Source organism: Methylobacterium symbioticum (genome assembly GCF_902141845.1).
GTDB classification, from domain to species: Bacteria; Pseudomonadota; Alphaproteobacteria; order Rhizobiales; family Beijerinckiaceae; genus Methylobacterium; species Methylobacterium symbioticum.
This window is the reverse complement of record NZ_CABFPH010000012.1, coordinates 1-56276: the sequence shown is the minus strand read 5'-3', so window position 1 is coordinate 56276 and position 56276 is coordinate 1. Positions and strand designations below refer to the sequence as shown.

At 68.8% G+C, this 56276-nt stretch carries 53 protein-coding genes (1 of these 53 running past the window's edge); 29 read left to right on the top strand and 24 right to left on the bottom strand.

What is annotated here, in order from left to right:
* Both MET9862_RS06615 and typA read left to right on the top strand, forming a co-directional pair.
* Positions 1 to 278, top strand: partial view of a DUF3325 domain-containing protein gene (locus MET9862_RS06615; RefSeq protein WP_142582314.1) — the 3' portion only. The gene continues 70 nt to the left of window position 1, outside the view; 278 of the gene's 348 nt are visible here — the last part of the coding sequence; the start codon falls outside the window, past its left edge; its stop codon occupies positions 276 to 278.
* 168 nt (positions 279 to 446) lie between these two features.
* Positions 447 to 2270, top strand: a complete 1824-nt coding sequence (gene typA / locus MET9862_RS06610) for a translational GTPase TypA (RefSeq protein WP_142582313.1) — start codon at positions 447 to 449, stop codon at positions 2268 to 2270.
* Positions 2271 to 2556: 286 nt separating this feature from the next.
* On the opposite strand, the gene MET9862_RS06605 is transcribed toward typA, so the two are convergent.
* The 9 genes from MET9862_RS06605 to MET9862_RS06565 form a co-directional block, all read right to left on the bottom strand.
* Positions 2557 to 3318: an ABC transporter permease gene (locus MET9862_RS06605; protein ID WP_142582346.1), complete on the bottom strand. Its 762-nt coding sequence runs from the start codon at positions 3316 to 3318 to the stop codon at positions 2557 to 2559.
* A 7-nt stretch (positions 3319 to 3325) separates the two neighbouring features.
* Positions 3326 to 4252, bottom strand: coding sequence for an ABC transporter ATP-binding protein (locus MET9862_RS06600; RefSeq protein ID WP_142582312.1), 927 nt, complete (start codon positions 4250 to 4252; stop codon positions 3326 to 3328).
* Between the two features lie 183 nt (positions 4253 to 4435).
* Positions 4436 to 4921: a F0F1 ATP synthase subunit B family protein gene (locus MET9862_RS06595; protein WP_185156773.1), complete on the bottom strand. Its 486-nt coding sequence runs from the start codon at positions 4919 to 4921 to the stop codon at positions 4436 to 4438.
* A gap of 14 nt (positions 4922 to 4935) precedes the next feature.
* Entirely contained in the window at positions 4936 to 5517 is a 582-nt protein-coding gene (locus MET9862_RS06590) for a F0F1 ATP synthase subunit B family protein (protein WP_142582310.1), read from the bottom strand.
* A 136-nt stretch (positions 5518 to 5653) separates the two neighbouring features.
* Positions 5654 to 5881, bottom strand: a complete 228-nt coding sequence (locus MET9862_RS06585; RefSeq protein ID WP_066922442.1) for a F0F1 ATP synthase subunit C — start codon at positions 5879 to 5881, stop codon at positions 5654 to 5656.
* A gap of 57 nt (positions 5882 to 5938) precedes the next feature.
* Positions 5939 to 6694, bottom strand: coding sequence for a F0F1 ATP synthase subunit A (locus MET9862_RS06580; RefSeq protein WP_142582309.1), 756 nt, complete (start codon positions 6692 to 6694; stop codon positions 5939 to 5941).
* An 80-nt stretch (positions 6695 to 6774) separates the two neighbouring features.
* On the bottom strand, positions 6775 to 7176 hold the full coding sequence (locus tag MET9862_RS06575; RefSeq protein WP_438616599.1) for an AtpZ/AtpI family protein: 402 nt from the start codon (positions 7174 to 7176) through the stop codon (positions 6775 to 6777).
* Positions 7177 to 7385: 209 nt separating this feature from the next.
* Positions 7386 to 8030, bottom strand: coding sequence for a DsbA family protein (locus tag MET9862_RS06570; protein WP_142582307.1), 645 nt, complete (start codon positions 8028 to 8030; stop codon positions 7386 to 7388).
* A gap of 146 nt (positions 8031 to 8176) precedes the next feature.
* The gene (locus MET9862_RS06565; RefSeq protein ID WP_142582306.1) at positions 8177 to 8650 is read right to left on the bottom strand and encodes a DUF721 domain-containing protein; all 474 of its coding nucleotides are present in this window, start codon (positions 8648 to 8650) and stop codon (positions 8177 to 8179) included.
* A gap of 98 nt (positions 8651 to 8748) precedes the next feature.
* Between MET9862_RS06565 and mutY the strand changes: the two genes are divergently transcribed.
* A complete protein-coding gene (gene mutY / locus MET9862_RS06560; protein WP_142582305.1) occupies positions 8749 to 10122 on the top strand; it encodes an A/G-specific adenine glycosylase in 1374 nt (457 codons plus the stop codon).
* Between the two features lie 36 nt (positions 10123 to 10158).
* On the opposite strand, the gene MET9862_RS06555 is transcribed toward mutY, so the two are convergent.
* Positions 10159 to 11352, bottom strand: coding sequence for a site-specific DNA-methyltransferase (locus MET9862_RS06555; RefSeq protein ID WP_142582304.1), 1194 nt, complete (start codon positions 11350 to 11352; stop codon positions 10159 to 10161).
* Between the two features lie 515 nt (positions 11353 to 11867).
* Between MET9862_RS06555 and MET9862_RS06550 the strand changes: the two genes are divergently transcribed.
* The 7 genes from MET9862_RS06550 (at position 11868) to MET9862_RS06520 (ending at position 17582) form a co-directional block, all read left to right on the top strand.
* Entirely contained in the window at positions 11868 to 12215 is a 348-nt protein-coding gene (locus tag MET9862_RS06550) for a septal ring lytic transglycosylase RlpA family protein (RefSeq protein WP_142582345.1), read from the top strand.
* A gap of 149 nt (positions 12216 to 12364) precedes the next feature.
* Positions 12365 to 12679 carry a polyhydroxyalkanoic acid system family protein gene (locus tag MET9862_RS06545; protein WP_142582303.1) on the top strand — a complete coding sequence of 105 codons (315 nt, stop codon included), beginning with the start codon at positions 12365 to 12367 and terminating at the stop codon, positions 12677 to 12679.
* Between the two features lie 91 nt (positions 12680 to 12770).
* Positions 12771 to 12980, top strand: a complete 210-nt coding sequence (locus MET9862_RS06540) for a hypothetical protein (protein WP_142582302.1) — start codon at positions 12771 to 12773, stop codon at positions 12978 to 12980.
* A gap of 45 nt (positions 12981 to 13025) precedes the next feature.
* Complete coding sequence (locus MET9862_RS06535) at positions 13026 to 14837, top strand: ATP-binding cassette domain-containing protein (protein WP_142582301.1); 1812 nt, start codon at positions 13026 to 13028, stop codon at positions 14835 to 14837.
* A 70-nt stretch (positions 14838 to 14907) separates the two neighbouring features.
* Positions 14908 to 16812, top strand: a complete 1905-nt coding sequence (locus MET9862_RS06530) for an OmpA family protein (RefSeq protein ID WP_142582300.1) — start codon at positions 14908 to 14910, stop codon at positions 16810 to 16812.
* Positions 16813 to 16905: 93 nt separating this feature from the next.
* A complete protein-coding gene (locus tag MET9862_RS06525; RefSeq protein WP_306438895.1) occupies positions 16906 to 17169 on the top strand; it encodes a hypothetical protein in 264 nt (87 codons plus the stop codon).
* Between the two features lie 77 nt (positions 17170 to 17246).
* On the top strand, positions 17247 to 17582 hold the full coding sequence (locus tag MET9862_RS06520; protein WP_244612599.1) for a hypothetical protein: 336 nt from the start codon (positions 17247 to 17249) through the stop codon (positions 17580 to 17582).
* 6 nt (positions 17583 to 17588) lie between these two features.
* Here the strand turns inward: MET9862_RS06520 and MET9862_RS06515 are convergent, their stop codons facing one another.
* The gene (locus MET9862_RS06515; protein WP_142582298.1) at positions 17589 to 18269 is read right to left on the bottom strand and encodes a response regulator; all 681 of its coding nucleotides are present in this window, start codon (positions 18267 to 18269) and stop codon (positions 17589 to 17591) included.
* A 547-nt stretch (positions 18270 to 18816) separates the two neighbouring features.
* Between MET9862_RS06515 and MET9862_RS06510 the strand changes: the two genes are divergently transcribed.
* Entirely contained in the window at positions 18817 to 19512 is a 696-nt protein-coding gene (locus MET9862_RS06510) for a YidB family protein (RefSeq protein ID WP_142582297.1), read from the top strand.
* Between the two features lie 28 nt (positions 19513 to 19540).
* Here MET9862_RS06510 and MET9862_RS06505 read toward each other — a convergent pair whose 3' ends face one another.
* The 4 genes from MET9862_RS06505 to MET9862_RS06490 form a co-directional block, all read right to left on the bottom strand.
* Positions 19541 to 20128 carry a Swt1 family HEPN domain-containing protein gene (locus MET9862_RS06505; RefSeq protein WP_142582296.1) on the bottom strand — a complete coding sequence of 196 codons (588 nt, stop codon included), beginning with the start codon at positions 20126 to 20128 and terminating at the stop codon, positions 19541 to 19543.
* A gap of 3 nt (positions 20129 to 20131) precedes the next feature.
* The gene (locus tag MET9862_RS06500; protein WP_142582295.1) at positions 20132 to 20845 is read right to left on the bottom strand and encodes a DUF5343 domain-containing protein; all 714 of its coding nucleotides are present in this window, start codon (positions 20843 to 20845) and stop codon (positions 20132 to 20134) included.
* A gap of 132 nt (positions 20846 to 20977) precedes the next feature.
* Complete coding sequence (fabF, locus tag MET9862_RS06495; protein WP_142582294.1) at positions 20978 to 22237, bottom strand: beta-ketoacyl-ACP synthase II; 1260 nt, start codon at positions 22235 to 22237, stop codon at positions 20978 to 20980.
* An 86-nt stretch (positions 22238 to 22323) separates the two neighbouring features.
* Entirely contained in the window at positions 22324 to 22563 is a 240-nt protein-coding gene (locus MET9862_RS06490) for an acyl carrier protein (RefSeq protein WP_066926221.1), read from the bottom strand.
* A 523-nt stretch (positions 22564 to 23086) separates the two neighbouring features.
* On the opposite strand from MET9862_RS06490, the gene carB reads away from it, so the two are divergent.
* The 6 genes from carB (at position 23087) to MET9862_RS06460 (ending at position 31273) form a co-directional block, all read left to right on the top strand.
* A complete protein-coding gene (gene carB / locus MET9862_RS06485) occupies positions 23087 to 26560 on the top strand; it encodes a carbamoyl-phosphate synthase large subunit (RefSeq protein ID WP_142582293.1) in 3474 nt (1157 codons plus the stop codon).
* A 96-nt stretch (positions 26561 to 26656) separates the two neighbouring features.
* On the top strand, positions 26657 to 27133 hold the full coding sequence (greA, locus tag MET9862_RS06480; protein WP_185156772.1) for a transcription elongation factor GreA: 477 nt from the start codon (positions 26657 to 26659) through the stop codon (positions 27131 to 27133).
* A gap of 11 nt (positions 27134 to 27144) precedes the next feature.
* Complete coding sequence (locus tag MET9862_RS06475) at positions 27145 to 27702, top strand: hypothetical protein (protein WP_185156771.1); 558 nt, start codon at positions 27145 to 27147, stop codon at positions 27700 to 27702.
* A gap of 205 nt (positions 27703 to 27907) precedes the next feature.
* The gene (locus MET9862_RS06470; RefSeq protein WP_142582291.1) at positions 27908 to 28987 is read left to right on the top strand and encodes a mitochondrial fission ELM1 family protein; all 1080 of its coding nucleotides are present in this window, start codon (positions 27908 to 27910) and stop codon (positions 28985 to 28987) included.
* A 94-nt stretch (positions 28988 to 29081) separates the two neighbouring features.
* Complete coding sequence (trxB, locus tag MET9862_RS06465; protein ID WP_142582290.1) at positions 29082 to 30059, top strand: thioredoxin-disulfide reductase; 978 nt, start codon at positions 29082 to 29084, stop codon at positions 30057 to 30059.
* Positions 30060 to 30382: 323 nt separating this feature from the next.
* Positions 30383 to 31273, top strand: a complete 891-nt coding sequence (locus MET9862_RS06460; protein ID WP_142582289.1) for a LysR family transcriptional regulator — start codon at positions 30383 to 30385, stop codon at positions 31271 to 31273.
* 15 nt (positions 31274 to 31288) lie between these two features.
* On the opposite strand, the gene msrP is transcribed toward MET9862_RS06460, so the two are convergent.
* From msrP to MET9862_RS06445, 3 genes are all read right to left on the bottom strand, one after another.
* Entirely contained in the window at positions 31289 to 32233 is a 945-nt protein-coding gene (gene msrP / locus MET9862_RS06455; protein WP_142582288.1) for a protein-methionine-sulfoxide reductase catalytic subunit MsrP, read from the bottom strand.
* Positions 32234 to 32333: 100 nt separating this feature from the next.
* The gene (locus MET9862_RS06450) at positions 32334 to 34016 is read right to left on the bottom strand and encodes an AMP-binding protein (protein ID WP_142582287.1); all 1683 of its coding nucleotides are present in this window, start codon (positions 34014 to 34016) and stop codon (positions 32334 to 32336) included.
* Between the two features lie 174 nt (positions 34017 to 34190).
* Complete coding sequence (locus MET9862_RS06445) at positions 34191 to 34922, bottom strand: hypothetical protein (protein ID WP_185156770.1); 732 nt, start codon at positions 34920 to 34922, stop codon at positions 34191 to 34193.
* A 536-nt stretch (positions 34923 to 35458) separates the two neighbouring features.
* Between MET9862_RS06445 and MET9862_RS29970 the strand changes: the two genes are divergently transcribed.
* A complete protein-coding gene (locus tag MET9862_RS29970) occupies positions 35459 to 35707 on the top strand; it encodes a hypothetical protein (RefSeq protein ID WP_244612598.1) in 249 nt (82 codons plus the stop codon).
* A gap of 940 nt (positions 35708 to 36647) precedes the next feature.
* On the opposite strand, the gene MET9862_RS06435 is transcribed toward MET9862_RS29970, so the two are convergent.
* A complete protein-coding gene (locus MET9862_RS06435; RefSeq protein ID WP_142582286.1) occupies positions 36648 to 38141 on the bottom strand; it encodes a leucyl aminopeptidase in 1494 nt (497 codons plus the stop codon).
* Between the two features lie 202 nt (positions 38142 to 38343).
* Between MET9862_RS06435 and lptF the strand changes: the two genes are divergently transcribed.
* From lptF to rsmA, 5 genes are all read left to right on the top strand, one after another.
* Positions 38344 to 39501, top strand: a complete 1158-nt coding sequence (lptF, locus tag MET9862_RS06430; protein ID WP_142582285.1) for an LPS export ABC transporter permease LptF — start codon at positions 38344 to 38346, stop codon at positions 39499 to 39501.
* Positions 39502 to 39504: 3 nt separating this feature from the next.
* Positions 39505 to 40593 (top strand): LPS export ABC transporter permease LptG, encoded by a 1089-nt coding sequence (lptG, locus tag MET9862_RS06425; protein WP_142582284.1) that lies wholly within the window; start codon positions 39505 to 39507, stop codon positions 40591 to 40593.
* Between the two features lie 83 nt (positions 40594 to 40676).
* Positions 40677 to 43268 carry an LPS-assembly protein LptD gene (locus tag MET9862_RS06420; RefSeq protein WP_142582283.1) on the top strand — a complete coding sequence of 864 codons (2592 nt, stop codon included), beginning with the start codon at positions 40677 to 40679 and terminating at the stop codon, positions 43266 to 43268.
* A 363-nt stretch (positions 43269 to 43631) separates the two neighbouring features.
* A complete protein-coding gene (gene pdxA, locus MET9862_RS06415; protein WP_142582282.1) occupies positions 43632 to 44735 on the top strand; it encodes a 4-hydroxythreonine-4-phosphate dehydrogenase PdxA in 1104 nt (367 codons plus the stop codon).
* A 32-nt stretch (positions 44736 to 44767) separates the two neighbouring features.
* Entirely contained in the window at positions 44768 to 45622 is an 855-nt protein-coding gene (gene rsmA / locus MET9862_RS06410) for a 16S rRNA (adenine(1518)-N(6)/adenine(1519)-N(6))-dimethyltransferase RsmA (RefSeq protein ID WP_142582281.1), read from the top strand.
* Between the two features lie 64 nt (positions 45623 to 45686).
* Here the strand turns inward: rsmA and MET9862_RS06405 are convergent, their stop codons facing one another.
* The 3 genes from MET9862_RS06405 to MET9862_RS06395 form a co-directional block, all read right to left on the bottom strand.
* Complete coding sequence (locus tag MET9862_RS06405; protein WP_142582280.1) at positions 45687 to 46658, bottom strand: TIM44-like domain-containing protein; 972 nt, start codon at positions 46656 to 46658, stop codon at positions 45687 to 45689.
* 181 nt (positions 46659 to 46839) lie between these two features.
* The gene (locus tag MET9862_RS06400) at positions 46840 to 47928 is read right to left on the bottom strand and encodes an ATP-binding protein (protein WP_142582279.1); all 1089 of its coding nucleotides are present in this window, start codon (positions 47926 to 47928) and stop codon (positions 46840 to 46842) included.
* A 102-nt stretch (positions 47929 to 48030) separates the two neighbouring features.
* Positions 48031 to 48663 (bottom strand): S24 family peptidase, encoded by a 633-nt coding sequence (locus tag MET9862_RS06395; RefSeq protein ID WP_142582278.1) that lies wholly within the window; start codon positions 48661 to 48663, stop codon positions 48031 to 48033.
* A 215-nt stretch (positions 48664 to 48878) separates the two neighbouring features.
* On the opposite strand from MET9862_RS06395, the gene MET9862_RS06390 reads away from it, so the two are divergent.
* The 4 genes from MET9862_RS06390 (at position 48879) to MET9862_RS06375 (ending at position 53165) form a co-directional block, all read left to right on the top strand.
* Positions 48879 to 49226: a DUF952 domain-containing protein gene (locus MET9862_RS06390; protein ID WP_142582277.1), complete on the top strand. Its 348-nt coding sequence runs from the start codon at positions 48879 to 48881 to the stop codon at positions 49224 to 49226.
* A complete protein-coding gene (locus tag MET9862_RS06385; protein WP_142582276.1) occupies positions 49223 to 50296 on the top strand; it encodes a quinone-dependent dihydroorotate dehydrogenase in 1074 nt (357 codons plus the stop codon). The genes MET9862_RS06390 and MET9862_RS06385 overlap by 4 nt, the downstream gene beginning before the upstream one ends.
* A 290-nt stretch (positions 50297 to 50586) precedes the next feature.
* Positions 50587 to 52875, top strand: a complete 2289-nt coding sequence (locus MET9862_RS06380; RefSeq protein WP_142582275.1) for an FdhF/YdeP family oxidoreductase — start codon at positions 50587 to 50589, stop codon at positions 52873 to 52875.
* Positions 52876 to 52880: 5 nt separating this feature from the next.
* Positions 52881 to 53165: a hypothetical protein gene (locus tag MET9862_RS06375; protein WP_142582274.1), complete on the top strand. Its 285-nt coding sequence runs from the start codon at positions 52881 to 52883 to the stop codon at positions 53163 to 53165.
* 69 nt (positions 53166 to 53234) lie between these two features.
* Here MET9862_RS06375 and MET9862_RS06370 read toward each other — a convergent pair whose 3' ends face one another.
* Positions 53235 to 53633, bottom strand: a complete 399-nt coding sequence (locus tag MET9862_RS06370) for a rhodanese-like domain-containing protein (RefSeq protein WP_142582273.1) — start codon at positions 53631 to 53633, stop codon at positions 53235 to 53237.
* Positions 53634 to 53701: 68 nt separating this feature from the next.
* Here MET9862_RS06370 and ftrA point away from each other — a divergent pair, with 68 nt between their 5' ends.
* Positions 53702 to 54727, top strand: coding sequence for a transcriptional regulator FtrA (gene ftrA / locus MET9862_RS06365; RefSeq protein ID WP_142582272.1), 1026 nt, complete (start codon positions 53702 to 53704; stop codon positions 54725 to 54727).
* Positions 54728 to 54938: 211 nt separating this feature from the next.
* Here ftrA and MET9862_RS06360 read toward each other — a convergent pair whose 3' ends face one another.
* Positions 54939 to 55823, bottom strand: a complete 885-nt coding sequence (locus MET9862_RS06360; RefSeq protein ID WP_142582271.1) for an HpcH/HpaI aldolase/citrate lyase family protein — start codon at positions 55821 to 55823, stop codon at positions 54939 to 54941.
* A 248-nt stretch (positions 55824 to 56071) separates the two neighbouring features.
* On the opposite strand from MET9862_RS06360, the gene MET9862_RS06355 reads away from it, so the two are divergent.
* On the top strand, positions 56072 to 56276 hold a 205-nt coding region (locus MET9862_RS06355; protein WP_185156769.1), incomplete at its 3' end, for a hypothetical protein.

The following is a 56276-nucleotide window of genomic DNA, read 5'->3' as shown; positions in this document are numbered from 1 at the left end:
TCGACCGGCACCATCGCGACGCGCTCGGCGGACGCGTCCCGGCGGGCCGCATCGTGCCGCAGCGCCTCGGCGGCTGGGCCCTGATCCTGCTGTCCCTCGCCGCCGCGGTCGCCCTCGAAGGCTGGAACTTCGGCCCCGTCCAGTGGATCGGCGCGCTGACCGGCGCCGCGCTTCTGGTGGTCGCCCTGCTGAGCTACCGCCCGTCCTGGCTGCGTCCGGCCGCGCTCGCGGCGCTCCCCCTCGGCGGCCTGCTGGCGCCCGTCGTCTGGATGAGCTGAGATCCGCGCGAAGACATCCATCATCCCCGTCTTCGCGGCCGCCGCACTTGCCGGATCGGGCTGCACCTTCTATTGCGACGCGAAAGCACGAATCCGCCAACCCCACCCGGCGGGGCGGCCGCCGCGGCGGTCCGCTCCGTGGCGGGTTCTTCTCGCTTCGGACATCCTATGAAGCTGCGCAACATCGCCATCATCGCCCACGTCGACCACGGCAAGACCACCCTGGTCGACAAGCTGCTCCAGCAATCCGGCACCTTCCGCGAGAATCAGCGGGTCGAGGAACGGGCGATGGACTCGAACGACCTCGAGAAGGAGCGCGGCATCACCATCCTCGCCAAGGCGACCTCGGTCGTCTGGAAGGACACCCGCATCAATATCGTGGACACCCCCGGCCACGCCGATTTCGGCGGCGAGGTCGAGCGCATCCTCTCGATGGTCGATGGCGTGATCGTGCTGGTCGACGCCGCCGAGGGCCCGATGCCGCAGACCAAGTTCGTGGTCGGCAAGGCGCTGAAGATCGGCCTGCGCCCGATCGTCGCGATCAACAAGGTCGACCGTCCGGACGCGCGCATCAACGAGGTCGTGAACGAGGTGTTCGACCTGTTCGCGGCGCTCGATGCCACCGACGAGCAGCTCGACTTTCCGATCCTGTACGGTTCGGGCCGCTCCGGCTGGATGGCGACCGCGCCGGACGGCGACCAGTCCGAAGGTCTCGCCCCGCTCTTCGACCTGGTGCTGCAGCATGTGCCGCCGGCCAAGACCGAGGATGGCCCCTTCCGGATGCTCGGCACGCTGCTCGAAGCCAACCCGTTCCTCGGCCGCATCATCACCGGCCGCATCGCCTCGGGCACCGTGAAGCCCAACCAGTCGATCAAGGTCCTCGACCGCGACGGCAAGGTGGTGGAGACCGGTCGCGTCTCGAAGATCCTGGCCTTCCGCGGCCTGGAACGCGCGCCGATCGATGTCGGCGAGGCGGGTGACATCGTCTCGATCGCCGGCCTCGTGAAGGGCACGGTGGCCGACACCTTCTGCGACCCGCAGGTCGATACCCCGATCCAGGCGCAGCCGATCGATCCGCCGACCGTGACGATGTCGTTCATCGTCAACGACAGCCCGCTCGCCGGCACCGAGGGCGACAAGGTCACGAGCCGCATGATCCGCGACCGCCTGTTCAAGGAGGCCGAGGGCAACGTCACGCTGAAGATCGAAGAGGCGGCCGACAAGGACTCGTTCTACGTCTCCGGCCGCGGCGAGCTGCAGCTGTCGATCCTGATCGAGACCATGCGCCGCGAGGGCTTCGAGATCGCGGTGTCGCGTCCGCGCGTCGTCTTCGAGAAGGACGAGAACGGCCAGGTGCTGGAGCCCGTCGAGGAGGTCGTCATCGACGTCGACGAGGAGCATTCCGGTGTCGTCGTCCAGAAGATGTCCGAGCGGAAGGCCGAGATGCTGGAGATGCGGCCCTCGGGCGGCGACCGCCTGCGCCTCGTCTTCCACGCCCCCACCCGCGGCCTGATCGGCTACCAGGGCGAGCTGCTCACCGACACCCGCGGCACCGCGATCATGAACCGGCTGTTCAAGGCCTACGAGCCCTACAAGGGCGAGATGCCGGGCCGCCGCAACGGCGTGCTGATCTCGAACGACAAGGGCGAGGCGGTGGCCTACGCCATGTGGAACCTTGAGGATCGCGGCCCGATGATGATCGAGCCCGGCTGGAAGGTCTACCAGGGCATGATCGTCGGCGAGCACAACCGCGAGAACGACCTCGAGGTGAACGTGCTCAAGGGCAAGAAGCTCACCAATATCCGCACCACCTCGAAGGACGAGGCCGTGCGCCTGACGCCCCCGATCAAGATGACGCTCGAGCGCTCGCTCGCCTGGATCCAGGACGACGAGCTGGTCGAGGTCACGCCGAAGTCGATCCGCCTGCGCAAGTCGGTGCTCGATCCGAACGATCGCAAGCGCGCCGAGCGCGCCAAGGAGGCGGTCGCCTGAGGGCGAGCCGCCGGACCAACGCGAGGTCTCACGCCCGGGGCGGCTTCCGCCCCGGGCGTTTTGCTGTCTGCGGCCGGAATGCGCGAACCGCTGCCGCGGTGTCAGCCGGTCGGCCGCCGCCTTAAGCTCTCGCATCCGGAGCCGGGCTCTCAGGGGGCTGAACCTGGCCCGCTATCCGCTCTCGAAGGACGGCAACGCCCCTCCCGCGCCAGCCGGAGTGAGGAGCCTGCCGGGGCTCTGCCCCGGCACCCCGCCGACGGGAGGACTCCCTCGGAAACCCGAGGCCTCAGCTCTTCAGGCGGTAGCCGGTGCGGAAGATGTAGGTGACGGCCGCGAGGCAGAGCGTCAGGAACAGCAGCGTCATCGCAAGGCTGACGCCAATGGCGACGTCGGCCTGTCCGAAGAAGGCCCAGCGGAAGCCGCTGATCAGATAGACGACCGGGTTGAGCAGGCTCACCGTGTACCAGAAGGGCGGCAGCATCTCGATCGCGTAGAAGCTGCCCCCCAGGAAGGTGAGCGGCGTGATGATCAGCAGCGGCACGAGCTGCAGCTTCTCGAACCCGTCCGCCCACAGGCCGATCACGAAGCCGAACAGGCTGAAGGTGACGGCGGTGAGGAACAGGAAGGCGAGCATCCAGACCGGATGGTCGATGCGCAGCGGCACGAACAGGGCCGCGGTCGCCAGGATGATGAGCCCGATCAGGATCGATTTCGAGGCCGCGGCGCCCACGAAGCCGAGCACCACCTCCACCGGCGAGACCGGGGCCGAAAGGATCTCGTAGATTGTGCCGGCGAAGCGCGGGAAGTAGATGCCGAACGAGGCGTTGGTGATGCTCTGGGTGAGGAGCGAGAGCATCATCAGGCCGGGCACGATGAACAGGCCATAGGGCACCCCGTCCACCATCGTCATGCGCGAGCCGATCGCCGCTCCGAAGACGACGAAGTAGAGCGAGGTCGAGATCACGGGCGCGAGGATGCTCTGCGTCGCGGTCCGCAGGAAGCGGCTCATCTCGAAGACGTAGATCGCCCGCACGGCGGGCCAGTTCATCGCCATGTCAGGCGCGCTCCCGCACGAGATCCACGAAGATGTCTTCCAGCGAGCTCTGCCGGGTCTGCAGGTCGCTGAAGGCGATACCGGAGGAGGCGAGGTCGTTGAGCAGCCGGGTAATGCCGGTGCGCTCGCCCTGGCTGTCGTAGGTGTAGACCAGCTCGCGGCCGCCCCCCGTGAGCTCGAGGCCCCGTTCGGCGAGGGACTCGGGCAATTCGCTGAGCTGCGTCTGGAGATGCAGGGTGAGCTGCTTGCGCCCGAGCTTGCGCATCAGCTCGGCCTTCTCCTCCACGAGGATGATCCGGCCCCTCCGGATCACGCCGACCCGGTCGGCCATCTCCTCGGCCTCCTCGATGTAGTGCGTGGTGAGGATGACCGTGACGCCCTGCTCGCGCAGCCGCCGCACCAGACGCCACATGTCCTGGCGCAGCTCCACGTCGACGCCGGCCGTCGGCTCGTCGAGGAAGAGCACGCGCGGCTCATGGGCCAGAGCCTTGGCGATCAGCACGCGCCGCTTCATCCCGCCCGAGAGCTGCATCATGCGGCTGTCGCGCTTCTCCCAGAGCGAGAGGTCGCGCAGCACCCGCTCGATATGGTCCGGGTTCTTCGGCAGTCCGAACAGGCCGCGGCTGAAGCTGACCGTCTTGCGGACCGTCTCGAACGCGTCGGTGGTCAGCTCCTGCGGCACGAGGCCGATCATCGCCCGGGCGGCGCGGTAGTCGCGCTGGATGTCGTGGCCGTCGACCGTGACCGTCCCGGTGGACGGTGTGACGATGCCGCAGATGATGTTGATCAGCGTCGACTTGCCCGCCCCGTTCGGGCCGAGCAGCGCGAAGATTTCGCCGCGCGCGATATCGAGATCGACCTCCGCCAGGGCCGAGAGCCCCGAGGCGTAGGTCTTCGAGAGGTTCTTGATGGAGAGGATCGGCTGCATCGGGAAACGCGTGGGGCGGGCCGGCGCGGGCCTATAGCATGCTGAGCCGCCCACCGAAGCGGTTCATCCCGTCCGTGGCCGGCTGATCGCGGCCCTTTGGTCCGGCCTGTGCCAAATGGCACGTGCCCGAAACGCGAAGAGCCGCCCGAAGGCGGCTCTGTGGTGATCGGCGCGACGCGACTGTCAGGCCTGCAGGCGGGACTTCACCTCACCGAGGCTCGTCTTGATCAGGCTCTGGGCGGCCTCGCCCTGCATGCGCTCGCGCAGGATGGTCTCGGAGACCTGCACGGCCGCGTCGGCGGCGGCAGCCCGGACCCTGGCAGCCGCCTGGGTCTCGGCCTGGGCGATCTTGGCCTCGGCCGCCTTAGTGCGACGCGCGACGAAGTCGTTCAGGCGCTGATGGCCCTCTTCGGCGAGGCGCTCGGCCTCTTCGCGGGCGCTCGCGACGATGGCCTCGGCCTCCTTCTCGGCTTCGGTGCGGCGGCGCTTGTAGTCGGCCAGCACGGCGGCGGCCTCCTCGCGCAGGCGCTTGGCCTCGTCGAGCTCGTGCCGGACGCGCTTGGCGCGGCTGTCGAGGCCCTTGGTGATCATCGAGAAGGCGCCGGCCTTGGCCGCGAGAGCCAGGAAGATGACGAAGGCCGCGGCGACCCAGAATTCCGCAGTGAGCAGCATGGTTGTGATCCTCAGTGCGCGGTCGCGGTGCGGTCGAGGGCGCGGTCCAGGCTCGCCTTGTCCGGCGCCTGGCCGGTCAGGCGCTCGACGATCGCGGCGGCGGTCTCCCCGGCGATGGTGCGGACGTTGCCCATGGCCTCCTCGGTGCGGCCCTTGAGCGTGGCCTCGGACGCGGCGAGCTTTGCGTTCAGCTCGGCCTCGAGCGACTTGCGCTTGGTCTCGGCCGCCGCGGCGAGGTCATTGCGGGTCGTCTGCGCGATCTCGCGGGCCTTGCCCTGAGCGTCGCGGAGGGACTTCTCGTAGGCGGCGCCGGCCTCGTCGGCCTCGGCCTTCATGCGCTGGGCCTCGTCGAGGTCGCTCGACAGGCGCGTGGCGCGGTCGTGCAGGATGCCCTGGATTCGGGGCAGAGCGACCTTCGCCATCAGGTAGTAGAGCGCACCGAACGCGAGCGCCAACCAGATCAGCTGCGCCAGGAAGGTGTGGCTCTCGAAGGGCGGGAAGGCGTGCTTCGCAGCCGGGTGCAGGATCTCGCCCTTGCCGGCATAGGTATCGGTCCCGGGCGGAGGAGTGGTGAGAGGATTCGGCTGCGCCATGGCCCCGTCCGTGAGGAATCTGATCCAAAGAAAACGAGCGCTCGCGAGAGGTCTCGGAGCGCTCAGCGGAGCCGGCGGACCGGCTGCCTGCCCGCCGCCGCGGCGCTGAGGACCGCGGCGGCGGGGTGGTCCTGCCTTAGACGGCGAAGAGGAGCAGCAGCGCGACCAGCAGCGAGAAGATGCCGAGCGCCTCGGTCAGCGCGAAGCCCAGGAGCAGGTTCGTGCGCTGGCTGTCGGCGGCGGAGGGGTTGCGCAGCGCGCCGGCGTAGAACTGGCCGAACAGGTTGCCGAGGCCGATGCCCGCGCCCGCCATGCCGAGGCAGGCGAGACCGGCGCCGATGTACTTCGCAGCGACGGGATCCATCATAAACTCCTGAAGTTTTCGAACTTGCGTTACGGCGGAGGGAGGCCGGCCTGAAGATCAGTGGCCGGGGTGAAGCGCGTCGGCGAGGTAGACCGCCGTGAGCGTCGCGAAGACGTAGGCCTGCAGGGCCGCCACCAGGAATTCCAGTGCGGTCAGCGCGATCGTGAGGAAGAGCGGCAGCGGCGAGAGCACGCTCCAGGCACCGGCGAGGAGGAGCTGCGCGACGAAGAAGGCGAAGATCTTCAGCGCGATGTGGCCGGCGAGGATGTTGGCGAAGAGACGGACCGAGAGGCTGATCGGACGCGAGATGAACGAGACGATCTCGATCGGAACCATGATCAGCAGCAGGGGCTTGGGCACGCCCGAGGGAATGAACAGGCCAAGGAAGTGGCTGCCGTGCTTCATCACGCCGTAGATCACCACGGTCGAGATCACCAGGAAGGCGAGGCCGAAGGTGATGATCAGGTGGCTGGTGACGGCGAAGGCGTAGGGGATCATCCCGAACATGTTCAGGATGAGCACGAACATGAACAGCGAGAACACCAGCGGCAGGAAGCGCTGCTCCTTGTCGCCGGTGGCCTGGTGCAGCGTGTCGGCGATGAACTCGTAGAAGACCTCGGCGAGCGACTGCATCCGGCCCGGAACGACCGAGCGGCTCGCGGTGCCGACGATGGTGATGAGGGCGATCACACCGACCGCGGCGAACATGTAGAGCGCCGACTGGGTGAACGCGATCTCCTGATGGCCGATATGGCCGAGCGAGACGAGCGGCTTCAGCTCGAACTGGTGGATCGGGTCGATGCTGGCCGCCATGCTACGCTTCTGCTCCCAACCGTGTCCCGGACCGCCTTCGTGGCGTGCCCCGGGCGGCTAACCCGATTTCGTGTCGGCCCTCAAGGGCCTTTCCGGTCTTTCGGCCGGTCTTTTGCTCCGGAGAACCCGGACAGGCGCATGATGTTGTAGACGCCCGTCACGAAGCCCAGCAGCACGAAGACGATCATCCCCCAGGGCTTCGTCCCGAGAAAATGGTCGCACAACCAGCCGAGGATCCCGCCCGCGATGACGCCGGCGATGAACTCCGTGGAGAGTGTCATCGCCTGCCCGAGGGAGGACCGATCAGACGACCCTGGACGCGGCGAAAGATCGGGAGCAGCGGGAGGCCGCTTCCGGTCGATCTGCGTCTCGAGACGTCTGAGCCTCGCGGAGAGTTCGCTGTCCGTGGGCGCCGCCCGGTCTCCCTGTCCCTCGTCCTTTGGGTCGTTGCCGCTCACGGCTCCTCCCGTTGGCGAGAGCATGAAAACCTTGGCTTGGCCCCTTCAAGCGCGGCGCACCATAGTTTCGCCCCTATGGCGTGTCAAGGCGCCGGAAACATCGATCAAATCCTTGATCGATCTTGCTTTTTCGAGCTTTCGGGGTCCTCCGGGCGGCAGCGTGTCCCCGAAAGCTCGGGGATCGCCGTGGCGCCGTCCGCCGAGCTCCCGGGACGGCGTGGATCGAGGCCCGCTCAGGCGCCCAGGATCGGCTTGATCACCTTCTCCAGCCCCTCGATCGTCATCTCGCCCTTGTAGCGCTCGCCGTTGATGAAGAAGGTCGGCGTGGAATCGACCTTGAACGTGTCGAGGCCGCGCTGCTTGACCGCGTTCACCCCGGCATAGAGCTTCTCGTCCTTCAGGCAGGCCTCGAACTTCTCCTTCGAGAATCCGGCCTGGCGCAGCATCTGCTCCAGGGCGTCCACGGGCTTCTGCTGGAAGGCCCAGGCAGGCTGCTGGTCGAAGAGCAGGTCCGTGATCGGATAGTATTTCGCGTCGCCGCCGCAGCGGGCGAGCATGAAGGCCGCGGTGGCCAGGGGGTCCAGGGGGAACTCGCGCAGCGTGAAGCGCACCTTGCCGGTATCGACGTAACGCTCCTTCAGCGCGGGCCAGGTGGTGCGGTGGAAGGCGGCGCAATGGGAGCAGGTCATCGAGGCGTACTCGATGATGGTGACCTTGGCATCCGCCGGCCCGAGCCAGACGTCGCCCAGCGGGCCGGGCTGAAGCAGGGCCGCCGCGTCCGCGCCTTGCGCGAAGGCGGGCAGGCCGAGCTTCGGCAGGAGGACGGCCGCGCCGACGGCGAGCCCGGTGACCTTCAAAGCGTCGCGCCGCGTGATCATGTCCAAACTGGCTCCGCTGCTGATCCGAATGCGTGGTGCATGCGGTAGCCGCGTGGAGGGATTACGGCAAGGCGACGGGTTTCCGCAGGTCTCCCGGCCCGCGTCCCGGGCGCGCGTGGACGCGGGCGCGGAAACCGGAGCAGCCCTCAGCGCTCGGTCACGACCGCGACCCCGAGCCGGTCCAAAGCGTCGCGCAGGGATGGATCCTCGATTCGGGCGACCGCGCTCGCCACCTCGCCGCGGCGGGCGGGATCGGGCTTGGCGGTCCGGGTCACGCGGCCGCCGCGGCCGATCCGGTCCTGCTTCATCACGATGCGGTGGATGCAGGCCCAGCCGTAATGCGCGTTGATGCGCTCGATCACCACGGGGGCGAGATGCTGCAGCTCGATCGCGAACACGCTCTCGACCTGCACCACCAGGGTGCCGGCATCCGCGGCCTCCGTGCTCGTGCGGCGGCGGCGCGGCCACTCGATCCGGGCGGGGCGCGAGAAACGGGCGAGGCGCTCGCCCACGATGTCGGGCCAGGCGGCGAGGATGTCGGTCGAGGCGAAGCCTTGAGCCGCGAAAGCCGGGCCGATGCAGCCCTCGATCAGCTCCGCCAGCGGTTTGACACGTGCCATGCCTCTCACCGCACCCCTGTCCACGCGCCATGATAGCGCGGCGCGGAACCGGGCGGGAGCGCTTTGACGGCCACGCCGCTCCGGCTATCACCCTTCGGATGCCGAGGTCCGAATCTTCGAGAGCGCTGCCCCCCGCGGCGGATGCCGAGCCGGCGGCGGGCCGGCCCGGACCGGACGCGCCCGCCGCGCCGCGGGCGGCCGATCTCCTCGTCTGGTACGACCGGCATCGGCGCGTCCTTCCCTGGCGGGCGCTGCCCGGCGAGACGCCCGATCCCTACCGGGTCTGGCTGTCGGAGGTGATGCTGCAGCAGACCACCATCGCCGCGGTGCGGCCCTATTACGAGACCTTCCTGGCCCGCTTCCCCGACATCGCGGCCCTGGCCGCGGCGCCGGAGGAGGCGGTGATGTCGGCCTGGGCCGGGCTCGGCTACTATTCCCGCGCCCGCAACCTGCACGCCTGCGCCAAGGCGGTGGCCGCCGCCGGGCGTTTCCCGGATACGGCCGAGGGCCTGCGCAAGCTGCCCGGCATCGGCGCCTATACGGCGGGCGCCATCGCGGCGATCGCCTTCGACCGGGCCGAGGCGGCGGTGGACGGCAATGTCGAGCGGGTGATGAGCCGGCTCTTCGCGGTGGAGGCGCCGCTGCCGGGCAGCCGTCCCGAGATCCGGCGCCTGACGCAAGGCCTGGTGCCGGCCGCGCGGCCGGGCGATTTCGCGCAGGCGCTCATGGATCTCGGCGCCACGATCTGCACGCCGAAGCGGCCGGCCTGCGCGCTCTGCCCCTGGATGCTGCCCTGCCGCGCCCGGCTGCTCGGGACCCAGGAGACCCTCCCGCGCAAGGTCCGCGCCGAGAAGGGCGCGTTGCGCCGCGGCGCCGCCTTCGTGGCGATCCGCGCCGGCGACGAGGCGGTCCTGCTGCGGACTCGGCCCCCCGAGGGGCTGCTCGGCAACATGGCCGAGCCGCCGACGAGCGCCTGGGAACCCGGCTACGATCCGGCCGGCGCGCTGCTCGATGCCCCCCTCGATGCGCGCTGGAAGCGGCTGCCCGGCCTCGTCCGCCACGGATTCACGCATTTTCCTCTGGAATTGACGGTGTTCCTGGCCCGCGTCGGGCTCAACACGCAGGCGCCGCCCGGCACGCGCTTCACGCCGCGGCGCGACCTCGCGGACGAGCCGCTGCCCGGCCTGATGAAGAAGGTGCTCGCCCACGCCTTCGATCCGAAGCCCGAGCCGGTGAAGGCGCCGCGCGGGCGCCCGAAGAAGAATCCGCCGCCGATGCCCCTGCTCGCCGTCTTCGACGAGCCGGAGACGGTCGAGGAGCCGGCGCCGCGAGTCCGTCCGGTCCCGAAGCCGCGGCCCCGGATCGCCGAGGCGCCGCCGGAGCGCGAGGACATCTTCATCGACGAGGTGCCCGTCGAGGAGGGACCGGCGCCGCGCCGGACCGCGCGCGGGACCACGCGGCGCCGACGCTGAGGCCGGAGGCCGGGATCGTCCGGCCTCGGCGAGCGCTCAGCCGGCGCTCGCCATGGCGCCGCGCATCGTCTCGCGGAAGCTGTCGATGACCACGAGGCGGCCGGCCCGCTCCGCATGCCAGAAGGTCCAGCCGTTGCAGGCGGGCAGGCCCTGGACCAGGGCGCCGATCTTGTGGATCGAGCCGCAGACCGGGCCAACCCCGATCTGGCCGTCCGGACGCACGGTCGCCTTGAAGCGGCGGCGCTCGTCGGTGAGCACCTCGCCGGGGCGGATGTGGCCGGCCTCGATCACGCTGAGGAAGGGCACTCGCGGCTCGGCACGCTTCGTCGGCGCCAGCATCAGGGCGGCCTGGGAGAGGGGCGTCACCGCCGCGATGCGGGCCCGGGCGGCCTGGGCGTAGTGCGCCTCGCGCTCGATGCCGATGAAGCGGCGGCCGAGGCGCTTGGCCACCGCGCCGGTCGTTCCGGTTCCGAAGAACGGGTCGAGCACCACGTCGCCGGGGCTGGTCGCCGAGAGCAGGGTGCGGGCGAGCAGGGCCTCGGGCTTCTGGGTCGGGTGAAGCTTGGCGCCCTCCGCATCCTTCAGCCGCTCGTCCCCTGTGCACAGGGGAATGAACCAGTCCGAACGCATCTGAAGGTCTTCGTTGCCGCCCTTCAGCGCCTCGTAATGAAAGGTGTAGCCCTTCGATTCGGCCGAGCGCGAGGCCCAGATCAGGGTCTCATGGGCGTTCGTGAACCGCTTGCCGCGGAAGTTCGGCATTGGGTTGGCCTTGCGCCAGACGATGTCGTTGAGGATCCAGAAACCAAGATCCTGCAACGCGCTCCCGACCCGGAAGATATTGTGGTACGACCCGATCACCCAGAGGGTCGCGTTCGGCTTCATCACGCGGCGGCAGGCCGAGAGCCATTCGCGGGTGAAGGTGTCGTAGGCCTCCAGGCTCGCGAACTTGTCCCAGTCGTCGTCGACCGCGTCGACGAGGCTCTGGTTCGGCCGCAGCAATCCGGCCGTGCCGAGCTGAAGGTTGTAGGGCGGGTCCGCGAAGACGCAGTCGACGGAGGCTGCCGGCAGGGCGTTCATCGCGGCGACGCAGTCGCCGACGAGGACCTCGTCGAGGGGAAGGCGCTGAGCGGAGGGTACGAAACCCATCCGTGGCGCCGGCGCGGACCGCCCGGTACGCGAGACCTGTTTCCGGGCGGGTGCGCCGGCGACCACGGTACGCTGGGAAACCATGGCAAACACCGGTTACGCGACTGACCGGGAGACCATGCCGCCCACAGGGTAAAGGCGGCGTTTGCCGTTTTCCGCGCGCGCCGTTTCGATTTGGGGCTGCAATTTTTGCCGAGTTGACCGAGCGGGGCCGGAGACATCCGGGCCCGTTTTTTTGTGCGTCGCATCACGCCGCTGCACACCGATCTCGCGAAAAGTTCCCACGCTGAGGGGCCGAACGGTCCCGCCCAGCGGGCAACAGGTCTGCTCTCAGTGCAGATGTCGCGGCCCGATAGGCGTATTTTCTGCCGCATTCGGTTGCTTGAGAAAGTCAATCGCCAGATGATTTCGGTGTATTTGCGGAAGTAGAGCAAAAGTAAAAAATACTTGCGCGGCTTGGACGTTAAGGAGTGCTTCATCTGTGGGGCGCCGGCTGCCCAAAACGCGGCATCGGGCCCGGAAAATCCCGTGTCTTATTTTGGCCCGATCCGCTTTCGATTGGCCCCGCATCGCAAACAACAAAGGGAATGCGAATGGCCATGAAGCCTGTCTGCCGGACCGTTGCCGCCATCCTGGGTACAGCCGCGACCCTCGTCGCCAGCCTACCCACTTCCGCTCAGAGCGGAGGGGCGTCCTGGTACGGCAGCGGACACCGGACCGCGAACGGGGAGCGCTTCAACCCGAACGGGATGACCGCCGCCCACCGCAGCCTGCCCTTCGGCACGCGGGTCCGCGTCTCCGACAATCGCACGGGTCGTTCCGTCGTCGTCCGGATCAACGATCGCGGCCCCTTCGTGCACGGGCGCATCATCGATCTGTCCCGTGGCTCGGCCCGGGCGCTCGGCATGGGCGGCACGTCCTACGTCTCGTTGCAGGTGGTGCGCTGACGTCCTCGACCTGACCGGCCGGTCTCTCCGCCACCGTGATCCGGATTCCCGATGGGCTCTCCCTGGGAATCCGGTCTAGCCCCGGTCGCGGCGTTGCCGGGGCCGATCGGCGCACCCATCTGTGCCGGACAGCAGCAACCGGTGACACCATGGCGAAACCCCTCATCGTCGACATCCCGCACGACCTCGGACAGGCCGAGGCGCGCCGCCGGATCGAGACCGGCGTCGAGCAGGGCAGGGGCATGCTCGCCAAGAGCGGGGTCGCCATCGACAACCTCGCCTGGACCGGCGACCGGCTCGATTTCGCCCTATCCGCCCTCGCCCAGAAGGTGGAGGGCGCCATCGATGTCGGCGCCGAGAGCGTCCGGGTCGAGGTGAAGCTGCCCTTCCTGCTCGCCCTCTTCGCCGAGAAGATCCAGAAGTCGCTCGGCCGCGAAGGAAATCTGCTGCTTACCAAGAAGTAGCCGCCCGCCGGAACCGCCGACGGCGCCTGCCGTTAGCCGCCACGCGCCGCGCAGTTCCCGATCCCGCGGCGCGCGCAAGGAGCGTCGCGTCATGGCCAATCCCGGCGGGATCCCCGAAGTGCCGGACCAGCCCGGCCCCACACCCGAGCCGCCGTCCGAGCCGCCGATCGTCCCGCCTCCCGGTCCGGGACCGGAGGCGCCCGGCAACGTTCCGAGCGAGGCGCCGAGCGAGCAGCCGGTGGAGATCCCCGTGATCGATCCGCCCGCCACGCCGAGCGGTCCCGCCAACCCGATCGCCTGATCGCAGCGTTTGTGAAGGCCGGCGCGCGCTGTCATAAGCCCGCGCATGGCCGCCCCACCGCTTCTCACTCTCCAGGACACCGCGCTGACCTTCGGCGGCACGCCGCTGATCGAGCGCGCCGAGCTGACCGTCTCGCCCGGCGAGCGCGCATGCCTCGTCGGCCGCAACGGCTCGGGCAAATCCACCCTGATGCGCATCGCCGCCGGGCTGGTCGAGCCCGACCGGGGCGTGCGCTTCGTCCAGCCCGGCACGACGATCCGCTACCTCGCCCAGGAGCCGGACTTCTCGGGCTTCCCGACCACCCTGGCCTTCGTCGAGGCCGGGCTCACGCCGGGCGATGCCCATTACCGGGCCCGCTACCTGCTGGAGAGCCTCGGCCTCACCGGCGAGGAGGATCCGACGAAGCTCTCCGGCGGCGAGGGCCGCCGCGCCGCCCTCGCCCAGGCGCTCGCGCCCGAGCCCGACGTGCTGCTGCTCGACGAGCCGACCAACCATCTCGACCTGCCGGCGATCGAGTGGCTTGAGCAGGAATTGCGCGGGACCCGCGCGGCGCTCGTGCTGATCAGCCACGATCGGCGCTTTCTATCGGCCCTCTCGCGATCCACCGTCTGGCTCGACCGCGGCATCACGCGCCGGATCGAGCAGGGTTTCTCCGGCTTCGAGGCCTGGCGCGACGCCTTCTTCGAGGAGGAGGAGCGTGACCGGCACAAGCTGGACCGCAAGATCGCAGCCGAAGAGGACTGGCTGCGCTACGGCGTGACCGCGCGGCGCAAGCGCAATGTCCGCCGGCTGGGCAACCTCCATGCCCTGCGCCAGGCCCGGCGCGAGGACCGCCGCCCGGTCGGCAGCGTCACCATGCAGACGAGCGAGGCCGAGGGATCCGGCACCCTGATCGCCGAGGCGAAGGAGGTCTCGAAGAGCTACGGTGCCCGCAAGATCGTCGACCGGCTCTCGCTGCGGGTCACCCGCGGCGACCGGCTCGGCATCGTCGGCGCGAACGGGGCCGGCAAGACCACGCTGCTGAACCTGCTGATGGGGGGCATCGCTCCCGATTCCGGCACGATCAACCTCGGCACCAACCTGAAGCCGGTGATCCTCGATCAGGCCCGGGCCACCCTCGAACCCGGCATGACCGTCACCGACGTGCTCACCGGGGGACGCGGCGACACGGTGACGGTCGGCGGCCAGAGCCGGCACGTCATCGGCTACCTCAAGGACTTCTTGTTCTCCCCCGAGCAGGCGCGGACCCCCGTCAGCGTGCTCTCCGGCGGCGAGCGCAACCGCCTGCTGATCGCCCGGGCGCTGGCCCAGCCCTCGAACCTCCTCGTCCTCGACGAGCCCACCAACGACCTCGATCTCGAGACCCTCGACCTGCTCCAGGAGATGCTCGGCGATTATGCCGGCACCCTGATTCTGGTGAGCCACGACCGCGACTTCCTCGACCGTGTGGTCGGCAGCGTGCTGGTGAGCGAAGGGGAGGGGCGCTGGGTCGAGTATGCCGGCGGCTATTCCGACATGGTGGCCCAGCGCGGGGCCGGCGTGCAGGCGCGTAGCGTCGAGAAGGCGAAGGAGGCGCCGCGCGCCGAGCCCCGCGAGCGTCCGGCGGCTCCGGCGGGCAAGTCCAAGCTCGGCTTCAAGGATCAGCACGAGTTGAAGACGCTGCCCGAGCGCATGGGCAAGCTGGAGGCGGCGATCACGCAATTGCGCGGCATCCTGGCCGATCCCGACCTCTACGCCCGCGATCCGGCGCGTTTCGAGAAGGCGAGCGCGACCCTCGCCCAGGCCGAGGGCGAACTCGCCAAGGCGGAGGATCGCTGGTTGGAGCTGGAGATGCTGCGCGAGGCGGCGGAGGCCTGATCGGCCTTCATGATGCCGGAAAGTCAGGCTGTTCTGGTTCTCCGCGCGGTCCTTCCGTCGAGACCAACCCGTGCCGCTGCCCGCTGACCTCGCATCCCGGTTCCGCCGCTTCGGCTGGCTCGCCGGCCTGCCTCTTCTGGCGCTCGCCTGGGGCGGGGCGACGCTTCTCGCCGCGCCCGGTCTCGCGGGGCGGCTCGAGGCGGAGGGCGCGGGCATCGCACGCACCACCCAGGATGCCGGCGGTGAGCCCTGGCTACGCGTCGCGGCGCAGGGGCGCGATCTCGTCGCCCGCGGCGAGGCGCCCGGTGAGGCGGAGCGCGATGCGGTGCTCGCCCGCCTCGCTGCGCTGCCGGGTCCCCGCCGAATCGTCTCCGAGATCGGTCTGATCGAGGCTGTCTCGCCCTTCGCCTGGGCGGCCGAGCGACTCGATGGCGCCGTGGCGATCACCGGAAGCCGCCCGGCGGAGATCGGCCGGCACGCGCTCGAGCGACAGATCGCGGCCGTCCTTCCCGACCTGCCCCTGGACGATGCGGCCAAGGCCGCGCGCGGGGCGCCACCCGATTTCGCGGCCGCTGCCGCCTTCGCCGCGGCGCGCCTCGGCAAGCTCGGCCGTGGCGGCCGGGTGACCATTACCGATTCCGTCATCTCCGCCGCGGGCGAGGCGGTGGACGCCGCCGCCTACGACGCGCTGCGCAGCGCCTTCGCCGAGCCGCCCCGCGGCTATTCCTTGGGTCGCATCGAGATCCTGCCGCCGAGCGTGGCCGATTTCCAGTTCGCGGTGGAGCGGGTCGCGGGCGGGGGCGTCGTGCTGACCGGCTACACGGTCTCGGAGAGCGCGCGGGCAGACATCCGGAGGCAGGCGGAGGAGCTGTCCGAAGGCGCCTTCGTGGACGACCGCACCCGGACGGCGCGCGGGCTGCCGCGGGGCGTCGAGCCGAACGCCCTGGTCTCCGGGATGATGAGGCTGGCAGGGCTGGTTGCGCGGGGTCGGGTGAGCTTCGCGGAAGGTCGCGTCTCGGTCTCCGGCGACGCGCTCGATGCGCAGGCGGTCGGGGAGGTGAAGGCGCTCCTGCGCACCGCGTTGCCCGGCGGAATCGAAGCGGGTGCCGTGGATCTCGTGGTGAAGCCGCTCTCGCCCTACCGCGTCGTGATCCGGCGCGAGACGGAGTCCGTCATTCTCTCCGGGCACCTGCCGGATCCGGAGATGCGGGCACGGGTGATGGCGGCGGTGCGGCCACGCTTCTTCCGGGAGCGCATTCTGGACCGGACGCGGCTGGGCGCCGGCGCGCCGCCGGATCTCGGAGCGGCGCTGGAGGCGGCCGTGCCGGTGCTGGCGACGCTGGCGAGCGGCGAGATCGCGGTCGCCGACCGCAGCCTGACCCTGTCGGGCATGAGCCTGTATCGGGAGAGCGCGGCCCGCGTCGGCGAAGCCCTGCGCCGCGGCCTGCCCCCTGGCTGGACCGTGATGCTGGCCGTCGAGCCGCGCGATCCGGCCCCGCGGCAGAGTCCGGAGGCCTGTCGCGACGGCTTTGCGAGCGCCGCGTCGCAGGCCGCGCTGCATTTCGAGACGGGCAGTCTCGTGCTGACCTCGGCGATGTATCCGACGCTCGACGCGACCGCCGCGCTCGCCCGCGCCTGCCCGGGTCTGCGGATCACGGTGGCGGGCCATGCCGACGCGCCGGGCGCAAAGCCGGCGAAGGCCCCGGAGCCGGATGAGCCGAAGCCCGAGCCGCCGAAGGCGGATGCGTCGCCCAAGGACAAGCCGGGCAAGACGGCGGCGAAGGGCAAGGCCCCGCCCACGCCCAAGGCGCCCGCCTCGCCCGAGCCGGAGCCGGCGCCCGAGGCGGTCGCGCGGGCGCGGGCGCAGGTGATCGCGGAGTATCTGCTTCAGGCCGGCGCGGCGATGGATCAGGTCAGCATCGCCGAGGAGCCGCCGGGGGACCGGCGCGCCGCGCGCCTCGCCCTGAAGCCCTGACCCGCGCGGAGACGGCTTGCGCCGCCCGCGCGGGGGTGGTCTGCCCCGTCCGGCTCGGATCGGGGCTCGCATCGGGAGATCGACGGTTTCGTGGTGGCACTGCTCGCCGGCCTCTGGCCGGGACTGGCCGGGGCGCTCGTCCTCGGCCTCGGCCTCGGCGCCCTCTGCGGCTGGCCGCACCGCGCGGTGCCGGCGGCGCTCGGCCTCGCGCTCGTCCTCCTCGCCGCGCTCGCGCTCTCCGGCGCGGTGCCCGGCCGGGCCGGCCTGTTCGTCGAGAGCGGCGCGCTGATGCTGGCGGCCTATCTCGCCGGCTGCGCGCTGGGCAGCCTCGCCCATGGCGGCCTGCGCCGGAACTAACCCGCGCGTGTCACGCGTTCTGTCTTCATGAGGAGCCGCCGCAGCGGCTCGCCCCGCAAGACAGTCACGGATCGCCCATGACGCAGCAGGACAAGACCAGCCGGCCGCTTCGGCCCCGGGCGGGCGGCCTCGCCACCGCCCTGTTCCTCGCGAGCCTTGCCGCCACCGCCGTCGGCAGCCGCTTCATCGGCTCGGCCGAGGCGCAGACCTTCGCCAATGCCAACGACCAGCCGACCGCGCGCACGCTGCCGCCGGACGTCTCCACGGTGCAGGCGCATCCGGAGGCCGCCCATCGGCGCAACAACGGCGTCTCGGCGCCGCGCGCCCTCAAGCCCTCGACCTCCGTGCTCGGCTCAGGGGGGCGGGTGAACCCGAAGGACCACCTGCCCGGCGCGATGCGCAGCGGCGGCTGAGGGGGGTCACGCCCCCATCTCGTTGAACCAGCCCTGCAGGGCGGCGTACTGGACGATCTTCGAGCGGCTGTAGATGTCGAGCTTGCCGCTCGCCCGGCTCTTGTAGGTCTCCACCGATTTGGCGGTGAGGCCGAGCTGCCCGGCCACCTCCTTGTTGGTGTAGCCGAGGGCGATCAGGCGGAAGACCTCGCGCTCGCGGTCGGTCAGGGTCAGGGTGCCGCGGGGCTGGCCGCGGCGGGTGCGCGGGCCGAACCCGGCCACGATCATGTCGGTGGCGACCGACGGGTCGAGGTAGAAGCCGCCGCTGCGCACCGCGTGCAGGGCCTGGAGCAGGCAATCCGGCGGCGAGCGCTTGGAGACGAAGGCGCGGGCGCCGGCCTGCACCGTCTCGCGCACGAAGCTCGGCGCGTCCTGCAGGCTCGTCACCACCACCTGCATGGCGGGCGCCTCGTGCCGGAGATGGCGCAGGGTGGCGAGGCCCCGCATGCCCGGCGCGGCGATGTCGATGATCGCGATGTCGGGCCGCACCCGGTGGGCGACGTCGAGGATCTCGGCGCTCGTATGCGCCTCGTGGATCAGGTCGTAGCCGGCGAGGTCGTCGACCACCATGCGCAGGCCGAGCAGGTAGATGGGTTGGCTGTCGGCAAGCAGAAGCGTGGGGGTGCTGTCGGTCGGAACAGGGTACATGCCGAACGAGTTCCTGTCGCTACGTGGACCCCTCGGGAGGCGCGGATCCGGGCGGGACGCGCCGGCTCCGCGGCGGCGCCGGATCAGCGCCGGCCGGATGCGCCCGGCGATTCCGGAGGGTCAGGCTCCTGGGCATGGGGATGGCGGAGCGGAGCGATGGCTCGGACGTCTGACGGCATCGCATCCACGGGCTGGGCCTCCCCTCGGCGGTGATGCGGCGCCCACCCACCCCGTCGCGGGCACCCGGGCGCCGTGGAAGCCGCGACGCCCCCTTCTTGGCCGATCGGCGCGCCGACCGGCCGGGGTTACGGCGAAGCTCGTTGATCGAACGACGCACCCGGAACAACCGTTCCTCCAAGGCCGCGCTGCATAAGCACTAGGCCGGGACTAGGCCCGAAGGTCTAATCCGATCGGCCGAGCGGCCGTGAGGTTGGCGGGCGAGCCCGCCGGCCCGCGCCGATCCGGCCGCGACCGCCGCCACGCAACCCGCTGCCGGGCCGAACCGTTAACCGCACCGGGCCGGTCGGGGCCCCGGCGGGAGGATGGCATGGGACTGCTCGATTCGGTGATCGGCGGCGTGCTCGGTCAGGTGCTCGGCGGCGGGCAGGGCGGCGCCCGAGGCGGCAGCGCCATGTCGCCGCTGGTCAAGGCGCTGCTGATGCTGCTCCTCGCCAAGGGCGCCAGCGGCGGCTTCGGCGACATCTTCGGGCGCGGACACGCTGGCGAGCCCGGCCCGGATGCCGACCGCTCGGAGCCCGGCCGCCCGCATCCGGAGGCCGGCCCCTATGGCCGCGACGTGCCCGGCTCCGGCGGCTGGGACCAGGACGGCGCCCGCCGCGACGCCCCGCTGCCCCCCGGCGATTTCAGCGACCTCTCCGGCATGCTCGACGGCCCCGGCGACGCGCCGGGCCGCGATCCCGGCGCCGGCCCCTACGCCCATCTCGGCCGCGAGCCGGAGGACCGGCCCGATCTCGGCGGCCTCGACGGCCTGATCGAGGGGTTTCGCAACAGCGGCCTCGGCGACGTGATCGAATCCTGGGTGGGCCACGGCCAGAACCGCTCGGTGCAGCCGAACCAGCTCGCCCAGGCCCTTGGCCCCGACACGCTCGGCACCTTGGAGCGGGCCACGGGGTTGAACCGCGACACGCTGCTCACACAGCTCGCCCAGGTGCTGCCGCAGGTGATCGACGGGCTCACGCCGCAGGGGCGGGTGCCGGGGGAGGGGGAGCGAAGGGGGTGGTAACGGCTTCAGAAATGAAGCGAAAGAGAGTTCAACTCGCGAGCTTGTACCAATCTCTTATTGTTAACTTCAGGCGAACTATTTCCTCTTCATCCAACAGGCCACAATGAGCGATTGGACCTCGGACAAGGTTAAGCCTGTTTATCACTCGGAGAACGCGATTTTTATCAACGCCTCCAAATACGCCAGAAAAAATATCCCAATTTGCGCTTATTATCTCGCCTAACTCTCCAAAGGTGGTATAATCAATTATTCTGCTGGATCTTGGGGCAAGACCCTCATTTGATTCGCGATCGCGGTTTTTCCTTGCGTTTTCTTTTACATTCTGTGGAGTTAGATTTTCCCACCAGGCTGATCCACTCGATGTTTCGAGGGTATCTTGCACCAAGTCTCTTATGTCGTTTTCTAAAACATAGAACATCTTGTAGAACTCAGACATTCTATCTGCATTTCTGCGAATGCGTTCATCAACTTGTTTCAGATGTTCTTCGACAAGTTTGTCTGTTGCTATCTCTACAGCACCTCTCTGGTTGGAGAATGAGTGTTCTTTGAGTATGTCCCTTATTTCAGAACTTATTGCGGAATTCTTCAATGTGAATAATTCAACGACTTTGATCATATTTCACCTCAGCAAATTGTTCTTCAGACTTTGAAATATCGCATTAAATACTTGTATGTTTGTCGATTCTGGAAGAATAATATTTATATTGTATGCAAGATTTATCTCGCTGCCTCCATTAAGTGTAGGTCCGTTCGAAAGTGGTATCGCATCCGCAGGTGCAGTGTTCGATTCTATTTGAGAGGTAGACGGCTGGTCTTTATTTACGAAACTTCTGATCGCCTCGAAAGTACCAGAGGTAGCATTAACAATCTGATCTTTCTTGTTGAGCCCAGTAATTTGTACGATTAAATCGACTATTTCTTCTTTCGTTGCGCGGTGAGCGTAATCGTTATGCCGGAATATTTCCGGAAAACCCCTCTTAAGGCCATCCAGTGCTGCACCACTTCGATTATTTTCGGACTTAAATTTGGAGTACAATTCAGTTGGATTTCCGTCAGAACTTAGGAATACCATTCTTTTCAAAATAGGTGGGATCGGTTTGGCTGAACCACCAGTCACTTTAAGAACAGTAGCCATGAAATCGCTGGAAAACTTGTCGGGCCTCTCGGCGACCGTTATTCCGTCCAACGCGCGCTTTAAAGTGCCAAATGAGGTGGTGTAAGTAAAACTCCCAGGAATTTCCCGCCTGGGTTTCGGAGATTTAGGCGACTTTTCGGCTGGAATAGCTGGTTCTTGTTCAGCCGGAGTTGCGCTCGCTTTTGTTCGTGCAGCCACTCAAACACCTCCCGCGACAGGAGGTGAGAAATTAATCTAGCGTTGCAAGAAAGCGCAAGCGGTGAAGTCGGCCGCCCGCCTTTCCTTGCAGCGTTTCCACAATCTCTGCACGTTATTAGTGTCGGGTTCCGACTACACCCGCCGCATCACCAGCGACGCATTCGTCCCACCGAATCCAAAAGAATTCGACAGAGCCACATCGACCCGCTTCCGCTTCGCCTCGTGCGGGACGAGGTCGATCTGGGTCTCGACGCTGGGATTGTCGAGGTTGAGGGTCGGCGGCAGCACGCCGTCGCGGATGGTGAGGATCGAGAAGATCGCCTCCACGGCGCCCGCGGCGCCGAGCAGGTGCCCGATGGCCGACTTGGTGGAGGACATCGAGGCCTTGGCGGCCGAATCGCCGAGCAGACGCTCCACGGCCTTCAGCTCCAGCTCGTCGCCCATGGGCGTCGAGGTGCCGTGGGCGTTGATGTAGTCGATCTCGGACGGGCTGATGCCGGCGCGCTTCACGGCGGCCGTCATGCAGCGATAGGCGCCGTCGCCGTCCGGGGAGGGCGAGGTGATGTGGTAGGCGTCGCCCGAGAGGCCGTAGCCGATCACCTCGGCATAGATCTTGGCGCCGCGCGCCTTGGCGTGCTCGTATTCCTCCAGCACCACCACGCCCGCGCCCTCGCCCATCACGAAGCCGTCGCGGTCCTTGTCGTAGGGGCGGGAGGCCTTGGTCGGCGCCTCGTTGAAGCCGGTGGAGAGGGCGCGGCAGGCGGCGAAGCCCGCGAGCGAGAGGCGGTTGACCGGTGATTCGGCGCCGCCCGCCACCATCACGTCGGCATCGCCGAAGGCGATCAGACGGGCCGCGTCGCCGATGGCGTGGGCGCCGGTGGAGCAGGCGGTGACGACCGCGTGGTTCGGGCCCTTCAGCCCGTGCGCGATCGAGATCTGGCCCGAGGCCAGGTTGATGATGCGGCCCGGGATGAAGAAGGGCGAGACGCGGCGCGGGCCCTTCTCGTGCAGCGTGATCGAGGCGTCGTAGATGCCGCCGATGCCGCCGATGCCGGAGCCGACGAGCACGCCCGTGGCGCACTGGTCCTCGTGGCTCTTCGGGTGCCAGTCGGCGTCGTCGAGCGCCTGGGTGGCGGCGGCCATGGCGTAGACGATGAAGGGATCGACCTTCCGCTGCTCCTTCACCTCGAGATAGGCGTCGGGGTTGAAGGTGCCGTCGCTGCCGTCCCCGAGGGGGATCTGGCAGGCGATCTTGCAGGCGAGATCGTCGGTCTCGAAGGAGGAGACCTTGGCCGCCCCGCTATCGCCCGCGATCAGACGGCTCCAGACGTGCTCGACACCGCTGCCGAGCGGCGTGACCATGCCGAGACCCGTGACGACCACCCGCCGCATCGCAATATCCCGTTCGTCTCAAAACGAATAACGGCGCGCGGGGCGATTGGCCCCGTCCGCGCCGCGATTTTTGTAGGCCCGGCGCCTCAGGCGGCCGAGTTCTTCTCCAGGAACTTCACCGCGTCCCCGACCGTCTGGATGGTCTCGGCGGCATCGTCCGGGATCTCGACGTTGAACTCCTCCTCGAAGGCCATGACCAGCTCGACGGTGTCGAGGCTGTCGGCGCCGAGGTCGTCGATGAAGTTGGCTCCCTCGACCACCTTCTCGGGCTCGACGCCCAGGTGCTCGACGACGATCTTCTTCACGCGCTCAGCGATATCGCTCATCGTTTCCGGTCCTCGTCTTCTTGTCTGTCGTCGTCTGTCGTGGTGAAGGCGCTTCGGGCCCGAGAGGGCCCTGCCGAACCGGCCGTGAGCCGCGCGAGCCGCGTGAAACCGCTCGCGCCGCGGCCCCTGGCCCGCGGGGCTGTGCTTGGACTGTGATCCCGCGAAGCCGTCAACCCCCCAGTGCCCGGTCGCGGGGGTGTTAACACAGGGTTCCCGCGCTGGCGAGGGGCGGTTCAGGTTTGGTTCATTCGCCAGTGTTCGCGGGGGGTTGCGCCTGTTCGCTCTCCCGCTTCCCCTCTCGAAGCGGGCGGCGGCGGGGGCGCGATCGGTAGGGCCCGCGCCGTCCGCGGCGCACCCGGCGGTGCATGGGGCCGGGGCTTGAGCCCGGCGGCCTTTTCAAACACCGGCTCTCGCGTGTAAACCCGCGCCCCAACGACATTTCGACCGCTGCGCCCGCCCGCGTGGCCCCGCTCCGGGGTCATGCGTGCCCGGGCGCGCGCCCGCGACATTCTCAAGGCGACCCATGCCCAAGCGCACCGATATCTCCTCGATCCTGATCGTCGGTGCGGGTCCGATCATCATCGGCCAGGCCTGCGAGTTCGATTATTCCGGCACCCAGGCCTGCAAGGCGCTCCGCGAGGAGGGCTACCGCATCGTGCTGGTGAACTCGAACCCCGCCACCATCATGACCGACCCGGACATGGCGGACGCGACCTATGTCGAGCCGATCACGCCCGAGGTGGTGGCCAAGATCATCGAGAAGGAGCGCCCGGACGCGATCCTGCCGACCATGGGCGGCCAGACCGCGCTGAACTGCGCCCTCTCGCTCCAGCGCATGGGCGTGCTGGAGAAGTTCGGCGTGCAGATGATCGGCGCCACGGCGGAGGCCATCGACAAGGCCGAGGACCGGCACCTCTTCCGCGACGCGATGACCAAGATCGGGCTGGAGACGCCGAAATCGGCCCTCGCCAACGCCTCGGCCGTGAAGAAGGCCGACCGCGAGAAGTACACGGCCGAGATCGCCCGCATCGAGGCCGCCAACGGCGAGCCCGAGGCCCGCAAGGCGGCGCTCGCCGCCTTCGAGAAGAGCTGGGCCAAGGGCGAATCCGAGCGGCGCAAGCGCTATTCCGAGCACGCGCTGGGCCAGGCCCTGATCGCGCTGGCCGAGGTCGGCCTGCCCGCCATCATCCGCCCCTCCTTCACCATGGGCGGCACCGGCGGCGGCATCGCCTACAACCGCGAGGAGTTCCTCGACATCGTGGAGCGCGGCATCGACGCCTCGCCGACGAACGAGGTGCTGATCGAGGAGAGCGTGCTCGGCTGGAAGGAGTACGAGATGGAGGTCGTTCGCGACAAGAACGACAACTGCATCATCGTGTGCTCCATCGAGAACATCGATCCGATGGGCGTGCATACGGGCGATTCGATCACCGTCGCCCCGGCGCTGACCCTGACCGACAAAGAGTATCAGGTGATGCGCGACGCCTCGCTGGCGGTGCTGCGCGAGATCGGCGTCGAGACCGGCGGCTCGAACGTGCAGTTCGCGATCGACCCGGCCACCGGCCGGATGATCGTGATCGAGATGAACCCGCGCGTCTCGCGCTCCTCCGCGCTCGCCTCGAAGGCCACCGGCTTCCCGATCGCCAAGGTCGCGGCCAAGCTCGCGGTCGGCTACACGCTCGACGAGATCGCCAACGACATCACCGGCGGCGCCACCCCGGCCTCGTTCGAGCCGACCATCGACTACGTCGTCACCAAGATTCCGCGCTTCGCCTTCGAGAAGTTCCCGGGCGCCGAGCCGACGCTGACCACCGCCATGAAGTCGGTGGGCGAGGCCATGGCGATCGGCCGGTGCTTCGCCGAATCGCTGCAGAAGGCGCTGCGCTCCCTGGAGACGGGCCTGACCGGCCTCGACGACATCGAGATCGAGGGGCTCGGCAAGGGCGATGACCACAATGCGATCAAGGCCGCCATCGGCACGCCGACGCCGGACCGGCTGCTCAAGGTCGCCCAGGCCCTGCGCCTCGGCGTCAGCCACGAGGAGGTGCACGCCTCCTGCAAGATCGATCCGTGGTTCCTGGAGCAGCTCCAGGGCATCATCGACCTGGAGAACCGGGTGAAGGCCCACGGCCTGCCCACCACGCCCGGCGCCTTCCGCCAGCTCAAGGCGGCCGGCTTCTCCGATGCGCGCCTCGCGGTGCTCGCCGGGACGGAGGAGGCGGCGGTGCGCGCGGCGCGGCGCAGCGTGGGCGTGCGCCCGGTCTTCAAGCGGATCGACACCTGCGCGGCCGAGTTCAAGTCGCCCACCGCCTACATGTACTCGACCTATGTGGCGCCGTTCGCCGGCACGGTCGTCGACGAGGCGCTGCCCAGCGACCGGAAGAAGGTCGTCATCCTCGGCGGCGGCCCGAACCGGATCGGGCAGGGCATCGAGTTCGACTATTGCTGCTGCCACGCCTGCTTCGCGCTCTCGGAGGCCGGCTACGAGACCATCATGGTCAACTGCAACCCGGAGACGGTCTCGACCGACTACGACACCTCGGACCGGCTCTATTTCGAGCCGCTCACCGCCGAGGACGTGCTGGAGATCATCGAGACGGAGAAGCAGGCCGGCACGCTGCACGGCGTCATCGTGCAGTTCGGCGGCCAGACGCCCCTGAAGCTCGCGCGCGCGCTGGAGGCGGCGGGCGTGCCGATCCTCGGCACCTCGCCGGACGCGATCGACCTCGCCGAGGACCGCGACCAGTTCAAGCGCCTCCTCGACAAGCACGGCCTCAAGCAGCCCAAGAACGGCATCGCCTACTCGGTGGAGCAGAGCCGGCTGGTGGCCGCCGATCTCGGCCTGCCCTTCGTGGTGCGCCCGAGCTACGTGCTCGGCGGCCGCGCCATGGCGATCATCCGCGACGAGGCGCAGTTCGCCGACTACCTGTTCGACACCCTGCCGAGCCTGATCCCCTCCGAGGTCAAGGCCCGCTACCCCAACGACAAGACGGGGCAGATCAACACGGTGCTGGGCAAGAGCCCGCTGCTGTTCGACCGCTACCTGTCGGACGCGGTCGAGGTCGACGTGGACGCGGTCTGCGACGGCACGGAGGTCTATATCGCGGGCATCATGGAGCACATCGAGGAGGCCGGAATCCACTCGGGCGATTCCGCGTGCTCGCTGCCGCCCCGTTCGCTTTCGCCGGAGATCATTGCCGAACTCGAGCGTCAGACGAAGGCTATGGCCTTGGCGCTCCAGGTGGTCGGCCTGATGAACGTGCAATACGCCATCAAAGACCAAACCATCTACGTCCTCGAGGTGAATCCGCGCGCCTCTCGCACAGTCCCATTCGTCGCCAAGGTCATCGGCGAGCCCATCGCCAAGATCGCAGCGCGGATCATGGCTGGTGAGACTTTGCCGGCCTTCGGTCTCAAGCCAAAGACGCTGCCGCATATCGCGGTGAAAGAGGCGGTGTTCCCCTTCGCCCGTTTCCCCGGCGTCGACGTGCTGCTCGGCCCGGAGATGCGCTCCACTGGCGAGGTCATCGGACTCGACGGCGGCTTCGGCGTAGCCTTCGCCAAGAGCCAGCTCGGCTCGGGCACCCAGGTGCCGAAATCCGGCACCGTCTTCGTATCGGTGCGCGACGCCGACAAGGCGCGCATCCTGCCGGCCATCCGCCTGCTCAAGGATCTCGGCTTCGCGATCCTGGCGACGGGGGGCACGCAGCGCTATCTCGCGGAGAACGGCGTACCTACCGAGCGCATCAACAAGGTGCTTGAGGGGCGGCCCCATGTGGTCGACGCCATCAAGAACGGCGACATCCAACTCGTCCTGAACACCACGGAAGGGGCGGGCGCGCTCTCCGACTCCCGGTCGCTGCGCCGGGCGGCCCTCTTGCATAAAGTGCCGTACTACACCACTCTAGCCGGTGCGATGGCGGCGGCCGAAGGGATCAGAGCCTATCTCGAAGGCGATCTCCAAGTCCGCGCTTTGCAAGAATATTTCGCGGCCTGAGCCCGGCTCGGCCCGCGAACCACAGAGCCTGACATCTGGCCCGGAGGGAGCCTCGCTCTCGACCGGGCCTATTCATTGTGGCGTGAGACGATGAGCATAGACAAGGTTCCGATCACGGTCCGCGGCTTCGCTGCTCTAGAAGAGGAGCTGAAGCACCGTCAGCAGGTGGAACGCCAGCGCATCATCCAGGCAATCGCGGAGGCGCGCGCCCTCGGGGACCTCTCGGAGAATGCCGAGTACCACGCCGCCAAGGAGGCGCAGTCCCACAACGAGGGCCGCGTCTTGGAGCTGGAGAGCATGATCTCGCGCGCCGAGATTATCGACGTCTCGAAGCTGTCGGGCAGCAAGATCAAGTTCGGCGCCACCGTGAAACTCTTGGACGAGGACACGGAGGAGGAGAAGACCTACCAGATCGTCGGCGAGCCCGAGGCTGACGTGCGCTCCGGCCGCGTCTCGATCACCTCGCCCATCGCCCGGGCGCTGATCGGCAAAGGTGTCGGCGACACTGTCGAGGTGACGACGCCGGGCGGCGGCAAGTCCTACGAGGTCGTCGGCGTCGAGTATCGCGGCTGAGGTCTCCGACCATGATGGGCAATCGCTGCGGCCGTCGCGCCGGCCTCCTAGCCGCGGGGCTCCTGTCCCTCGGCTTGGCCGTTCTCGCCGCCGGCTCGGCCGTCGCGCAGTCCCTGCAGACGGGCATGGTACCAGACGCCTTCCCGCCGCTGCCCGGTGGTCGCTTCGGCGACGTGCGGGTGGATGTGCGCCCGCTTCTCGCCCGCAGCGCAGGCCTCGAAGCCGCGGCTCTGCATGCCGATCTCACGGAGGCCCTGCGCCGGACCTTCCGCGATCGGATAGGCGGACCGGGCCCGATCCTCGTGGTGCGGATCACTGCCCTATCCCTGCGCGAATATGTCGGCAGCAGCAGCCGTAGCTTCGGCGGGGGCATGCAAAATGACTATCTAGAGGGTGAGGCCCTACTGGTCGATCGGCGCGGCGCTGTGCTTGGCCGCCACACGCAGCTCACGGCGACGCCGTCGAGCTTCGGCGGCGCATGGTACGAGCCGGGCTCCGAGCGCCGCCGCGTGGCGGCCATCGCGGAGATCTATGCCCAGTGGCTGCGCCGCGATTTGCCGCTGAATTGAGCGCCTGTTTGCCCGCTCCCTCCTATCGTCGACCTTATGCTGGGATGCTGCGACGCAGCCTCGAAGGAGGCGGCCGGAGCGACTCAAGACCTCTTGAGGGCTCATTCGAGGCCCGCTTGCGCGGCCAACTCAGGATAAGAGGGACGGAGCGGATGAGCGGTGCTCTCCGGGCAGGTCCCTGCCAATCTTGGTCAGACAGGCTCTGATGTCCGTTTCCGAGCGTAGCGAGATCCCGACCGGCGGTGCCGAGCGGCCGGTCCCAGACCTTACCGGAACGCGTGCCTGGATCGTCACCGACGGCAAGGCTGGTGATGAGAACCAGTGCGTTGGCATCGCTGAGACACTTGGGCTCGACTACGAGCTGCGCCGCGTGCCTGCCCACGGTCCCTTCGGCTGGACGGCACCCTGGGGCCCGATCGACCCGCGCGAAGGCCCACACAGCCGCTACGGCGCGCTACGGGGTCCCTATCCCGAGATCCTCATCGCGTCGGGTCGCCGCTCGGTGCCGTATCTTCGCGCGATGCGCCGCACCACCGACCGGCGGATCTTTACGGCTTTCCTCAAGGACCCGCGTACCGGGCACGACAGCGCCGACTTCATCTGGGTACCTGATTACGACGACCTGCGCGGGCCTAACGTCTTCACGACGCTCACTGCTCCTCATCTCGTCACCGCCGCTCGGCTCGCGGCGGCCCGTGCCAAGCCCGACCCGCGCCTCGCCAGCCTCGGCCGGCCCCGTGTGGCGGTGCTGATCGGCGGCGACAGCCGACATCTCAGCTACCGCAATGCGGATATGGGCCGCCTCGTGGACAACCTGCGCAAGCTCGCAGACATGGGCTGTCGTCTGGTGGTCACAGTCTCGCGGCGGACTCCCGATCCGCTGCGGGAGGCGGTCAAGCGGCTCGCAATCGAGACCGGCGGCTTCCTATGGGACGGCACCGGCGAGAACCCCTACGTCTCGATGCTGGCACTCGCCGATGCGGTGGTGGTCACCTCGGATTCTGCCAACATGGTCAGCGAGGCGGCGAGCACGGGCGCTCCGGTCCTGCTGTTCGAGCTGCCGCGTACCTATATCCGCCACCGGCGGATGTTCGCCGGACTGGCGATCGCGGGGGCGCTGCGGCCCTTCACCGGGCAGCTAGAGGCCCTAAGCTACAAGCCGATCGACGCGACCCCGCGTATCGCCGAGGCGCTGGCGCGTAGCTATGTTGTGCACAAGGAGGCCCGGCAGGGCAGAAATCCGGGTGTCGAGGGGGGCCATCCCACTCGCGGGGCCAAGGCGTGATCCTGGGGAATTCTGTCAGAGCTTCGCCCCAAACCCCATCAAAGGTGTCATCTCTTTGGGACCTTGGGCAGACGTAGGGAGAATCGAGGACGACATGGCCCATACCCACGCCAAGCTCGTGATCATCGGGTCCGGCCCGGCCGGCTACACGGCAGCGATCTACGCGGCCCGCGCCATGGTCCAGCCGCTGCTGATCTCCGGCTTCCAGCCGGGTGGACAGCTCATGATCACAACGGATGTCGAGAACTATCCCGGCTTCGCCGAGGCGATCCAAGGCCCTTGGCTGATGGAGCAGATGCGCCTCCAGGCCGAGCATGTCGGCACTAAGATCCTGTCCGAGTACATCACGAAGGTCGATCTCAAGACCCGACCGTTCCAGCTCGAGGCCGATTCCGGCGAGACCTATTCCTGCGACGCGCTGATCATCGCTACGGGCGCGCAGGCAAAATGGCTCGGCCTACCCTCCGAGGCGAAGTTTCAGGGCGGGGGCGTATCGGCCTGCGCCACCTGCGACGGCTTCTTCTTCCGCGGTAAGGAGGTCGTTGTCGTCGGCGGCGGCAACACTGCCGTCGAGGAGGCGCTCTACCTCGCCAACATTGCGGCCAAGGTCACGGTGGTTCATCGGCGCGATGCCTTTCGGGCCGAGCGTATCCTGCAGGAGCGCCTGTTCAAGCACCCGAATGTCGAGGTGATCTGGAACCACGCAGTTGAGGAGGTCTGCGGCGTCGAGAAGCCGGCCCCGACCGTGACTCATCTACGCCTGCGCGACGTAAGCAGCGGCGTCCTCACCGAGCGCAAGGCCGACGGGCTCTTCGTCGCGATCGGCCATCAGCCGGCCACCGCGATCTTCGAGGGGCAATTGAACATGCGCCACGGCGGCTACCTGACTGTGCGCCCGGGTACCACCGAGACCGAGATACCTGGCGTCTATGCGGCCGGTGACGTAACCGACGACATTTACCGGCAGGCCATCACCGCCGCTGGCATGGGCTGCATGGCCGCACTCGAGGCCGAGAAGTACCTCGCCAATCTTGAGATCGGCGAGCCGCCGCAAAAGGCTGCCGCCGAGTAAGGCACCGGCCGAGAAAGGTCCGGCCTTCGAGCGCCCACAGGAACCGCGACCGGCCCCTCTCTCAAGCGGGAGAAAGGCTCCTGTCTTCCGCGGCGAGCGGTGGGGCCCCTCATGGGCCTTCTGCGACCCCAGTCTCGGTCCTTCCTCAAGCGGAAATTCAGCGTTCCGCGGAAAATCGGTGCGGACATCAACAAATTTTTCCCTGCATGGCTTGCGCAGATGCGCGTCCGGAACGCATGTGTCATGTCCTGACCGCAATGCCGCATTGCCGCATCGGAGGGTCGGGCCGTGCGGTGCATTTCCCTTTGGGTGGGTCGCTCGCTGTGGACTGGGATAAGATTCGGATCTTCCTCAACGTCGCCGAGGCTGGGAGCTTCACGAAAGCGGGAGACGATATCGGTCTCAGCCAATCCGCTGTCAGCCGTCAGATCAGCGCGTTGGAGCGCGAGCTGAAGGCGCCCCTGTTTCACCGCCACGCCCGCGGCTTGATCCTGACTGAGCAGGGCGACCTGCTCTTCCGCGCCGCGCGCGACATGAAGCTCAGGCTGGAGAACACCAAGGCCCGCCTCGTTGAGACGAGCGAGCGGCCCACCGGCGACCTCAAAGTGACGACCACGGTGGGCCTGGGCACTGCGTGGCTGTCGCAGCGGGTCGCCGAGTTCCTCGATCTCTACCCGGACGTGCGCATCGAGCTGATCCTCACCAACGAGGAGCTCGACCTCGCCATGCGCGAGGCCGACATCGCTATCCGCATGCGCCGCCCTGCTCAGCCGGACCTGATTCAGCGCCGCCTATTCACAGTGCACTACCACGCCTTCGCGAGCCCGGATTACATCAAGCGGTTCGGCGCCCCGAAGGCGATCGAGCAGCTCGACGATCACCGGCTGGTCTCGTTCGGCGGCAACGAGCCATCCTACCTGCTTGCCGCCCACTACCTCGCCGATATCGGCCGCGAGGGCCGCGAGCGCCGGCCGGTGCACTTCACCGTCAACAACGTAGCGGCGCTGCAGAAGGCGATGGAGACCGGCGTCGGCATCGGCATCCTGCCCGACTACGCCGTCGATGGGCAGGACAGCCTCGTGCAGGTGCTCACCGAGAGCGAGATGCCGACGCTCGACAGCTACCTCGTCTATGCCGAGGAGATGCGCACGGTGGCCCGCGTCCAGGCCTTCCGCGACTTCTTGGTTTCAAAAGCACAGCGCTGGACGTACTGAAGGTCGGAGCCGCTCTCATACGAAGAGCCGCTCGCCCTCCAGCCCCTTGTAGAGGCCGGCAACCTGCTCGCCGTAGCCGTTATAGATCAGGGTCGGCACGCGCTCATTTGTGCCCAGCACACGCTCACTCGCCTGGCTCCACCGGGGATGGGGCACGGCCGGGTTCACATTCGCCCAGAAGCCATACTCAGAGGCCTGCAGGCCCTCCCAGAAAGTCTTCGGCCGTTCCGCCGTGAAGGAGACCTTCACAATCGACTTGATCGACTTAAATCCGTACTTCCACGGCAGCGCGAGACGGATCGGCGCCCCAAACTGGTTCGGCAGCGGCTTGCCGTAGATCCCGGTGACTATGAAGGTGAGGTCGTTCATCGCCTCCGCGAGCGTCAGGCCCTCGATATAGGGCCAGGGATAGAAGAAGGACCGCTGGCCCGGCGCCATGGCCTTGTCGAGGAAGGTCTGGAACTGGACGTATTTCGCGCCCGAGGTGGGCTTAGCCATCGCGACGAGCTTGGCGAGCGGGAAACCGGTCCAGGGCACCGCCATCGACCACGCCTCGACGCAGCGGTGGCGATAGAGCCTCTCCTCCAGCCCGGCCTTTCGGATCAGCTCGTCCACGCCGATCTCGAAGGGCTTTTCCACCAAGCCGTCGATTTTGACCGTCCAAGGTTCGGTCTTGAGCGCGTTGGCCGCCGGCAGCACGGTCTTCGAGGTGCCGAACTCGTAGAAGTTGTTGTAGTCGCCGCTGTAGCGCTCCAGCGTTACCGCCCGATCAAGGGTGAAGGCCTCGTTGCGCGGAGCCGGGTAGGGACCGGCCGCGGCAAATCCGGGGCGGGTAGCGAGCAGCGAGCCGGCCATCAGGCCAGCTGCGCCGCCGAGCAATGCGCGCCGGTCGAGGAAGACGGATTCGGGCGTGGCGAGGCGCTCGGGGATGTCCCAGCCGCGGCTGCGCTTGATCAACATGGGGCTCGCTCCTGCCTGTGACCCGCGCGCACCCAGATCGGTGCGCGGCCGCGCGGGGTGAATGCTGCTCAGCGTCCCATTCGCGTCGGGTCGCCCGCGGTTACGCGGGCGGCGCCTCACGCAGGGCTCGGCGCAGCACTTTTCCGACGTTGGTCTTCGGGAGGCTTGCCTGGATTACCACTCTGCGCGGCACCTTGTAGCCGGTGAGTTGCGAGCGGGCATGGGCCCGGATGGCCTCGACCGTGAGGCCTGAGTCGCGCAGCACCACGTGGGCCACCACCATCTCGCCCGCCTCGGGGCAGGGTGCCCCGACCACCGCGCATTCGAGGATGCCGGGATGGAGGGCGAGCACGTCCTCTACCTCGTTCGGATAGACGTTGAAGCCGGAGACGAGGATCATGTCCTTCATCCGGTCCACGATGCGTACCTGCCCATCGGCCTCCATCACGGCCACGTCGCCGGTGCGGAAGAAACCGTCCGGAGTCATTGCCCGGGCGGTCTCGTCGGGCCGGCTCCAGTAGCCCTTCATCACCTGGGGGCCGCGCACGCAGATTTCGCCGGGCTCGCCGAAGGAGGCGGGCATGCCGTCGGCGCGCCGGATCGAGACCTCGGTGGAGGGCAGGGGATAGCCGATCGTGCCGGACCATTCGGCGAGCCGGTAGGGGTTCACGCAGACGACCGGCGAGGTTTCGGAGAGGCCGTAGCCCTCGATGATGGTCGAGCCCGTGATCTCCTTCCAGCGCTTGGCCACCGACCGCTGAACCGCCATGCCGCCGCCGACCACGTAGTCGAGGTGGGAGAAGTCGAGCGTCGGGAATTTCGGGTGGTTGTTGAGGAGGTTGAAGAGGGTGTTCACCCCCGACATATGGGTGAAGCGGTGCTTCGACAGCGTCTTGATGAACCCGTCCGCGTCGCGCGGATTCGGGATGAGTAGGCAGCAGCCGCCGGAGCGGATGAAGAACAGGAAGCAGCACGTCAGCGCGAAGATGTGGTAGAGCGGCAAAGCCGTCACCATCACGCGCCGAGGCCCGTCCGGATCCGTCGCCTCGAACCAGATCTGCGACTGGACGACGTTGGCGACGATGTTGCGGTGGGTCAGCATCGCGGCTTTGGCCACGCCCGTGGTGCCTCCCGTATATTGCAGAAAGGCGAGATCCTCTTGCGCTACCGGCACCGGCTTCAACGCCAGGCCCGCCCCCGCCTTGAGCGCTGCGGTGAAGCGGCTGCTGAGGCCGGCCGGCAGCCTGAAGGGCTTCACCGCCTTCTTGATGTGGCGTGAGGCGAGGTCGATCAGCCGGCCCTTCAGCCCGAGCCCGTCGCCGGGCCCGACCAGCAGGACGCGGTCGAGGCTCAGCTGCGGCAGCGCCTCGGCGACGGTGTGGGCGAAGTTCTCCAGAACGATCAGGGTGCGCGCGCCCGAATCGTTGAGCTGTGCCGCCAACTCGCGCGGGGTGTAGAGCGGGTTGACGTTCACCACCGTGGCGCCCGCCAGCAGCGTGCCGAACAGCGAGACGGGGTAGGCCGGCACGTTCGGCATCATGATCGCGACGCGGTCGCCCTTAGCGAGGCCCTGCCCCTGCAGCCAGGCCGCGAGCGCCCGGGCCATGCGGCCGAGCGCAGCATAGCTGACGGAGGAGCCGAAGCAGATCAGCGCGGGCCGGTCCGCGAAGCGGCGCGTGCTCGCCTCGAACATATCGACGAGGGTACCGAGCCCGTCCACGTCGATCTCCGCAGGCATCCCGGGCGGGTAGGCGGCGAGCCACGGCTTATCGCGCCCCGACATGGCGGCCCTTTGCTGCTCGATCACGGCGCACTCCCTACGCACGGCTTCGTAATGGCCGTGCTGATCGTCTGACCATTCCCATTGTCCCAGACTGTGCGGGATCGCTCCGGCATGGGCAAGCGAGGCGGCCAATGGCGCGGCAACAGCCGCACGAATTAGTTCATATATGAACTATCATGTCGGGCGAGACACTTCCAGAGACCGGCGGGTCGCATCGGTCGGCGTTGGCCCGGGCCCTCGGAAGGCCGTGACCAAGACATGCGGCAATGCCGCCACGACGAGAACCAGGGCGGCGCGCAGCGTTTCGTCACTGCTAAATGCGCGGCGCGGCCAGGGGCCAACGCCGAAATCGCGACCGAGCCCAAGCAGGGCGGCGGCGAGCCAGAGGGCAAGGAAGCTCCCGGTGGCAGTTGCTGCGAGCCCGCCCGTCCTGCGCCAGAAGCCAACGGGTTGGAAACGTGCCTGCCCGAGCCAGATCGGCAGGCCGACGGCAAGGCCGAAGACGAGGGCGGCGACAGCCGCGCCAATCACGTAAGCGAGGCCAAGTGGTTGCCCGCTGAGGAAGGCCGAGCCACCAGCCATGAAGCCGCCGCGCAGCACAAGGCCGCCGAAGGTTGGGTGCAGCGCGGCTGCCAGGAGGAGCACCAGCCCGAGTCCGGCGAACACCGCCCGCCGCGCTGGCGAAGCCGAGCCGGGCATGGCCGCCGCGGCCAAAATACGGGCGAGCCCGTAGACGAGGGCGAAGGCGAAAAGGGGGTAGCGGTCGAGGAAGAAACCGTAGGCGTAGGACTCCACGGCCAGCGGCAGGGCCGAGCGCTGGCTGAGACCTGTCGCTGCCACCGCAAAGAGCGTCAGCAGCGCTGCAGCGAGCGGAGCCCCGGCCAGGATCGCTCGCGTGCCTCGCATAGTATCGCCCTCCGCATGAGTCCGACCGGATGGGGCGGACGGCCGTGTTCTAGTTGCTCCCGAAGAGAATCACCACGCGGCCTCCTGGTCTGCCGGACGTAGAGGATCGCGTTGGAGACCTGCAAGGTCGGATCTGGAGGCCCGGGTGTATTGACGCGGCAGTTCGAGTACCGTGATCGCACTGACCGACCTGCTCAGGACTGCTCCTCGGGAAAAGGAGCGGTGCAGGCTCTGAGTGTGAATGGCTCGCTCCTGATAAAGCTGACGCGACGCGAGCAATATCCAAGTCGATCGCCCCGCCTGTTGCCTGCTAAAGCCAGGTGCGCGAGACTAGCTTGACCGTTAAAAAATTGAAGCCGCGGAGGACCCTATATGCCCGTTATGATCCTGTTGCGGATTGCGGCCGCGGCCTTATCGTTGATTGCTCTCCCAGCAAATGCTGCAGGCTATCCGGTGCCCGGATAAAGCGATTGGATGAACAACGATTTCAGGTTTCACATTGGAGAAGTCATACGAAGAGGCGCCTGCACTACATCATGTTTGCAGACACTACAGGCGAACCGGTAGTCATCCAGCACGGCACCACCGGCTCGGCAGGCAACCTGCTGACGACCGAATTCGCTGGCGAGCTGTTAGGTCTCGGTCAACCGCTCGATACGGCCAAGTACTATATCATCATCTCGGATGCGAACAGTCATGGACAGTCGCCCAACCCTGCGGATGGGCTGAAAACAAATTTCCAATATACAACTACGACAACATGGCCGAGGCACAGTACCAGCTGATCTAAGGAGCATCTCAGCGTCAAACACGCGCGACCGCGCATCGGCAACTCGATGGACGGCATGCACGCCGGGATCTTGGGCGTGAGGCATCGCAAATTCATGGAGGCCCTCGTTCTCATGACGTCGTAGCCGAGCGAGATGGAGAGCCGCAATTGGATGATGCTCAGGCCTATAAACAAGCCCATCCGGCGCGACCGAATCTATGCTGATAGCGAGTGCAGGATTCCACCGCCCTCATTGCGGATTGCCAAGATCTTCTTTGCCCTGGCCGCCAGCGGTGGCACACTGTCACTGCAAAGGCAGGAGCCGACCGGCGCGCTGGCCGACAAGCTCGTGGACGCTCGTTTGTCTGCGCTATTCAACGCCGACGCCCACGACTATCTATCAGTTGGGACCGTCGCGCGGCTACGAACTCTCTGCGGGCGTTGAGCAGATCGAAACAAATTTGCTCGCCATCAACTCCGCGGACGACGAGCGCAACCCACCGAAATCAGGATCATGGAGCGCGAGATGAGGCGCCTCAGGAACGGGCGCTTGTACCTGATACCCCCCACCACCGAAGCAGCCGGCCACGGCACCACGGGCTTCGCCAAATTCTACAAGCAGTAGCTCCAACGATTCATGCAAGCCACCTCGATACGATCCATGTAGATCGTCTGCGATCAAGATGGCATAGCGGCCATTCTCACAATGCTCTCGTGTATGTCTCAGCGTCGGCAGTCGATGCGAAGAGGCAGCTTACTGGTGGGCTCAGGGGCGCGCCACCCGCGCTCGACCCGACCGGCCCCACACGCGGTCCCGACCCCGTCCGAACCTTCAGCCGCGGCGAGCTTAATGTCTGCGAGAGTCTGGACGTCCCCTTCCGTCGTTTTGAAGGCAACACCGCCCCGCCTGCTGGAGAGGGGCGGTCAGATTCTGGTCCTAACGCCGTCAAACCCGCTCAACGCGCCTCGTAATGGTCGCGCACCAGCCGGTCGAGCAGGCGGACGCCCCAGCCGGCGCCCCAGCTCTTGTTGATCTCGCTGGAGGTCGAGGACATGGCCACGCCTGCGATGTCGAGATGCGCCCAGGGCGTATCGTTGACGTAGCGCTTAAGGAAGGCAGCCGCCGTTGCGGCACCGCCGTGCCGGCCGCCGGTGTTCTTCATGTCGGCAAACTTCGAGTCGATTGCCTTATCGTATGCCGGGATCAGCGGCATCCGCCAAACCCTCTCGCCCGTCGCCTCGCCCGCCGCATGGAGGCACCTGGAGATCTCGTCGTCATTCGAGAACATGCCGGCGATGTCCTGGCCGAGTGCCACAATGATCGCACCGGTGAGGGTGGCAAGGTCGATCATTGCCTTGGGCTTGTAGGTTTGGTGGGTGTGCCAGAGGATGTCGGCGAGGACGAGGCGTCCTTCGGCATCGGTGTTAATGACCTCAATGGTCTGGCCCGACATCGAGGTGACGATGTCGGACGGGCGGTAGGCGTTGCCGTCGGGCATGTTCTCGACGATTCCGATGGCGCCGACCACGTTGGCCTTGGCCTTGCGGGCGGCCAGCGCGTGCAGGGTGCCGACCACGGCCGCGGCGCCGCCCATGTCGCCCTTCATGTCTTCCATGCCGCCGGCCGACTTGATGGAGACGCCGCCGGAATCGAACACCACGCCCTTGCCGATCAGCGCGAGCGGCGCGTCGCCGGGCCGGCCGCCGGTCCAGCGCATGATCGCCACGCGCGGCTCGCGGGCCGAGCCCTGGGCCACGGCGAGCAGCGCCCCCATGCCGAGCTCGCGCAGGCGGGCCGGCTCCAGCACCTCCACCTCGACGCCGAGCTTCGTCAGCTCCGCGGCGCGCCGGGCGAACTCGGCCGGATAGAGCACGTTCGGCGGCTCGTTCACGAGATCGCGGGCGAGCATCACGCCCGCGGCGACGGCGGCCGAATCCTGGCCCGCCACCTCGGCGGCGGCATGGTCGGCGAGCATCAGGGTCAGCGCGGTGCCGCCCTTGTCCTCGTCGGTCTTCTTCTTGGTCTTGTAGCGGTCGAAGGCGTAGCCGCGCAGGCGCGCGCCGAGGGCGAAATCCGCCGCCTCGCGCCCGCCGATCTCGGCGCCCGGCCAGTCGAGCAGCACCCGGGCCCGGCGGCCCGGGACCTTGCCGGCGGTGAAGCCGCCGAGCATCGGCCACTCGATCGTGGCGCGGTCCTTGTCCGAGCCGAGGCCGACGACGACGAGACGATCCGCCTCGACGCCGGCCGGGGCCGGCAGCACCAGCGCGGTCTGCGCCCGGCCCTTGAACTGCTCGGAGGCCGCGGCCCGGGCGACGAGATCGGTGCCCGCCTGTCCCAGGACCTCCCGTGCGGCGCTACCCAGGGCGAGATCGTCGCCCACGAACACGACGAGGTCGCCCCCGCCGGCCCGGCCGACCGGAGCGAAGGTGATGCTGATGCCGTCCGCCATGTGCCGCTTTCCGAAGTGCTTCCGGTCCCGAGGTCGAGGCCCGCGCCGCGGGTCTCCGCGATGGTGCATCCTGTGTAGCCGCTGAGGCAGAGAACGCAACGCGGCGGCTTCGCTCTTGAAACCGCCCCAGTTCGCGCGCCATGGCAGTGCGCACGAGGCGATTGTCCAGCCGGCAAAGAGGAGGCCGCGGGGCGTTACGGCGATGAACCAGATCGAGCGCTACATCTTCCGCATCGCGCTCGGCGCCTTCCTCGCCTGCCTGATCGGGCTGACCGGCACGATCTGGGTGACGCAGGCCCTGCGCGAGCTCGACCTGATCACGGCCAAGGGGCAGACGCTCCTGATCTTCCTGTTCGTCACCGGCCTGTCGCTGCCGACCCTCCTCGTCGTGATCGCGCCGATGGCCCTGTTCATCGCGGTCATCTACGCGCTGAACAAGCTCAACGGCGATTCGGAGCTGATCGTGATGTCGGCGGCCGGCATGCGCCCGCGGGCGATCCTGCGGCCCTTCCTGACGCTGGCGACGATGGTGAGCTTCCTCGTCGGCTTCCTGACCATCGTGGTGATGCCGGCGAGCTTCCAGGAGCTGCGCGACGTGATCACGCGGGTGCGCGGCGACTTCATCGCGAACGTCGTGAAGGAAGGCCAGTTCACGGAACTCGACAACGGCATCAGCTTCCACTTCCGCGAGCGCGGGCAGAACGGGACGCTGCTCGGCCTGTTCATCCGGGACGGGCGCGAGGCCGGCAAGAGCAAGGTCTACCTCGCCGACCGCGGCAACGCGATCGAGGTCGAGGGCCAGAGCTACCTGGCGCTGGAGAAGGGCAGCGTGCTGCAGCAGCAGAAGGACAGCCGCGATTCCTCGATCCTGACCTTCGAGCGCTACACGATCGACCTCGCCGCCTTCGCGCCTCCCGATTCGGACGTGATCTACAAGCCGCGCGAGCGCTCGACGACGCAGCTCCTCTTCCCCGACAAGACGGAAGGCTATTTCAAGCTCCAGAAGGGCCGCTTCCGGGCGGAGCTGCACGACCGGCTCTCCTCCTGGCTCTACCCGATCGCGCTGGCCTTCATCGCCTTCGCGGCGCTCGGCGACCCGCGCACCACGCGGCAGGGCCGCGGCGTGGCAGTGGCCGGGGCGGTTGTCGCCGTGGTGGCGTTGCGCATCGCGGGCTTCGCCGCGACGAGCGCGGCCGCGCGCAGCGCCGGGGCGGCGCTCGCGATCTACGCGGTGCCGCTGGCGGCGATCGGTCTGTCGAGCCTCATCATCTTCCACGGGCCGGCGGTGCGCAGCCTCACGGCGCGCCTCGCCGCTGCCCTGCGCGGCCTGGGGCCGAGCCGGCGGCTTGCGCGGGGCTAGGCCATGCTGATCGGCCGCACCCTCGGGACCTATTTCGCGTGGCGCTTCGTGCGCACCGTGCTCGGCGTCTTCATCACCGTCTTCGCGCTGGTCTACACCCTCGATTTCGTGGAGCTGCTGCGGCGGGCGGGCGATGCCGAGGGCGCCTCCACCGGGCTGATGGCGCAGCTCTCGCTCTACCGCACGCCGGCGGTGGCCGAGGGTGTTCTGCCCTTCGCGGTGCTGTTCGGCTCGATGGCGGCGCTCCTGCAGCTCTCGCGCAAGCTGGAACTGGTGGTGGCACGGGCGGCCGGCATCTCGGCCTGGCAGTTCCTGCAGCCCGGCCTGTTCGTCGCCCTGGCGCTCGGCGCCTTCGCGGTCGGAGTCTACAACCCGGTCTCGGCGGCGCTGAAGCAGCGCTCGACGGAGATCGAGGCCAAGATCTTCGCCAAATCGACCAAGGCGGGCTCCGGCAAGGCGCTCTGGCTGCGCCAGAAGAGCGTGGACGGCAGCGCCATCATCCGGGCCGAGACGGCGGTGGAGGGCACCACCACGCTCGCGGGCGTGCAGGTCTTCACCTTCGACGACGACGGCCGCTTCGCCGCCGAGATCGTGGCCGCGCGGGCCGTGCTGCATGACGGCTGGTGGGAACTCCAGGACGTGCGCCTGATCACGCCCGACTCGCCGCCCGAATCCTTCGGCAGCTACCTGATCGCCTCGACTCTCGACCTCGGGCAGATCCGCCAGCGCTTCACGCCCCCGGAATCTGTGCCTTTCTGGCAACTGCCGGATACGATCGCGCGGACCGAACGGTCCGGTCTCGATGCCACCCGCTACCGCCTGCAATACGACGTGCTCTGGGCCCGGCCGGCCCTGTTTCTGGCCATGGTGCTCGTCGCCGCAACCGTTTCCTTACGGTTTTTCCGCTTTGGTGGTGTCGGAAAGCTCGTGCTGGGCGGCGTCGCGGCGGGGTTCGCGCTCTACGTCGCGCGGCAGTTGATGGAGGGTCTCGGCGCCGCGGGACTCGTGGCGGCGCCAGTGGCGGCCTGGCTGCCGGCCGTGGTAGGAAGCCTCCTCGGTACGCTCACGCTTCTGTACCAGGAAGACGGATGAGACCCGCTCCTTCCGGGCGGGAATCGGGAGGCGAGGTTTGAGTGTGTTCGTGACGGCAGACGTCACCGGGGTTGGGACAGGCGTTGCGTAAGGTCTCCGACATCGCGCGGATCGCCGGGCTGACGGCGCTGCTGACGGTCCTGGCCGCGGCGGCTGGGCCGGCGCTTGCCCAATCGGGCGGCGCGCCGAACCCGCTTGCCAAGAAGCTCGAGGGCAAGCCCGGGGACAAGCTCCTCGTGGAGGCCGACGAGCTCGTCTACGACAACGACAACAACACGGTCACCGCGCGCGGCAATGCCGAGCTGCATTACGGCCCGCGCACCCTGCAGGCCGACCGCGTGCGCTACGACCGCGCCACCAGCCGCGTCTTCGCGGAGGGCAATGTCCGCCTCACCGACAAGGACGGCGCCGTCGTCACCGGCGAGCGGATGGAGCTGACCGACGATTTCAAGACGGGCTTCATCGACAGCTTGCGCATCCAGCAATCGGTCGAGCGCCGCGGCGAGACCGTGCGGACCCGCTTCTCCGCCCCCCGCGCCGAGCGTCTGAACGGCGAGCAGACGGCCTTCGACTACGGCACCTACACCGCCTGCGAGCCGTGCAAGGACAACCCCGAGAGGCCGCCCCTGTGGCAGGTGCGCGCCACCAAGATCATCCACAACAACGAGACGCACACGATCTATTTCGAGGAATCGCAGCTGGAGCTGGCCGGCATCCCGGTGGCCTACCTGCCGTATTTCGAGGCGCCCGATCCGACGGTGAAGCGCAAGAGCGGCTTCCTGACCCCGCGCTTCGTCACCTCGACGGCGATCGGCACCGGCGCGTCGCTGCCCTATTTCTTCAACCTCGCGCCCGATTACGACCTGACGGTCTCGCCGACCTTCGTGAGCCGGCAGGGCGTGCTCGGGCAGGCCGAGTTCCGCCAGCGCCTTGAGAACGGCTCGTACAACCTGCGCCTGTCGGGCATCTCGCAGACCACGCCCTCGGCCTTCCTGCCGGGACCGCTCGGTGCGGGTGACCGCGACTTCCGCGGCTCGATCGAGAGCCGGGGCCGCTTCTACATCAACGACCGCTGGCGCACCGGCTGGGATCTCGTCGGCGTCACCGACAAGTGGTTCCTCGACAACTACCGCATCCGCAACCAGAACATCGTCACGGACTATTTCCGTGAGGCGGTGTCGACCGCCTACCTGATCGGGCAGGGCGACCGCTCCTGGTTCGAGGCGCGGGGCTACTACTTCAAGGGCCTGTCGAGCTTCGACTGGCAGAAGGAGCAGCCGATCGTCGCGCCGGTGATCGACTACGACAAACGCATCAACGGGCCGGGCGAGCTCGGCGGCGAGGTGCGTTTCGAGGCCAACATCACCAGCCTGACCCGCGAGGCCACCGACTTCCAGGGCCTGCCGCGCACCTCGGCCTACCTGTTCAGCCCGAGCTACAACGGCGTCAGCTACCCGCTCTACGAGACCTGCTCGACCTTCAACCGGGCCTCCTGCCTGATCCGGGGGCTGGCCGGCACCAATACGCGCGCCTCGGCCATGGCGTCCTGGCGGCGCAGCTTCATCGACGATGCCGGTCAGGTCTTCACGCCCTTCACCTATCTGCGGGCGGACGCCTTCTTCACCAATCCGAGCCTGTCCGGCTACCAGAACGCCCTGGTGCCGACGATCGCCAATGTGGGCGAGGGCTTCAACGGCCGCGTCATGCCCGCGGTCGGCATCGACTACCGCTACCCCTTCGTCAGCAATTTCGGGCCGCTCGGCGTCCACACGATCGAGCCGATCGCGCAGATCATCGCGCGCCCGTCCGAGACCCGCATCGGACGCCTGCCGAACGAGGACGCGCAGAGCCTCGTCTTCGACGACACCTCGCTGTTCGAGTGGGACAAGTTCTCCGGCTACGACCGCGTCGAGGGCGGCGTGCGCGCCAATCTCGGCGGCCAGTACTCGGTGACGACGGATGCGGGCTGGTACACGAACGTGATGTTCGGCGAGTCGATCCAGCTCGCCGGCGTGAACTCGTTCCGCCGCGGCGACATCGCCAATGTCGGCCTGGAATCGGGCCTGGAGACGCGCCGCTCGGACTTCGTCGGCCGCTTCCAGCTCTCGCCGAACCAGAACATCTCCTTCATCACCCGGGCGCGGTTCGACCACAGCGACTTCAAGGTCAACCGCTTCGAGACCGGCGTGACCGCGCGCTTCGCGCCGTTCCTGCCGCTGACGCTCTCGGCCTTCTACTCCTACTACGAGGCGCAGCCGCTGCTCGGCTTCAGCCACCGCCGCGAGGGCCTCACCGCCAGCGCCACCTACAACATCACCCCGAACTGGTTCCTTACCGGCTCGGCGCTCGTCGACATGACGCACTACCTCGACACGCGCGACCTGTTCGCCGACGCCTATGCCAGCTACCTCGCCAACCCGGTCGGCCTCGCGCCCGTCTACCAGAACCCGGGCCGGTTCTACCTGTCCGGCATGAGCATCGGTGGCGGCTACCAGGACGAGTGCACCACGGTCTCGCTGAACTACATCGTCTCGCCGATCGCCACCGCGCTCGGCACCCGCGAGCGCAACCAGACCGTGCTGCTGCGGCTGGAATTGAAGACGCTGGGCGAAGCGGATCTCCGCCAGAACGTCGGCACCGTGACCACCAACGACGGCATCGCGTCGGTCCGCTGAGGCGGGCCGCGCGCGACGGTCCGCGACGCGCCCCCCTCTCCCGTTCGGGAGAGGGTTGGGGTGAGGGTTGAGAATTGTCCGGAGTGGCCGCGACGGTGAAGCGGCTCCGGCTCCTCCCATTCCTGGGAGTTCTCGACCCTCACCATGTCCCTCTCCCGAACGGGAGAGGGGACCCGCGCTTTGTCCGGACGGCGTTGTGCGAACTGGGCAGTCCGGTCGAGAGGCGGGGCCCGCGCGCGCACCGGAAGACAGCCTGCCGATGCATGATGGGCCGATGCGCCGCCTCGCCTTGCGCGCCCCGTGCCGGCTCCCTTAATCCCATGCCGTGGCGCATCGGCCCCGCGCCATCCGCGAGCCTGTCCCATGCTCCCACTCGCCCTGACCCTCGGAGACCCGGCCGGGATCGGCCCGGAGATCGCCCTGGCGGCCTGGCTCGCCCGCGGCGGCCTGAACCCGCTGCCACCCTTCTTCCTCGTCGCCGACCCGGCCTTCGTGGAGCGCGCGGCCGATCGCATGGGCCTGCCCGTGCCGGTCGCCGAGATCGATCCCGAGACCGCCGCCGAGGTGTTCCCGCGGGCGCTGCCGGTCGTGGCGCTGCCCAGCGGCACCGCCATCGCGGCCCTGCCGGGGCGACCGGATTCCATCCATGCCGGCGCGGTCATCGAATCGATCACCGCCGCGGTCGGCTTCGTGAAAGCGGGCCGTGCCGCGGCCGTCGTGACCAACCCCATCGCCAAGTTCGTGCTGACCCGGGCCGGGTTCGCCCATCCCGGCCACACCGAGTTCCTGGCGGCCCTGTCCGTCGCTCCGGGGCGCACGCCGCCGCGGCCGGTGATGATGATCTGGAGCGAGGATCTCGCCGTGGTGCCGGTGACGATCCATGTGCCCCTGCGCGACGTGCCGGATCTTCTGACCCAGGACCTCGTCGAGGAGACGGTCCGCATCGTGGTCCACGATCTCAAGACCCGCTTCGGCCTGCCCGAGCCGCGCCTCGTCCTCGCCGGGCTCAACCCGCATGCGGGCGAGGCGGGAACCATCGGCCGCGAGGACCGTGACGTGCTCGCTCCGGCGGTGGCGCGGCTGCGCGGGGAGGGGATCGACCTCCGGGGACCGCTGCCGGCCGACACCCTGTTCCACGCCCGCGCCCGCGAGACCTACGACGTGGCGCTGGCGCCCACGCATGATCAGGCGCTGATCCCGATCAAGACGATCGCCTTCGATGACGGCGTCAACGTCACGCTGGGGCTGCCCTTCATCCGCACCTCGCCGGACCACGGCACGGCCTTCGACATCGCCGGCCAGGGCATCGCGCGGCCGGACAGCCTGATCGCGGCCCTCAGGCTCGCCGAGCGGCTGGCCCGCAACGCCGGCATCGCGAAGGCCTTCGGCGGCGCGGTCATCCCGATCAGCGCCTATGCCGGGCGCCCCTCGCAGATGCGCCATTTCGACCCCGACGACGAGCTGTGATACCGCGGCCGCTCTGACGGATCGGAGATGACATGAGTGCCCCGGACGGGCTGCCGCCCCTGCGCGAGGTCGTGGCCCGGCATGGGCTCGAGCCGAAGAAGTCGCTCGGCCAGAACTTCCTGTACGATCTCAACCTGACCGGCCGCATCGCCCGGGCGGCGGGGCCGCTGGCGGGCGTGACGGTGGTCGAGGTGGGCCCGGGCCCCGGCGGCCTGACCCGGGCGCTCCTGGCGGAGGGGGCGGCCCGCGTCGTCGCGATCGAGCGCGATCCACGGGCGCTTCCCGCCCTGGCCGAGATCGCGGCGCATTATCCGGGCCGCCTCACCGTGGTCGATGCCGACGCGCTCGCCTTCGACCCGCGCCCGCTGATCGGCGACGGCCCGGCCCGGATCGTGGCGAACCTGCCCTACAATGTCGGCACGCCGCTGCTGACCGGCTGGCTCGACGGCGAGGCCTGGCCGCCCTGGTGGGATTCGCTGACCCTGATGTTCCAGCGCGAGGTCGCCGAGCGCATCGTGGCCGACGAGGGCGCGCGGGCCGATTACGGCCGCCTCGGCGTGCTCTGCGGCTGGCGCACGGAGGCCGACATCCTGTTCGATGTCAGCCCCTCCGCCTTCGTGCCGCCGCCGAAGGTGACGTCGAGCATCGTGCGCCTCGTGCCGCGGCCGGACCCGCTGCCCTGCCGGGTCGGCGCCCTCGAAGCGGTCACTCGCGCCGCCTTCGGCCAGCGCCGCAAGATGCTGCGCCAGAGCCTCAAGCCGCTCACCCCCGATCCCGGCACGATCCTCGCCGCGGCCGGCCTGCCCGAGACCGCGCGGGCGGAGGAGGTGCCGGTGGCCGGCTTCGTGGCGCTGGCCAATGCCTGGGAGGCCGGGCGCGGGCGCTGATCCGCACACGAAAAGGCCGGCGCCGCTGAGCGGCACCGGCCCTGTTCAGCCCCGATCCGGCGGCTCAGGCGGTCTGCTGGATCGCCGAGAGGATCCACGGGCGGCCCGGGCGGCGGACGAAGGTCCACAGCTCGACGGCCTGCGGCGCGCCGGTCTCGACCACGCGGTCGCTGCGGCGGTCGATCGTGACGTCCTTCAGCGTGTAGCGCATCGCCACGGTGGCGTACTCGTCCGCGCCCTCGCCCCAGGCCTCGGCCAGATCGCCCTGCTGGAGCTTGACCTCGCTGATCCGGTTGACGACGCCGCGCGCCGCGTTGGCGTTCAGCTCCTCCTCGAAGTAGCCGGCCATCTCAGGGGTGGCGAGGTTGCGCAGGCCGACCTTGTCCTCGTGGGAATAGGCGTCCTGGATCTCGCCGAGCAGGCGCTCGAACGACTGGTAGTCGTTCGGGCCGATCTGCACGGGGCGCTGCTGAACCGGACGTGCGCCGCCCATGCCACCCATCATGCCGCCGCCCATCATGCCCGAAGGGCCGCCGGGGGCGGGATTCGGGCTCTGGTCCTGATCGAGGCCGGAGCGGGCATAGGGCGCGCCGGCACCCGCCGGCTGGCCGCTGCGGCGGCGGAACCAGCGCACCGCGAAGGAGACCAGTAGCACGACGAGGCCGACCTGCAGCAGCAGGCCGAGGAACGAGGCGAAGCCGCCGAGGCCGCCCGAGAAGCCGGCGCCGAGCAGCGCGCCGATCAGGCCGGCGCCGAGCAGGCCCGCGAAGAATCCGCCGCCGAAGCGCCGACCCTGCTGCGGGGCCTGCATGCCGGGATTGGTCATGCCGGGCTGCTGTTGCGTGCGCTGCATCGGCGCGGCCGTGCCCGGCGCGGTCGGCGTGGCCGAGGGCGCGTTGAAGGTGCGGGACCCGCGGGACCCGACGCTGCCGCCGCCGCCCGGCCGGGCCTCGGCGATGGGCGCCGCGACCGTCAGCGCGGCAGCGAGCGCCAGGAAGGTCGCCGTGCGCTTGCGTCGCTTGAGGGAGGTGAGCATCGGGAGCCCCTGAAGAGAGAACAGATCGTGTGAACCGGTCGCGGCGTTCGCCGCCGTCGATAATATGGGGACGGTTCAGCCGGCGTTTTAGTCCATCGCCCCGGCCGTCTTTCCACTCGCGGCGGTGACAGCGCGCCCGGGTGGTCAACGATTCCTCAATCGAGGCGCCGGGGAAGCCGGCTCAATGCATGGTTCGGCGCGGCGCGGCAGGAAAGACCAGGCGGACCTGCGTGCCCTCGTTCTGGCGGCTGTCGAGGCTGATCGTGCCGTTCTGGCGCTTCATCAGCCCGTGCACGATGGCGAGCCCGGCGCCGCGGCCGGCCTCGCGGCTGGTGGAGAAGGGCGCAAGCGCCCGGGCCAGCATCTCCGGCGACATGCCGGTGCCGGTATCGCTGATCAGGAGGCCGACTGCGCCGTCATTGGGCTGCTGGAGCGTGCGGTCCCCCGCCGGCACGCGGAAGGTGGAGAGGGTGACGAGGCCGCCCTCCGGCATCGCCTCGCAGGCATTGGCCACGAGATGACGCAGGGCGAGTTCCACCTGGGTCGGGTTGGCGACGGCGAAGGGCAGGTCGGGCGTGCGCATCACGTCCAGGCGAACCCGGCCCGGCAGGCTCGGCCGCATGGCATCGGCCGCCTCGGCCACCATCAGGTCGAGGTCGATCGCCCGGACGTCGGGCGCGATCTTGCGCGAGAAGGCGAGCAGCTGGCGCGTCAGCACCGCGGCCCGCTCGGTCGCGTCGGTGGAGCGGCTGATGGCACGCTGGATGAAGGGCTCGGGCCGGTCGCCCAGGCGGCGCTTCAGCCCGTCGATGTAGCCGATCAGAATCTGCAGGAAGTTGTTGAACTCGTGCGCCACGCTGTTCGTGAGCAGGCCGAGCGCCTCGCGCTGGCGCGACAGGGTCAGCGCCGTCTCGGCCTCGTGCCGCCGCGTCACGTCGAGGAGCTGGACGAGCCGGTGCGGGCCGCCGGCCACGGGCGCGCTGTCGAGCCAGGCCCAGAAGCTCGATCCGTCCTTCCGGCTCGCCAGGAATTCCAGGGGGCCCGCCGCCGGGGCGAGCGCCGCCTCGCCGAGTAGGCCGAGATCGTGGCCGAGGATGTCCGCGTCGGCATAGCCGGTGAGCGCCCGGAAGGCCGGATTGGCGTATAGGATGCGCCCCTCCGGACCGTCGAGAAGCAGGGCCGCGACGCGTCCCGCATCGAGGAGGGCGGCAGTGCCGGGATCGAGGCCGCCGGCCTCGTCTCCGTTCGGGGGATTGGTCTCTTCCGGCAAGGTCCCGTCCGGCCAAGTCTCGTCAGGATGCGGGCCGGTCCCGGTCCGCGCGGCGCCGGCAGGGTGACCGTCCCCGGGCCCGGCGTCAAAGCGGGTTCGCGCCTACTGGCGCACCCACATCACCCGCGCCATCCAGGCGATCTCGCCGACATTGAGAACGCGCTCCTCGTGGTCGGGGTTGAGCGAAGTCAACTCCACGGTGCGTGCGGTCCGCCGCTTCAGCTCCTTGGCGAGCACCTCGCCGCCGTGCAGGCGCACGACGATGCGGTCGCCCTTGCGCACGCTCGCCGAGGGGGAGACGATCAGCACGTCGCCGTCGCGGAACAGCGGCAGCATCGAATCGCCCTGGACCTCCAGGGCGAAGGCGCGCTCCTCGCCGAGATCGGGGAAATCGATCTCCTCCCAGCCGGCGCCGCCGGTCGGAAGACCGTCCTCGGTGAACATGCGGCCGGAGCCTGCCTGCGTCATGCCGATCAGAGGCACGGTGGAGCGCACCGGCCCCTCGCGCGCCTCGATCAGGCGCAGGAATTCGTCGAGGCTCGCACCCGTGGCGGCGAGAACCTTGGAGACCGATTCGGTCGACGGCCAGCGCTTGCGCCCATCCGCGCCGATCCGCTTCGAGCGGTTGAAGCTCGTCGCGTCCAGGCCGGAGCGTCGGGCCAGGCCGGAGGGTGAATATCCGTGGCGTTCCGCCAGCCTGTCGATGGCGGTCCAGATCTGTTCGTGGGACAACATCAGTCGGGCTCGGTGCCTCAACCGGCCGCTGGGACGCACGGCTCAGTTGTAGGAAACTAGGGCTACCACGGGCGAAACGCAACCATTTTCCGGCTCGATTCAACCGGTAATTCTGCTGCGATCCACACCTGCCCGGATCAACCCTGCGGATGGGAAAAGGTTGTCAGGGGCCGGGAGATCGCCCTATCGACGCTGGCGACAGCCACGGACCATCGATGCCGCTCATCTACAAGATCTGCCCGCGCGCGCTCTGGCGCGAGGCCGAGGCGCTCGGCCGCTTCACCGGCGCTCCCGTCGACCGCACCGACGGTTTCATCCATTTCTCCACCGCAGCGCAGGTGCGGGAGACCGCCGCCCGCCATTTCGCAGGGCAGGACGACCTCCTCCTCGTTGCGGTGGATGCGGAGGCGCTGGGCGAGGCTCTGCGCTACGAGCCCTCGCGCGGCGGCGACCTGTTCCCGCATCTCTACGCGGATATGCCGCTCTCAGCCGTGCGTACGGTCTCCGACCTGCCGCTCGGCACGGATGGGATCCACCGCTTCCCGGCGGAGATCGGGGCATGATCGATGTCCTGTTCCCCCTGGTCCGGCCGGTTCTGCACGGACTGGATGCCGAGACCGCTCACAATTTGACGTTGCGCGCCCTGGCAGCCCTGCCGGCCCGCCGCCCGGCCGCGGACGACGGGCGTCTCGCCGTCGAGATCCTGGGCCGCCGCTTCCCCAATCCGGTCGGCCTCGCGGCAGGCTTCGACAAGGGCGCCGCGGTGCCGGACGCGCTCCTCGGTCTCGGATTCGGCTTCGTCGAGGTTGGCGGCGTGGTGCCGCTGCCGCAGCCCGGCAATCCGCGGCCACGGGTGTTCCGGCTCGCGCGCGACCGGGCCGTGATCAACCGCTTCGGCCTCAATAGCGAGGGCGTCGCGGTGGTGGCCGGTCGGCTGGCCGCTCGCGCCGGCCGTCCCGGGCTCGTCGGCGTCAATATCGGCGCCAACAAGGAATCCGGTGACCGCCTCGCCGACTACGCCGCCTGCACGCGTCGCCTCGCACCGCACGTGGCTTTCGTCACCGTCAACGTCTCCTCTCCCAACACGCCGGGCCTGCGCGACCTCCAGGGCGAAGCGTTCCTCGACGAATTGCTCGCTCGGGTGGTCGAGGCACGCGACGAAGCCGGCCCAAGCGCGGCCGTGCTCCTGAAGATCGCCCCCGACATCACGCGCGAGGCCCTCGACGCGATCTGCGAGACAGCCCTGCGACGCGGCGTGCAGGCGCTCGTCGTCTCGAACACCACGATCGCTCGGCCCGCCTCTCTCGCCGAGGCGGATCTGGCCAAGCAGACCGGCGGTCTCTCCGGCCGGCCGCTCTTCGGGCCGTCCACCCGGCTCCTGGCCGAGACCTATCTGCGCGTCGGGGACAGGCTGCCGCTGATCGGTGTCGGCGGCATCGACTCGGCCGAGGCAGCCTGGGCCAAGATCCGCGCCGGGGCGAGCCTCGTGCAGCTCTACTCCGCGCTCGTCTACGAGGGGCCCGGCCTCGTCGGGACGATCAAGCGCGGCCTGCTGGCCCGGATGCAGGCCGAAGGCCTGACGAGCCTCACCGGAGCGGTGGGGCGCGACGCGGCGGCTTTGGCGAAGGACTGAGCGGAGCCGGCACAAAACTGCATCGCCGGGCGCGGATCGGCATCTTGGTTCCGGGTTTGGCGTCATCACCGCGAGTAATTGTCGATCGACAAAAAGATCCCGTCGATCGTCGCAAGGCGGTCCAGCAGCAAATCCCGACGCGGCGGCACACTTCCACATCGGAACAAGTAAAGATCAGCGGTCCAACACCTGCTTTCGCTGCATGAGGGGCTTGCGCTCGGGCCCGATTGAGGCGGCCGGGGGTCGGCGCTTATCTCGCAAACGCACACAGCGTTTTCGCGAGTTCCTGCATGGACAACCCGGTCGCGTCTCCCAAGCGCTCCTCCGCCGCCGGCGGCTGGGGGGCCCTGAAGTCCTGCGGCAGGCACCTCGTCGGGAGCCGGGCGCCGCTGACGGGAGCGCGCGCCTTGCTGAAGGCCAATCAGCCGGACGGGTTCGACTGCCCCGGCTGCGCCTGGGGTGATCCGGAGCACGGCTCCTCGTTCGAGTTCTGCGAGAACGGCGTGAAGGCGGTCTCCTGGGAGGCGACCGACAAGCGCACGCCGCCGAGCTTCTTCGCCCGCCACACCGTCACGGAGCTGCGCGACTGGAGCGATTACGCCCTGGAGGGTGAGGGCCGGCTCACGCAGCCGATGCGCTACGATGCGGGGCTCGACCGCTACATCGCGGTGCCCTGGGACGAGGCCTTCGCCGAGATCGGCGCGACGCTCCGCAGCCTCGACCATCCGGACCAGGCCGAATTCTACACCTCCGGGCGCGCCTCGAACGAAGCGGCCTATCTCTACCAGCTCTTCGCCCGGCTCTACGGCACCAACAACTTCCCCGACTGCTCGAACATGTGCCACGAGGCGAGCGGCATCGCGCTCACCCAGGCCATCGGCATCGGCAAGGGTACGGTGAGCCTGGAGGATTTCGAGAAGGCCGACGCCGTCTTCGTGGTGGGTCAGAATCCGGGCACCAACCACCCGCGCATGCTGGGCGACCTGCGCCGCGCGGCCGAGCGCGGGGCCCGCGTCGTGGTCCTGAATCCGGTGCGCGAGCGCGGCCTGGAGCGGTTCGCGGACCCGCAGAACACCGTCGAGATGCTGCGCGGCGCGAGCCGGCCCATCGCCAGCCACTACCTGCAGCCGCGTCTCGGCGGCGACATGGCCGCCTTCCGCGGCATGGCGAAGGTGATCTTCGCGCGTGACGATGCCGAGCTTGCGGCGGGGCGCCCCTCGCTCCTGGACCGGGCCTTCCTCGCCAAGCACACGGCCGGGCTCGCGGCCTACCGCGCGGCGGTCGATGCCACCGGCTGGGAGGCGATCCTCGACCAGGCGGGCCTGACCCGCGCCGAGATCGAGGCGATGGCCGAGGTCTATCTCGGCGCCGACAAGGTCATCGCCACCTGGGCGATGGGCGTGACGCAGCACAAGCACTCGGTGGCGACGATCCGCGAGATCGCCAACGTGCTGTTCCTGCGTGGCCATGTCGGGCGGCCCGGCGCGGGCCTCTGCCCGGTGCGCGGCCACTCGAACGTGCAGGGCGACCGCACGGTCGGCATCAACGAGAAGCCGCCCGCCGCCCTGCTCGATGCCCTGGAGCGCGAGTTCGGCTTCGCGGCACCGCGCCGGCACGGGCACAACGTGCTCGCCGCGATCCGCGCCATGCTCGACGGCTCGGCCAGGGCCTTCATCGGCCTCGGCGGCAACTTCGCCCGCGCCACGCCGGATTCGGCGCTGGTGGCGAAGGCGCTGGCCGGTTGCGAGCTCACCGTGCACATCGCGACGAAGCTCAACCACTCGCACCTCGTGCCGGGCCGGATCGCCTATATCCTGCCCTGCCTCGGCCGCACCGAGATCGACCGGAACAGCGCCGGCAAGGTCCAGATCGTGACCGTCGAGGATTCGATGAGCATGGTCCACGGCTCGGGCGGCATCAACAAGCCGGCCTCGCCGCATCTGCGCTCCGAGGTCGCGATCATCGCCGGGATCGCCGCGGCGACCGTCGGATCGGACAAGGTGGACTGGGCGGCGCTCGCCGACGACCACGACCGCATCCGCGAGCTGATCGCCCGCACGATTCCCGGCTTCACCGGCTACAACACCCGCGTGCGCCGTCCGCGCGGCTTCCTGCTGCGCAACCTCGCCGCCGAGCGGGTCTTCGAGACCGAGACCGGCAAGGCGACCTTCTCGGACGACGCGCTCCCCGAGGCGACCGAGCACCAGCAGGCCAAGCGCGCCGACGACACCTTCGTGCTGCAGACCTTCCGCAGCCACGACCAGTACAACACCACCATCTACGGCTTGGACGACCGCTACCGCGGCGTCTACGGCGAGCGGCGCGTGCTGTTCGCCCATCCCGACGACCTCGCCGCGATCCGCGACCGGCTCGGCGAGCGCGTCGACATCCGCGGCACGCATGCGGACGGCGTGGTGCGGGTGGCCGAGGATTTCCGCCTCGTGCCCTTCGACATGCCGCGCGGCTCGCTCGCCGGCTACTACCCCGAGCTCAACGTCCTGGTGCCGCTCTCGACCTTCGGGGCGCAGAGCGACACGCCCACCTCGAAATCGGTTCTGGTCACCCTCCACGCACGGTAACAGACATGACGGAAGCGGACTTCATCGGCGCGGTCGATCATCTCCGGGGACGGCGTCCGGATCTCACCCGGATCGAGGCGGGGCTTCTCGCCGCCCCGCATCTGGGTCTGAGCCCCGACACGCGCAGCTTCGCGAAGGTCTTCGACCTCGCCCACGCCCATGTGCTGCGCGCCCTCTCGCGCCTCGACGAGGCCGGCCTCGTCACGGTGACGGAGCGCGACCCCCGTACCCAGCGCACCCATTTCGCGCCGACCGAGGCGGCGCGGACGCTGTTCGCCGAAGCGGCCTGAAACGGCGGAAGCTCCTGCCGGGGCTCTGCCCCGGCACCCCGCCGAACGGATGATCCCTCTGGAAACCCGTCATTCCGGCCTGGCGAGCGGGAAGCCCTCGTCGAGCCAGCCGGTGATGCCGCCGATCATCAGCTTCACCGGCCGGCCCGCCTCGGCGAGGCGCAGGGCGCCGCGGTCGCCGCCGTTGCAGTGGGGCCCGGCGCAATAGACCACGAACAAGGTGCCCGCGGGAAAGCGCGCCAGCGTCTCCGGGCCGATCTGCCGATGGGGCAGGTTCAGCGCGCCCGGCACATGCCCCGCCGCGTAGGCCGCCGGCCCGCGCACATCGAGCAGAACGAAATCGGGCGTCCCCGCGCTCAGGCCGGCCTGCACGTCGGCGCAGTCGGTGTCCAGGGCGAGACGCGCCGCGAAGTGGCGGCGGGCATCCGCCGGTTCGGCGGCAGGAATTGCGGCGACGGGGCTCGGCATCTCGGCTCTCTCCTTCAGAGGACGAGGGGCAGGGTAGGGGACGGCCACGGCACTGGTGAGCGGCGCGGATGCCGCGTAGCGTCAAGATCGTGCCAAGCTGCTCCCGTCCGATCCCGCCCGCCAATCCCCTCGTGGTGCTCGTCGCCTATGACGGGCTCTGCACCTTCGAGTTCGGCTGCGCCGTCGAGGTGTTCGGCCTCGCGCGGCCGGAGATGGGGCCGGACTGGTATCGCTGCGCCGTGGCGGGAATCGAGCCCGGGCCGCTGCGGGCGACCGGCGGCGTGCGGATGATGGCCGATGGCGGCCTCGACCTCGTCGCCGCCGCCGGCACCGTGATCGTCCCCGGCTGGCGCGGCGTGGACGCCCCGGTCCCGGAGGATCTCTGCATCGCCCTGCGCGCCGCACGGGAGCGCGGCGCGCGCATCCTCTCGCTCTGCTCCGGCGCCTTCGTCCTGGCGGCGGCCGGTCTCCTCGACGGGCGGCGCGCGACGACGCATTGGCGCTACGCGGAGGCGCTGACCGCCCGCTATCCGGCCCTGCGCTTCGTGCCCGACGTGCTCTACGTGGACGAGGGCGACGTGCTGACGGCGGCCGGCAGCGCGGCCGGGCTCGATCTCTGCCTGCACCTCGTGCGACGGGATTTCGGGCCCGACATCGCCAACCGCGTGGCGCGGCGCCTCGTGCTGCCGGCCCATCGCCAGGGCGGGCAGGCGCAATATGTGGAGCGCCCGGTGCCGCGCGAGCGGGCGGCCGGCTCGCGCCTCGCTCCGCTCCTCGACAAGGTGCGGCGCGATCTCGATCAGGACTGGCCGATCGGCCGGCTGGCGGCGGAGGCGGCGCTCAGTCCCCGGGCGCTGCACCGCCGCTTCCGCGAGGTCACCGGCCAGAGTCCCGGCGGATGGCTGCTGGCCGAGCGGATCGGCCATGCCCGGACCCTGCTGGAGAGCACACGCCTGCCGATTCCCGAGATCGCGGCGGCCAGCGGCTTCGGCTCGGCGGCGAGCCTGCGCCATCATTTCCGAGCCCTGCTGGGGACGAGCCCGGCCGCCTATCGGGCGGCATTCCCGGCAGGCGGATCGGTCGCCGTCCGTTAGAGCACGATGCGGAAACGTGGAATCCGGTTTTCCGGAATCATCGTGCGATCACAACACGCTCAAGCATGCTGCTGTTTCCGTGGAAATGCAGCATGCTCGAGAGCGCTCTTCAGCCGAAGTGGATGCCGGTCCGGCGAAAGAGAGCGTGCTGAAACCAAGGCTTAGAGCCGCTCCCGGTTGCAACGCGATCGGGAGCGGCTCCAGATCCCGGTCAGTAGCCCTTGGCGGCGATCGCCTCCGACCACGTCACCGCGCGCTTGGCCATGCTGATGTGCTGACGCTCGTAGAGACGCCCCTCCAGCTTGATCGCGCCGCGCTTGGCGTTCTCGGGCTTGGCGAAGGCCTCGATCACGAGACGGGCGCGGCGGACTTCCTCTTCGGTGGGGGCGAAGGAGGTGTTGGCCGGCTCGAGCTGGTTGGGATGGATCAGGGTCTTGCCGTCGAAGCCGAGATCGCGCGACTGCCGGCACTCCGTGCGGCACCCGTCGACGTCGGCGATGTCGTTCCAGACGCCGTCGAGGATGGTCAGTCCCTCCGAGCGCGCGGCGGCCAGCGCGAACATGATCCAGGGCAGCATCGGCACGCGACCGGGAACGAGCTGCGCCCAGGTATCCTTGGCGAGGTCGTTGGTGCCGAGCACGAAGCAGGTGAGCCGGGTGCGGCGGTCGCGCCGGGCCTGGGCGATCTCCTTGATGTTGAGGATCGCGGCCGGGGTCTCGATCATCGCCCAGACGGCGATGTCCTCGGGCGCGTCGAGGGCCTCGAGATGGTTGGCGATCGCCTCCAGCACGGCCGGCGAGGACACCTTCGGCATCAGGATCGCGTCCGGTCGCGCCTCGATCGCGGCGCGCAGATCCGCTTCGCCCCAGGGGGTCTGGGGGGCATTGACCCGGATGACGAGCTCGCGGTCGCCGTAGCCGCCGCTCTTCACCGCGGCGCAAACCTGCTCGCGGGCGAGTTCCTTCTCCTCCTGGCCGACCGCATCCTCAAGGTCGAGGATCAGGCTGTCGGCGGGCAGCGTCTTGGCCTTCTCCAGAGCGCGCGCGTTCGAGCCCGGCATGTAGAGCACGCTGCGGCGGAGGCGGAGATCGGTCATCGGGTCAGTCCTTCGGCCCAGATTGTCTTTGCGCTGCACCATAGTGCAACGATCCGGTGAGGCCAGCACCCCGAAGGTCGGGGGCTAAGAAACCGCGACGTTTGTGACGTCGCCACGCTGTGGCCACCTTCCCCCAGCAAGGGCGATTCGGAGGAACGGGTTCGATCCCGCGGCCGAATCCGGTCGGGGACGGGCCCGAACGGGTGTCTGCGCGCTGGCGCGGCACGCGAACACTGAGGGGATCGACCATGAAGCGGGTCTTCTTCGGCCTGATGCTGGCCGGCGCGCTCGCCGCGCCGCTCTCGGCGCGGGCGGCAAGCAACACCACGGTCGGCGTCGGCACGGGCGCGATCGCCGGAGCCGTGGTCGCCGGACCGATCGGCGCGGTGGCCGGGGCCATCGTCGGCGGCGTGGTCGGCGCGACGAGCGAGCGCCCGCGCCGCTACCGCCGGG

Excerpts from the sequence above, each read along its gene's own strand:
- MET9862_RS06370 (WP_142582273.1), bottom strand. The coding sequence starts at position 53,633 with ATGCCGAGCCCCGTCGCCGCAATTCCTGCCGCCGAACCGGCGGATGCC.
- MET9862_RS06590 (WP_142582310.1), bottom strand. The coding sequence starts at position 5,517 with ATGGCGCAGCCGAATCCTCTCACCACTCCTCCGCCCGGGACCGATACC.
- MET9862_RS06505 (WP_142582296.1), bottom strand. The coding sequence starts at position 20,128 with ATGATCAAAGTCGTTGAATTATTCACATTGAAGAATTCCGCAATAAGT.
- lptG (WP_142582284.1), top strand. The coding sequence starts at position 39,505 with ATGCTGATCGGCCGCACCCTCGGGACCTATTTCGCGTGGCGCTTCGTG.
- MET9862_RS06445 (WP_185156770.1), bottom strand. The coding sequence starts at position 34,922 with ATGCGAGGCACGCGAGCGATCCTGGCCGGGGCTCCGCTCGCTGCAGCG.
- MET9862_RS06545 (WP_142582303.1), top strand. The coding sequence starts at position 12,365 with ATGGCGAAACCCCTCATCGTCGACATCCCGCACGACCTCGGACAGGCC.
- MET9862_RS06520 (WP_244612599.1), top strand. The coding sequence starts at position 17,247 with ATGACGCAGCAGGACAAGACCAGCCGGCCGCTTCGGCCCCGGGCGGGC.
- MET9862_RS06565 (WP_142582306.1), bottom strand. The coding sequence starts at position 8,650 with ATGGCACGTGTCAAACCGCTGGCGGAGCTGATCGAGGGCTGCATCGGC.
- MET9862_RS06510 (WP_142582297.1), top strand. The coding sequence starts at position 18,817 with ATGGGACTGCTCGATTCGGTGATCGGCGGCGTGCTCGGTCAGGTGCTC.
- fabF (WP_142582294.1), bottom strand. The coding sequence starts at position 22,237 with ATGCGGCGGGTGGTCGTCACGGGTCTCGGCATGGTCACGCCGCTCGGC.
- MET9862_RS06605 (WP_142582346.1), bottom strand. The coding sequence starts at position 3,318 with ATGAACTGGCCCGCCGTGCGGGCGATCTACGTCTTCGAGATGAGCCGC.
- rsmA (WP_142582281.1), top strand. The coding sequence starts at position 44,768 with ATGAGTGCCCCGGACGGGCTGCCGCCCCTGCGCGAGGTCGTGGCCCGG.
- MET9862_RS06585 (WP_066922442.1), bottom strand. The coding sequence starts at position 5,881 with ATGGATCCCGTCGCTGCGAAGTACATCGGCGCCGGTCTCGCCTGCCTC.
- MET9862_RS06550 (WP_142582345.1), top strand. The coding sequence starts at position 11,868 with ATGAAGCCTGTCTGCCGGACCGTTGCCGCCATCCTGGGTACAGCCGCG.
- trxB (WP_142582290.1), top strand. The coding sequence starts at position 29,082 with ATGGCCCATACCCACGCCAAGCTCGTGATCATCGGGTCCGGCCCGGCC.
- MET9862_RS06580 (WP_142582309.1), bottom strand. The coding sequence starts at position 6,694 with ATGGCGGCCAGCATCGACCCGATCCACCAGTTCGAGCTGAAGCCGCTC.
- MET9862_RS06515 (WP_142582298.1), bottom strand. The coding sequence starts at position 18,269 with ATGTACCCTGTTCCGACCGACAGCACCCCCACGCTTCTGCTTGCCGAC.
- MET9862_RS06600 (WP_142582312.1), bottom strand. The coding sequence starts at position 4,252 with ATGCAGCCGATCCTCTCCATCAAGAACCTCTCGAAGACCTACGCCTCG.
- MET9862_RS06380 (WP_142582275.1), top strand. The coding sequence starts at position 50,587 with ATGGACAACCCGGTCGCGTCTCCCAAGCGCTCCTCCGCCGCCGGCGGC.
- lptF (WP_142582285.1), top strand. The coding sequence starts at position 38,344 with ATGAACCAGATCGAGCGCTACATCTTCCGCATCGCGCTCGGCGCCTTC.
- MET9862_RS06575 (WP_438616599.1), bottom strand. The coding sequence starts at position 7,176 with ATGCTCTCGCCAACGGGAGGAGCCGTGAGCGGCAACGACCCAAAGGAC.
- MET9862_RS06360 (WP_142582271.1), bottom strand. The coding sequence starts at position 55,823 with ATGACCGATCTCCGCCTCCGCCGCAGCGTGCTCTACATGCCGGGCTCG.
- MET9862_RS06435 (WP_142582286.1), bottom strand. The coding sequence starts at position 38,141 with ATGGCGGACGGCATCAGCATCACCTTCGCTCCGGTCGGCCGGGCCGGC.
- pdxA (WP_142582282.1), top strand. The coding sequence starts at position 43,632 with ATGCTCCCACTCGCCCTGACCCTCGGAGACCCGGCCGGGATCGGCCCG.
- MET9862_RS06385 (WP_142582276.1), top strand. The coding sequence starts at position 49,223 with ATGATCGATGTCCTGTTCCCCCTGGTCCGGCCGGTTCTGCACGGACTG.
- MET9862_RS06555 (WP_142582304.1), bottom strand. The coding sequence starts at position 11,352 with ATGGTTTCCCAGCGTACCGTGGTCGCCGGCGCACCCGCCCGGAAACAG.
- MET9862_RS29970 (WP_244612598.1), top strand. The coding sequence starts at position 35,459 with ATGTTTGCAGACACTACAGGCGAACCGGTAGTCATCCAGCACGGCACC.
- MET9862_RS06535 (WP_142582301.1), top strand. The coding sequence starts at position 13,026 with ATGGCCGCCCCACCGCTTCTCACTCTCCAGGACACCGCGCTGACCTTC.
- MET9862_RS06395 (WP_142582278.1), bottom strand. The coding sequence starts at position 48,663 with ATGTTGTCCCACGAACAGATCTGGACCGCCATCGACAGGCTGGCGGAA.
- MET9862_RS06390 (WP_142582277.1), top strand. The coding sequence starts at position 48,879 with ATGCCGCTCATCTACAAGATCTGCCCGCGCGCGCTCTGGCGCGAGGCC.
- MET9862_RS06375 (WP_142582274.1), top strand. The coding sequence starts at position 52,881 with ATGACGGAAGCGGACTTCATCGGCGCGGTCGATCATCTCCGGGGACGG.
- typA (WP_142582313.1), top strand. The coding sequence starts at position 447 with ATGAAGCTGCGCAACATCGCCATCATCGCCCACGTCGACCACGGCAAG.
- MET9862_RS06490 (WP_066926221.1), bottom strand. The coding sequence starts at position 22,563 with ATGAGCGATATCGCTGAGCGCGTGAAGAAGATCGTCGTCGAGCACCTG.
- msrP (WP_142582288.1), bottom strand. The coding sequence starts at position 32,233 with ATGTTGATCAAGCGCAGCCGCGGCTGGGACATCCCCGAGCGCCTCGCC.
- mutY (WP_142582305.1), top strand. The coding sequence starts at position 8,749 with ATGCCGAGGTCCGAATCTTCGAGAGCGCTGCCCCCCGCGGCGGATGCC.
- MET9862_RS06405 (WP_142582280.1), bottom strand. The coding sequence starts at position 46,658 with ATGCTCACCTCCCTCAAGCGACGCAAGCGCACGGCGACCTTCCTGGCG.
- ftrA (WP_142582272.1), top strand. The coding sequence starts at position 53,702 with ATGCCGCGTAGCGTCAAGATCGTGCCAAGCTGCTCCCGTCCGATCCCG.
- MET9862_RS06470 (WP_142582291.1), top strand. The coding sequence starts at position 27,908 with ATGTCCGTTTCCGAGCGTAGCGAGATCCCGACCGGCGGTGCCGAGCGG.
- MET9862_RS06540 (WP_142582302.1), top strand. The coding sequence starts at position 12,771 with ATGGCCAATCCCGGCGGGATCCCCGAAGTGCCGGACCAGCCCGGCCCC.
- MET9862_RS06475 (WP_185156771.1), top strand. The coding sequence starts at position 27,145 with ATGATGGGCAATCGCTGCGGCCGTCGCGCCGGCCTCCTAGCCGCGGGG.
- MET9862_RS06450 (WP_142582287.1), bottom strand. The coding sequence starts at position 34,016 with ATGTCGGGGCGCGATAAGCCGTGGCTCGCCGCCTACCCGCCCGGGATG.
- MET9862_RS06570 (WP_142582307.1), bottom strand. The coding sequence starts at position 8,030 with ATGATCACGCGGCGCGACGCTTTGAAGGTCACCGGGCTCGCCGTCGGC.
- carB (WP_142582293.1), top strand. The coding sequence starts at position 23,087 with ATGCCCAAGCGCACCGATATCTCCTCGATCCTGATCGTCGGTGCGGGT.